Origin of the sequence: Streptococcus mitis (assembly GCF_005844455.1) — a bacterium.
In the GTDB taxonomy this organism is placed as follows: Bacteria; Bacillota; Bacilli; order Lactobacillales; family Streptococcaceae; genus Streptococcus; species Streptococcus mitis_BF.
In genome coordinates, this window is record NZ_SPGF01000008.1 from 1 (window position 1) to 49,886 (window position 49,886).

Below are 49,886 nucleotides of genomic sequence, written 5' to 3' on the forward strand. Positions count from 1 at the left end.
ACTACCTCAAGAAACAGTTATCTATTATTCGATCGAATCGAAAATATCCAAGAAAGATAAAGGCCCAATCGGTAGTTGATTTCATCTATAGAGTAACATATAGTAGATTGAAACAAGATGTGAACAAATCGATTAGGAAAGTCAAATTAATTTCTAGAAATATTTTAACAGCCATAACGTACTATTCTAGACTCAATCTACTATAAATCTCAACAAATAGGGTGAAAAACCCTTTATTTGTCATGCAAAAAAATAGAAGATGTGATAGAGAATCACTTTGATGTTCTCAATCCTATCTCCTATTCAAGTAGTTAGATCACTAACTTAATGACATTGGATTTCTCCGATCTTTTTTCGTTCCTCTCTATGCAAATCAAAGAATAAAATCTACAAGTTTTACATTTGATTTTCGACGAGAGAAATTATTTAATTGCGCGTGATTGCAAACCTTCTTCTTCCAAGAAGAGACGGAATGGTACGAGTTCTTCTGCTTCGTATTTTTCCTTGAAGGCTTTGATTGCTTCTTCTGAGTGAAGTTTTGGATCCAATTCAAGTACTTCTACTGGAAGTGGACGGTGTTGAGTGATGCGTGCATCGATAACAACAGTTTTACCTTCTTTGTTCAATTTAACAGCTTCTGCAACAACTGCATCGATGTCTTCGATACGGTCAACTGTAAACCCAACAGCTCCTTGAGCTTCAGCGATTTTCGCATAGTCAGCATTAGGGAAGTCACAACCAAACAAGTGTTTGTTTGTGTCTTCGTATTTGTCCTTGATGAAGGCATATTTACCATTTGAGAAGACAACGTTGATAACTGGAAGGTCGTATTGAACGTTTGTGATAACGTCTGGGTAGCACATGTTGAATGCACCGTCACCCATGATGTTCCATACTTGGCGATCTGGATTGTCTTTCTTAGCAGCGATACCACCAGGAAGGGCAATACCCATTGTCGCAAAGAGTGGAGATGTACGCCACATGTTCTTAGGTGTCATGTGAAGGTGACGAGTAGATGTTTGAGTAGTGTCACCTACGTCGATTGAGTAGATAGCGTCTTGATCAGCATGTTTGTTGATTGCATTGTAAACTTGATACAATTGCAATTCACCCTCAGTTTTACCTTCGAGTTTGTTCATGTAATCACGCCAGTTTTGGTTATTCTTAACGTTTGCACGCCACCATGGAGTAGATTCAACTGGATTCACTTTGTCAAGGATTGCTTTCGCTGCTTGACCTGCATCACCAAGGATTGAAGCGTCTAGGGCATGACGTTTACCAAGTTTGTAAGGGTCGATATCAACTTGGATGAATTTTTCAGTGTTCTTGAAGGCTTCGTAAACTTCAGCAAATGGGAAGTTTGAACCAAGGAAAAGAACTGTGTCTGCTTCAAAGACCACTTCGTTGGCTGGTTTCCAACCAACACGGTAAGCAGAACCTGTCAAACCTTCATAGTTCCATTCAAAAGCTTCAAAGTTTTTACCAGTTGTGATGATTGGTGCTTTGATTTTACGTGACAATTCAGTAATCACTTCACCAGCTTTAACACCACCGTAACCAGCATAGATAACTGGACGTTCAGCATTGTTCAAGATTTCAACAGCTTTGTCGATTTCAACTTCGTTCAAAGCAGGAGCGATAAATGAACGCTCGTATGAACCTGAACCGTAGTATGAGTTTTCGTCGATTTCTTGGAAACCGAAGTTTACTGGGATTTCAACAACAGCTGGACCTTTTTTAGAAACTGCAGCACGGCAAGCTTCGTCGATTACTTTTGGCAATTGCTCAGCGTAAGCTACACGTTTGTTGTAGACAGCGATACCGTTGTACATTGGGTTTTGGTTAAGCTCTTGGAATGCATCCATGTTGAGTTCGTTAACTGGACGTGATCCAAGGATTGCTAGGAATGGAGTGTTATCCATAGCTGCATCGTAAACACCGTTAATCAAGTGAGTCGCACCTGGACCACCTGAACCAACTGCAACCCCGATTGAGCCGCCGAATTTAGCTTGCATAACAGCTGCAAGAGCACCTGTTTCTTCGTGGCGAACTTGCAAGAAGCGGATATCTTTGTCTTCAGCCAAAGCGTCCATCAATGAGCTGAGTGTTCCTGATGGGATACCGTAGATTGTGTCTACGCCCCATGTTTTCAATACATTAAGCATTGCTGCAGATGCAGTAATTTTCCCTTGAGTCATAATGATAACTCTCCTTAAAAGTTAATTTGATGAACAATAAAAGCGCTTTTATATGTTTTTTGAAAACGATTCAGTAAATTTACACTCCTAATTTATCACATTTACTTATAGTTTCATAAGAATGTGCTCAGAAACTTTCATTCTCTATTACAGTACAGATTGAAAGCGTTTTCAGTCTCTGTTTTATAATAAAAAGCGAGCAAGCCCGCTTTTAGTCTATTTTACTAAAATTTAGTAAGAGTGAACTGGTTAAAACAGATACAGAACTAAAGGCCATAGCTAGACCAGCCAGTTCTGGATTGAGAACGAGACCAATTCCTGAAAAGACTCCTGCTGCAATCGGAATTCCGATGACATTGTAGATAAAGGCCCAGAAGAGATTGAGCAGAATACGATTAAAGGTTTTCTTACTCATGTCAAAGGCACGAACCACTCCTAGGAGATTATTAGTTGTCAACACCAAATCTGCTGACTCGATAGCGATATCTGTTCCAGCCCCCATGGCAATTCCCACATCTGCTACGCTGAGGGCAGGAGCATCATTAATCCCATCACCAACAAAGGCTACTTTGCCTGACTGTTGTAGTTTATGGATTTCATGAGCTTTTACTTCTGGCAAGACACCTGCAATAACCTCTTCAATTCCGATCTGATCGGCGATAGCACGCGCCACACCAGCATTATCTCCTGTCAGCATGACTGTTTTAAGACCACGTTTTTTTAACTGACTGATAGCTAGCTTGGCATTTTCCTTGGGAATATCTTGCAAAGCAAGCAATCCTTTGATTTGATTGTCAACAGCCAAGAACACAACTGTCTTAGCTTCTTTTTCCAGTTCTTCTAATTTTTCCTGATAAGCGCTAGAAATGGTCTTGCCATCCAACATTTTAGCATTTCCAAGAAGAACTTGATTCCCATTGATTTGCCCTGAAACACCTTTTCCGTGTAGGGCTTGGAAATTTTCAACAGTTTGAAACTCAAGCCCAGCCTCACTCGCTCGTTTCACAATGGCCTCAGCCAGTGGGTGTTGGGAAGCTTCTTCCAAGGATGCTGCCAATCCAAGCACCTCTGTCTCGTCGCCAATAATATCTGTGACCACTGGTTTTCCTTCCGTCAAAGTCCCGGTCTTATCAAAGACAATGGTTTGAACTTTCTGGATTTCCTGTAGAACCGTTCCATTTTTGAGAAGAACCCCCATCTTGGCACTGCGTCCTGTCCCTACCATAAGGGCTGTCGGTGTTGCAAGTCCCAAGGCACATGGGCAGGCGATAATCAAAACCGCCACTCCATAGAGAAGTGAGGACACAAAACTGGCACCAAGCACGACTACACTATCCCTGAGCAAGACAAACCAGACCCAAAAGGTCACGATTCCTAAAATGACAACTGCTGGGACAAAAATCCCTGAAATCTTATCCGTCAAATCCTGAATCGGTGCGCGACTGATCTGAGCTTTCTTCACAAAATCCACAATCTGCGCCAAGACAGTCTCTGAACCAACTTTTTCTGCTTTAAAAACAAGAGTTCCGCTGTTATTGATGGTTGAGCCAATGACAGTATCCCCCATTGTCTTGTCCACTGGCAGGCTCTCACCTGTCACCATGGATTCGTCAATACTGGACACACCTTCCACTACGACACCATCAACTGCAATCTTCTCACCGGGACGCACCCGAATCAGGTCTCCTACCTTGACTTGTTCCAAAGGAACTTGAACATAGCTATCCTCACGCAAGACTTCTGCTGTTTTAGCCTGCAAGTCCAGCAATTTTTCCACAGCTTGGGAAGTATTTTTTCTCATTTTTTCCTCAAAAACGGCTCCCAAAAGAACGAAGAAGAGAATAAATCCAGCACTTTCAAAGTAAACAGGAAGACCAGTAAAGAGAGCAACGAGGCTATAGAAATAAGCCACTAGCGTTCCCAGCGCCACCAAGGTATCCATGTTGGCATTGTGCTTTTTAAAGCTAGCCCAAGCACTCTGGATATAAGGACCACCTGCCACCAGCATAATCGGCGTTGTGGCTAGAAAGGTTCCCCAATGCATAACTTGGTGACTAATACTACCTGTCAACATTCCAATCATGAGAATCACAAGAGGCACAGTAAAGATACTGGTAATCCAAAAACGTTGCAAAAGTGACAAAGATTTTCGAGTCTTCTCAACGACTGTATAGCTTCCCTTTTGCATCTTCATGCCACAAGAAAATTCATGTTGGCCTAATTCTTGAGGTGTAAAACGAATTGTTTTCTCTTCGTCCACGCCGATTGGTTCCAAGATACCTTCTTCTTCAAACAGAATTTCCTTGTAACAGTTTGAAGGAGTTGCTCGATGAAAGGTAATCTCAGCTGGAATCCCTTTTTGAAGCTGTATATGAGCTGGATGGTAGCCTTTGTCTGCCGTGATACGGATTTTTTGAACACCATTTTCAAGACTTGCTTTTACAATTTCAGTCATATCATTCTCCTATTCTACAATCATCTTGCCGTGCATCATATTCATGCCACAAGAGAAACCATACTCTCCAGCCTGCTCAGGCGTGATTTCCACTACATACTCTTCACCCATTGGCAGGTCCGCATGTACACCAAAGTCTGGAAAAACAATTTGATCTAAACATGGTGAAGGATCCTTACGGTCAAAGACAATGCGGGCTGGCACTGATTTCTTGAGAATAATCAACTCAGGCGTATAGCCCCCCATGACCTCCACTCGAATCTCTTGATAGCCCTTTTTTTGTTGGGCCTTTTGTCCAGATTTTTCAGGCTTTTTGAAAAACCAGAACAAGATAAAGGCGATAAGGGCAATACAAATAATGGTTACAATACTATTTAACATGACGTCTCCTTTACATACAATTACATCTTACTTCTGTTACAGCACTTGATTTCTTCTTAGAAATCACAGCTTCTAAGTCTTCCAAGTCAGCCAGAGTAAAATCACATTCATCAATCAAATCAGCCAACAAGTTCTTAATCCTACGAGAACAAACCTTATCTTTGATATCTTTAACAAGCAAGTCTCGACTTTGATCCAAAGTTAAAAGTGCTGAATAGACAAAGGACTTGCCTTCTTTTTTCCGAGTCAGACACTCTTTCTCAACCAGACGAGCCAAAAGAGTTTGAATGGTCGACTTGGACCAGTCGAATCGCTCCGCCAGAACCCTGATCAAATCTGTACTAGTCTGCTCCCCCTGCATCCAAATAATCTTCATGACCTGCCATTCTGCATCTGAAATCTGCATAATCACACCCCCAAAATCTACATTTGTCAATCACAATTATCAGTATACTCTCAAAATCTATATTTGTCAATTATAAAAATCAAATTTTTATAATATATTGAATCTAAAATATAGTTAATTGAAACAAGAACAAGACAAAAGAGCCTCGTAAAAAGTATTGCAACTTGGTATAGTAGATTGAAATAAGATGTGAACAAATTAATTAGGAAGCTAGCCGCAGGTTGCTCAATGCACTGCTTTGAGGTTGTAGATAGAACTGACGAAGTCAGCTCAAAACACTGTTTTGAGGTTGGGGATAGAACTGACGAAGTCAGTAACCATATATACGGTAAGGCGACGCTAACGTGGTTTGAAGAGATTTTCGAAGAGTATTAAAACACAAGCAAAAACCTCCACATCAAGTGGAGGCAAGCTGTTTTATCAATACAATTTTAAGTCACGTGGGTCAACTGGGAGGGTTGGGTTGTATGGGTTGTGACGAAGTTTGAAGTGTTTGACATCCTCAATAGTCTGAGTTCCAGACAACTGCATGACTGTCTTCAATTCTGCATTCAAGTGTTCAAAGACTTGACGCACACCAACACTACCGCCGAGAGCCAAGCCATAGATAACCGGGCGACCAATAGCTACCAAGTCTGCTCCTGAAGCCAAGGCTTTAAAGACGTGTTGACCACGACGAATACCTGAGTCAAAGACAATTGGCACGCGTTTATCAACTGCTTCAGCTACTTCTTGAAGTGAGTCAAAGGCAGCTGGTCCACCGTCGATTTGGCGGCCACCGTGATTGGTTACCCAGATACCAGAAGCTCCTGCAGCAAGCGAACGTTCAATGTCCTCACGGCATTGTGACCCCTTGACATACACAGGGAGTCCTGAGTATGCAGCGATAAATTCTACATCGCGTGGAGACAAGCGTTGTTTAGCTGACTTGTAAACAAAGTCCATTGATTTTCCAGCACCTTCTGCAGGTATTCTTCAACAATCGGCATGCCAACTGGGAAGACAAAACCATTACGCTTATCAACCTCACGATTGCCCCCTACAGTAGCATCTGCAGTCAAGACAATCGCTTTATAACCTTCAGCCTTCACACGGTCCATGATATGGCGGTTAATGCCATCATCTTTACTAAAGTAAAATTGGAACCAGTGAGGTGTCCCTTGAAGGGCTTCCGTAATTTCTGGAAGGTCTACAGTAGAGTAAGAGCTGGTTGTATAAAGAGACCCAAACTCATGCACACCACGCGCAGTAGCCACTTCACCCTGTTCATTTGCCAATTTATGAGCTGCAACAGGCGCCATAATGATTGGTGAAGACAATTTTTCACCTGCAAATTCAATCTCTGTACTTGGATTTTCTACATTGCAAAGCGTATGCGGAACGATGAGTTTGTGGTTAAAGGCACGGATATTCTCACGTAAAGTGAAAGTATCTTCTGCTCCACTGGCGATATAGCCAAAGGCTGCCTTAGGAATAACTTGTTGCGCCATTGGCTCCAAATCATAGGTATTGATGAAGTCTACATGACCTTCTGCATTGCTTGTTTTGTATGACATAAAACGCCCTCCTTAATAAGTAAGCGTTTACTTTGTATATTACAAAAATATCTTAACTCTTTTTTCAAAACTTTTCAAATATTTTGTTTGGAAATTTCAGAAATTTTATGTCTATGATAAAAAATCCTTATCACGGCAATAAAAAATAGATATTATCCAAAGGAGCTTTTAAGTGCTACAATAACTGTATTATTTCTAGATGGGAGGTTCTATTTTTGGATTGGTCCATTGTTGAACAATATCTACCACTATATCAAAAGGCATTTCTCCTAACCTTGCATATTGCTGTTTGGGGAATTTTGGGATCCTTTCTGCTCGGCTTAATCGTTAGTATCATCCGGCATTACCGCATCCCTGTTTTGGCGCAAATAGCGACAGCCTACATCGAATTGTCACGCAACACGCCCCTTTTGATTCAACTCTTCTTTCTCTACTTCGGTCTTCCCCGAATAGGGATTGTCCTATCTTCGGAAGTCTGTGCTACTCTAGGACTGGTCTTTTTAGGAGGTTCCTATATGGCAGAATCTTTCCGAAGTGGGCTAGAAGCTGTCAGTCAAACACAGCATGAGATTGGATTAGCCATCGGTCTGACACCTATACAGGTCTTTCGCTATGTGGTTCTTCCGCAAGCAACAGCGGTGGTCCTACCCTCTTTTAGTGCCAATGTCATTTTCCTGATCAAGGAAACCTCTGTTTTCTCAGCAGTAGCTTTGGCCGACCTCATGTACGTTGCCAAGGACTTGATTGGGCTCTACTATGAGACAGACATCGCATTAGCCATGTTGGTAATTGCTTATCTGATCATGCTACTACCTATCTCACTGGTCTTTAGCTGGATAGAAAGGAGGCTCCGCCATGCAGGATTCGGGAATCCAAGTACTCTTTCAGGGAAATAATCTCCTGCGGATTTTACAAGGACTGGGCATTACGATTGGGATTTCTGTCCTGTCTGTCCTCTTATCCATGATATTCGGAACAGTCATGGGAATCATCATGACCTCCCATTCTAGAATCGTGCGATTTTTAACACGATTGTATCTGGAATTTATTCGTATCATGCCCCAGCTGGTGCTACTTTTCATCATTTATTTCGGCCTAGCTCGAAACTTTAATATCAATATCTCTGGAGAGACTTCGGCTATTATCGTTTTTACCCTCTGGGGAACAGCTGAAATGGGGGATTTGGTACGTGGAGCTATCACTTCCCTCCCTAAACATCAGTTTGAAAGCGGACAGGCGCTTGGCTTGACCAATGTTCAACTTTACTACCACATCATCATCCCACAGGTCTTGAGAAGACTGCTACCGCAGGCTATCAATCTTGTCACTCGGATGATCAAAACAACTTCCTTGGTCGTGTTGATTGGGGTTGTTGAAGTGACCAAGGTTGGACAACAAATCATCGATAGCAATCGCCTGACTATCCCAACTGCTTCCTTTTGGATTTATGGAACCATTCTAGTCTTGTATTTCGCAGTCTGCTTCCCTATTTCCAAACTATCCACTCACTTAGAAAAACATTGGAGGAACTAAATGTCTGAAACTATCTTAGAAATCAAGGAGCTAAAAAAATCCTTCGGAGACAATCCCATCCTCCAAGGTCTATCCCTGCAAATCAAAAAAGGAGAAGTTGTGGTTATCCTAGGGCCATCTGGTTGTGGAAAAAGTACCCTCCTTCGTTGCCTCAATGGCTTAGAAAGTATTCAAGGTGGAGATATTCTTCTAGATGGTCAATCTATCGTTGAAAATAAAAAAGATTTTCACCTAGTTCGCCAAAAGATTGGCATGGTCTTTCAAAGCTACGAACTCTTTCCCCATCTGGATGTCCTACAAAACCTCATCCTAGGGCCTATCAAGGCTCAGGGAAGAGATAAGAAGGAAGTAACGGAAGAAGCTTTGCAACTACTGGAACGTGTGGGTTTGCTGGATAAACAACATAGCTTTGCCCGTCAATTATCTGGCGGACAGAAGCAACGGGTTGCGATTGTCCGTGCCCTGCTCATGCATCCAGAAATTATCCTCTTTGACGAAGTAACGGCTTCTCTGGACCCCGAAATGGTGCGTGAAGTTCTGGAACTCATCAATGATTTGGCCCAAGAAGGTCGTACCATGATTCTAGTAACCCACGAAATGCAATTTGCCCAAGCTATTGCCAATCGGATTATCTTCCTAGACCAAGGGAAAATTGCTGAAGAAGGATCAGCTCAAGCCTTCTTTACCAATCCGCAAACCAAACGAGCTCAGGAATTTTTAAACGTCTTTGACTTTAGCCAATTTGGCTCATATCTATAAAGGAGATTTTTATGAAACTACTCAAACCACTCTTAACTGTTTTGGCACTTGCCTTTGCCCTTATCTTTGTCACAGCTTGTAGCTCAGGTGGAAACGCTGGTTCATCGTCTGGTAAAACCACTGCCAAGGCTCGCACAATCGATGAAATCAAAAAAAGCGGTGAGCTACGAATCGCCGTATTTGGAGACAAAAAACCGTTTGGTTACGTTGACAATGATGGTTCTTACCAAGGTTACGATATTGAGCTTGGGAACCAACTAGCTCAAGACCTTGGTGTCAAGGTTAAATACGTTTCTGTCGATGCTGCTAACCGTGCTGAATACTTGATTTCAAACAAGGTAGATATTACCCTTGCTAATTTTACAGTAACAGACGAACGTAAGAAACAAGTTGATTTTGCCCTTCCTTACATGAAAGTTTCACTTGGTGTTGTATCGCCTAAGACTGGTCTCATTACAGATGTCAAACAATTGGAAGGTAAAACCTTGATTGTTACAAAAGGAACGACTGCTGAGACTTATTTTGAAAAGAATCATCCAGAAATCAAACTCCAAAAATATGACCAATACAGTGACTCTTATCAAGCCCTTCTTGACGGACGTGGAGATGCCTTCTCTACTGACAATACGGAAGTCCTAGCTTGGGCGCTTGAAAACAAAGGATTTGAAGTCGGAATTACTTCCCTCGGTGATCCAGATACCATCGGAGCAGCAGTTCAAAAAGGAAACCAAGAATTGCTAGACTTCATCAATAAAGATATTGAAAAATTAGGCAAGGAAAACTTCTTCCACAAAGCCTATGAAAAAACACTTCACCCAACCTACGGTGACGCTGCTAAAGCAGATGACCTAGTTGTTGAAGGTGGAAAAGTTGACTAAATTTTAAAAAACAAAACGAACAAGACTAGAATTCTGACAATCAGAATCTTATCTTGTTCGTTTTTATCTTAGTCTATCATAGATGCAATTTCCATCATTGCCACAACGTTTGTTGGATCATCAGAAGTGAGTGAATGATTTGCAAATCCAAGAGCCACACGGAATTGTACGTTCTTGTTTGCTGGGCTATACCCATCACCCATCATCATAGCTGCATAGTGACCTGGTGAGTGTTTCCATCTAGTATAGAAGTAGTGAGCGAGTGCTTTTTCATTTGTAAGACTGACAATATCCCAAACCGTTGTTGTTTCTGCTGCATTTTCAGTCATTGCATTTGTTTGTTTGTAGAAATCAGGCTCATAAGCAGTTGAAAAACGAGAGCCGTCCGGACGTTTGTGCTTACCTTCCTTCTTACCTTGGTAACGCAATGAACCATGATCTGCCATTTCATTAGCACGAATATTAGCAACTCGAGTTAATTCGCTATCATCTGCTGCGATTGTTGCAGGAGTCAAGCCGATACGAGTACGCTCTTCATTAAGAAGTTCCATGAAGTGTTCATTAAGTTTGCGATTATCTACAATTTGTTCAAGCTTATTAAGTTCTGTTTGAGAAAGGCGAGATGCCGACCAAACTGAGATAAGTCCACTGTCTCTAGGAAGATCAGCTCCATCATCTGTTTCATCAACAGCCACACGATCTTTATCAGCTTGAGAAAGATTGTCATGTAGATACTTGGCGCTACGGTGATCTTCATTGTTTGGATCCAAACCGTTTTCACCTAGACTCTTAATGTCTTTCCATGTACCATCAATGTCATAATTGTTATCACTTGTTGGAACTACAACATCGGTTGGATCAGCGACACGTTTTTTCTTAGTACCATTAAAGGTAATTGTATCAACTGCATCCTTGGTTTCAACTAGTTCACGACTTTTAACAGTTCGTTCACCGGTTTTATTATTTACTGAAATAACTTTGCGGTAACGTTTGAATCCGTCACGCCCATTTTCAGTACGACTTTCACCTTCGAAAAGGTTTGAGTCATTTTCAGTTCGAGAACCGTGAGAAATTGTTTTAGTTTCTTCTTCAGTAACTTCAGACATCAATTTCTTAGTTCCATAATGAACAACTTTTTGTTTTGCTGGAACAGTGTTGATAAGTTCTCGACTTATCTCTGTACGGTTTCCATACTCATCATTTAGATACTTAACTTTATAAGTTTCTTTACCATTTACCGCATCTTCAACTCGTTCGTCACCTTCATAAAGTTCCAGATCAGCAACTCGGTTTTCACCTTCAGCGGTAAGAACTTTGTCTTCGTTAGCATAAGTGTAACGATCTTTAGTTCCAACTTGAACTACTTCATCAACTGCTGGAACAGTTTCAGTATTGATTAGCTCACTCTTAACAAGTTTGCCATCTTCATAGTAGTCTTTGTAGTTTTCAATGATTTCACCTTTTCGACCTGGAGTTTTTACAACTCGTTGATCATTGAAAAGTTTATTATTTGTTTCTTCAACAGTAGTGAAGTTTGCGCCTTCTTTTCGCTCAACTCGAGTTTTAGTTTCAGTGACTACTTTATGAGTTCCCACACGAACGACTTCTTTGACCGGTTTTACTTCATCACTTTTAACAATTGATGAACGACCATTCCCATAAACAATTGTAGTTTCTGTATAAGAACCTTTTTGACCCTTAGTCTCAACTACACGTTTACCTTCGTTTAGTGTTTCGTCTTTAACTTCTTCAGTTTCGTAATTTACTTCAACTGTTCGAGAAGTGCGGCTTGTTTCTACGTTTTCACCAGTTCCAACTTCTACGATTTCATCTACTGGGGAAACTTCATTTTCTCTTACTTGAGTTCGAGAAACTTCTGTTCCATCTGGTGTGGTTACAACTGTAGTAACAAGTTCATAAGAACCATCCTTACCAGATTGAATAACCTTTTTCTCATCTTTAGGAAGATCTGGATTTGTGTTGCTTGTCACTTTATGTTCAACTTTGTGAGTTTCACGAGTTACAGTTTGAATGTTTTTCTTAGCAACTTTAGTACCAACATGAACTACTTTATCAACTGCAGGAGTTGTTTGAGTTCCTGTTGCAACTCGACTAACCACAACATCATCTTCAAGTGTTACAGTATAAGTAGTTTCCGTTTTTCCTGCAACACCTTCTTGGACAACTTTAGTTTCTCCAACATTAAGGTTTGCATCTGGGACATGCTGAACACCAGGTTCAATAACAGAAGTTTCTACTTCAGTTCGAGTAGTTACAGCTTTTTTAACTTCAGGCTGAGCTGGGACTGCTGGTTGAGCTTCTACAGCAGGTTTACCATTTTCTGCTGGTTGAGCTGGAATTTCCACTTTACCTGGAACAGCAGGTTTAACAACTTCTTCTTTAGTTGTTTCACCCACTACAGTAGTAGTTTTACCAGTTTCAACTTGACCTTTGTCACCTGGAAGGTTTGCTTGATTGCCTTCAACCTTATCTTTTTTCTCATCTAAAGTTTTTTCTTCTTTAGTTGGAGTACCAGTTGTTTGGTCTTTGTTTTCCGGAACAGTTGGAGTTGTTGGTTTTGCCTCAACTTCTTTCTTCTCTTCCTTTTTATCTAAGACTTTCTCTTTTTCTGGTTTAGCTTCTGGCAACGCAGGCTGAACTTCAGGAGTTCCCTTTTCAGTAACTACCAATTCTGGTAATGCTGGCTGAACTTCTGATGTTCCTTTTTCTTCAACTATCAATTCTGGAAGTTTAGGTTGAACAGCTGAAATACCTTTGTCATCTGTAACTACAAGTGATGTCAGTTCTGGCTGAACAACCAGCTTCCCTTCTTCTAATATTGGTTTTTCTACTTCAACTTTTTTAGTTAAGTTATCAGATTTTTCCAGTATTTTATTATCTTTATTACCTACTTCTTGTCTAGAAACTTGCTCAACTGCTTCTTCACCCTCAGTTGTTAGCTGTGACTTAAGCTTTTCCTCTACCTTCGTTATTTCTGATAATTTTTCATATGATTTGTCGAGAGATTTAATCGAATCTTCAGCACCAACTTCTTTAGTAGCTATAAATGCTTTAGCCAATCCCTCTTTGGTATCTACTTTAGGTAGGAAACTTTTCTCTGTTTCTTTAATAGTATCAGTTGTTGTGTATTCTTTTTCTTTTGAAGAAGAATCTGAAACGGTAACATTTTCACATTGTCCTTGGTTTTGACTCGATTGATTTTGCAACACAACTGTTCCAGCTGAAATTCCTAAAAGTGCGACAATTGCAGCTGAGATTACCCAACCTCTTCTACCTTTTTTCAAAGTCTTTTTTTCATTAGTATTTTGTCTATCCATCTTTATTTTCCTGACTTTTCAATGATTATATTTTTACATACTGACACTATCTAATATATTTTTTAGAAAAACGATAATTTCTAACAGTACCTATAATGCCTCCTAGACTACATGTAAATAAAATCAAAATAAAAATGGAAAAGCTATCACCAATTACTTTAATACTATATAGATAATTAAAAATTAAAAATAAAGGTAGCGAAATCGGCAGTATAGTACAGCTCACAGCAGCTCGTCTCATTTCTTTGGTCTCTCCACTCATAAACCAAGTCAAAGGTAAAAATCTCATCCAATTTAAATATTCTTTCTGTTGGATTTTTTCTTCAAACAAATGAGTAAATAAAGTATAAAATGGCAATGCAACATAATAAGTTGCTTTCACTAAAAAGTACATTACCGTTATAAAAATAGCAAAGCCCCACCACATATCTCTAACTGTTTGATCAATATCACTTTCATATTTCGGTTTTCCAAACATCTTATTTCTCCTAATCTATTATTTCATTAAATTTGTAAATGTATTAATTGTTGTCATTTTGTTATTGTAATCAACTTTTCTTTGTAATTCTTGAAACTGATAATTTAATTGCTCTGTCCTTATCATGTCCTCATACATATTTTGCGCTTGTCCTAAGTCATAGGCTCTACCTTGATCAATTACATTAACCATATAAGCAAAAGCATCAAAATGAATATCTAACCCTGCTTGTTGCCTTGCATAAACAAATGGAATACTATTCAATTTCTCCATACAATAGTTTCTAGCTTGAGCAACTTCATCCTTATGTTTTTTTACTTGATCTGCTATTGGTTTTTCATGCTTCACTCGTTGATAAGCAAAATAAATCGGAGACCATAGCAGAACCCATGCTCCCACCCAAAGGGAGTATTCAAAAGGTTTACTTAAGATTCCTAAACCAGAACTAGAAAATTCACCAAGTCTATCTATATAGGCAACTAAGAACAATGAACCTAAAATTCTGAAAACCCATCCCAAAACACTTAATTTCGGATTGATAAGAGAAACGTGTTTTCCATCTACTATATAAAAATACTTAGTTAGGTCTTCTACTCTTTTAGACCAAATAGCAGCTTCAACTATTAAGTTTCTACTACGTTTAGGCTCTTCTATTGTCGAAAGATATTCTTGTAAAACAGTCTGGTATGATTGCGGATTAGCGATAGGATAATATTCATATTTTTTGCCTTCTGCAGTAATGACATCAAGTGAATGGTATGCACCATTATCAAAAACTTCAGACCAATGTTTATTTGGTAACCTCCCTTTTACATAGGCTTCCCAAATAGTCCATTCATCAAACAAATCTGACTTAGATTCATCCGGAATAATTCCTAAAAAATAATCTAACTCATTCTCCTCTTGAGAAATAATATCATTCTTATTCATCCATAAGTCTCCTTTCCTAGTTATTTTATCATATTGTGGATATATACACAATATGAAGTCAGATACTTTTTTCTTATAATTAAATAAAAGGAGTTGATGACGATAATCAGTTTTAACCCACTCTGGGCTACAATGAAGAAAAAAGAAGTTTCTCAATATAAGTTATTAAAATCCGGAGTTGATAACAAAACTCTTGACAGCTTAAAGAAAAACAAAAACATAACTTTACTAACTCTAGAAAAGCTATGTCGCATTTTAGATTGTCTTCCAAATGATATCGTTGAATTTATCGAAGAAACTCCCGATTCTAATATTAGTAACACATTTATCAAATTTTAATATTCATTCTTGTATTGGAACATTTACTTAATCTACCTTCTATGACATTGTTTACAGTATAAATCAAATAATCAGAACAAAAACTCAATTTGACTAGAAACTTCGGAAAACATTTCCAAAATAAAACGCATCACATCAAGCTTTTCTACACCTGATATGATGCGTTTTTATATTATGAAAGTCTTTTCTCAAAATTCTTTGATTTTTCTACACTTCTTGCCAATTTTCTTGGTCTTCTTTAAATCGTTTTAGGAGATCCAATCCTTCTGGCGTGATATAGCCTTCTTCTTGAGCTAAATGGATAAGCTCACTGTAGTTTGAAAGTGTCACCAATTTCACGCCAGCATCCGCAAAGTTCTTATCTGCTTTTGGCAATTGGTAACTGAAAATTGCTACAACTCCAAGCACATCTGCTCCTTCGCGTTTAGCTGCTGCAACAGCTTCAAGAACAGAACCACCAGTTGAAATAAGGTCTTCAACCACTACCATTTTTTGACCTTGAGCCACGCGACCTTCGATTTGATTACCAGCTCCGTGGTCTTTTGGTTTGCTACGGATATAGGCAAATGGCAAGTTCATCTTATCAGCAATAATGGCTCCATGTGGAATCCCTGCTGTCGCAGTTCCTGCAATCACTTCAACCTCTGGAAAGGCTTCTTTGATAGCATCCACAAAACCATTTTCAATGAGAGTACGAGTTTCTGGATAGGCAAGCGTCACACGGTTGTCAGTATAAATCGGCGATTTAATACCAGATGCCCAAGTGAAAGGCTCCTCTGGTTTGAGGTAAACGGCTTGAATTTTCAAGAGGTGGCTAGCGATATCTTTAGCAAGTGTCATGGTCTTCTCCTTTTATTTTTATAATCTATTTCTCTAATTCTAGTCTTGGTTCCATTCATCCTTGATGGCATGATAGGCTGCAACAGGATCCTCAGCTTGGGTAATGGGACGTCCCACTACAATATAGTCACTACCAATTTGATAGGCATCTGCTGGTGTCATGACGCGTTTTTGATCTCCAACAGCAGCTCCCTGAGGGCGAATCCCCGGTGTCAGACAGATAAAATCTGGATTGGTGGCCTGCTTGATGAGTTGGACTTCCTGAGCCGAGCAAACGACACCATCCAAGCCAGCTTCAGCTGTCTTCTTGGCATAGTGAATCACAGACTCTTGCAGGCTGGTTTGGATATTTTGAAAATCCTGCATCTGGGCTTCCGACGTTGAGGTCAACTGAGTCACTGCAATCAATTTGGCTTGACTCCCAAGACCTTCACGCGCAGCCTTCATCATCTCTACACCACCAGCCGCATGAACATTGGTCATATCGACACCAAGCTGAGACAAGACCTTCATGGCTGACTTGACTGTATTAGGAATGTCATGAAGTTTTAGATCAAGAAAGACGCTGTGACCCTGACCTTTCAAGTAAGACACAATCTCAGGCCCCGTTGCGTAATAGAGCTCCATCCCTACCTTGAGATAAAGGCTTTCTTCTGCTGGAAAAAGAGCTAAGAATTCCTTGACTGCCTCAAAACTAGGAAAATCAAGAGCAATGACTGGACGATGTTCTCGCATAGGTTTCTCCTTTTACCTTTGCTAGTGAGAGAGTCTGACAAACAGAAGCCACGAAAAAAGGAACCTGCTAACAGCAAGGTTCCACGAAAAATGGGTAGTCTCCACCCTTTCACCGTCTAACCTTAGCTGCCTCTCTGGACTGCTTTAAAGGTTTTCTATTATTCTATTATTTCTACTAGCACTTGTCAAGTAAAAACATGGCGACTAAAGAGCTATAGGAGAAAAGGTAAGCCTAGCGACGCGATGAACGCTGACTTGTTTGATTTCGATTGCTCTCTTCCTCCAGCTTTTTCTTCTCTTCTTCCAATTTATTCTGCTGTTCTTCCAGTCTTTTCTTCTCTTCCTCTTTCTGTTTCTTCTCAGCTTCCTTAGCCTCTTGTTTGGCTTTTTCCTCAGCCTCCATAATTAATTTATCCGCTACAGTGTAGCTGTAAATTCCAGCTTCCATATCGACCACACTTGGTTCTGATAATTGAGGCTTAATCTTGCTGTAATAAGGCAGTTTCTTACTCATTTCAGAAAGCGGAACCAAGACTTCGTCCGAATCATTCATGGTCAATCGAATTAAATCGGAAGTTACCTTGCTTGGGGCTAATTCCACCTTTTGGATATCCGCCTTGAGTTCTGGGCTAATTTGAGCAAGTTCTGAGACAAAAGCCTTGATTTGATCACTATCATTAAAGAGAACTGATAAATAAGTTTCTGGTAGACTGACCAAACTCACAGCACTGGTCTCAAGCTGGCCACTGGAAAGAATAGGATAATGATTTTCACCAGAAATATAGTAGGCCACAATATCATATTCCTTGACCTTGATAGTGAACTTAGTTGGAAATTGATAAACAAGCTGAGCTGATTCAACCCAATAGTTAGACTTGATCCGCTCTTCATATTTTGCCTTATCTAGCAGAAGGTTAATCGTATAATCCGAATCCTGAATGCCTGAAGCCTGTCGAATATCATCAGCCGTAGTTTGCACCGTTCCCTCAACACGGATATCCTTCATGGTCGCATAAGGACTGAGTAAGTAGGCAGAGACGACCAATAAAAATAGACTTGGAAATAAAACCGTTAAGGCTCGTAAGATATGGAGGCCAGGAATCTTTGCTTTGGCTGATTTTTCTTTTGTAGCCTTTTTAGCAAGCTTTTTATCCTGTTCCTCGCCCTCTTTAGCCCCTGATTCTTCTATCTCTTCTTCCTTTTTGTCACCCTCTGGGGCTTCTAATTTTTCTTCAGACTTTTCCTTAGCTGATTCTTCATCTTCTGGGTCCGCTTCACTCTCCGAGCCCTCCTTGTCCTCTGACTTCTCAGATTCTTCTCCCATTCGAGCTTGTCTTTCCTTTTCCTTCTCCTCAGCTAGGGCTGCCTCTTCTTCAGCCTTCTTTTTTAGATATTCTTGGTTCCGTTTCTGCCATTCTGATAACTCTTTAAATTCTTCGAGGATTTCTTTACCCTCATTTTTCTTATCTTTTGACATTTACTTTCCTTATGATAAATCTTTTTTCAATAATTGATAAAAATCTGCTAGAGATTTTAATTCCTTGGAAGCCTTCATCTTGACTTGATAGTCTTCCTTGTGACTTAGTAAGTGAGAAAGCTTCTCTTCCAAACTATCCAAGGTCAAATCGCTTTCTTGAAGCTCTTCTGCATAGCCTTTCTTAACAAAGTAGGCTGCGTTCTCAATCTGGTCACCACGACTTGCTTCACGACCAAGTGGCACAATAACATGCAATTTTGCCATGGCCAAGAGCTCAAAAATCGTATTGGCACCACCACGTGTCACAACAATGTCAGCCAATTCCATCAAAGGTTGATAGAGATTGGTCACATAGTCAACACGAAAAAGATTTTGGCTCAACTCGTTCAGGCTAGAGTCTCCAGTTAAATTGATAATATTGTAGCGCTCTGTCAGCTCTTTTTTATGGTCTGTCACCAATTGGTTAAAGACACGAGCACCTGCAGAACCACCGACAAACAATACAGTTGGCAATTTAGGATTAAAGTGGGTTTGAATATCCACCAATTCATCCGGTTCTGGAGTGTTTTGGTCTGAAACCTTGGTCACTGCTCCCACATGCTCGACCTTAGACAAACTTGAAGCTTGCTCAAAGGTTGAATACATCTTAGTCGCAAATTTATAGGCGATTTTATTAGCCAAGCCCATAGATAGGTCAGATTCATGAATAAAGACCGGTACTCCCGACACACGCGCAGCGATAACAGGCGGTACTGAGACAAAGCCTCCCTTTGAAAAAAGGGCCTGTGGACGCAGTCGCAACATGATAAAGAGTGATTGGACAATTCCCCAACCAACTTTGAAGACATCCAGCATATTTTGCCAAGAGAAATAACGACGTAATTTTCCAGTCGCAATAGAATGGAAGGTAACATCCAAACCTGACTTGAGGATTTCTTGGTGTTCGATACCACGATTGTCCCCGATATAGTGGACTTCCCAGCCATCTTCGATGAACTTGGGCATTAACAAAAGATTGAGGGTAACGTGTCCAACCGTCCCCCCACCCGTAAAGACAATTTTTTTCATATTATTCCTTTAACTCCGCTACTGTGTCGATAAAGAGGTCGCCACGTACTTCAAAGTTAGCATACATATCCCAGCTAGCATTGGCAGGACTAAGAAGAACCACATCTCCTTGAGTCGCAAGCTCATAGGCCTTGCGAGTCGCATCTGCAATATCTGTCGCATCCACATAAACCACACCAGCTTTATCTGCTGCCCGTTTGACACGTTCTGCAGACTGACCGAGGATGACCATCTTCTTAAGTCCAGTAATGTCTGGAACCAATTCATCAAACTCATTCCCACGGTCCAAACCACCTGCAATCAAGATGACCTTGCTGTTGTCAAATCCTGACAAGGCTTTTTGAGTCGCCAAGATATTGGTTGACTTGCTATCATTATAGAATTTGACACCCTTAATTTCATCCACAAATTGGAGACGGTGTTTGACACCACCAAAGGCTGAAAGAGTTTCCTTGATGGTTTGATTGTCCACGCCGCGGAGCTTGGCTACTGCAATAGTCGCAAGGGCATTTTCCACATTGTGGCTACCTGGAACTCCAATTTCACTAGCTGCCATGACCACTTCTCCACGGAAGTAGAGTTGACCATCTTCCAGATAAGCTCCATCAACCTTTTCAAGTGTTGAAAATGGAACAACAGTAGCTTGTGTTTTGCTAGCCAATTCTTTTGCCAAGTCTTGGTTAAAGTTCAAGACAAGGAAATCATCCGCTGTCATCTTGTTTTGGATATTCCACTTGGCTGCCACATATTCCTCAAATGATCCATGGTAGTCGATATGAGTTGGCATGAGGTTGGTAATAACCGCAATCTCAGGATGGAATTCTTGAACGCCCATGAGTTGGAAAGAAGAAAGCTCCATGACAAGCGTATCCTTATCTGACGCAGTTTGAGCCACTTGACTGGCTGGATAGCCGATATTTCCTGATAAAAGACCATGTTGGCCAGCAGCAGTCAAAACTTCCCCAATCATGGTCGTTGTGGTTGTTTTTCCATTTGAACCAGTAATACCAACAATCGGTGCTTCTGAAATCAAGTAAGCCAATTCCACCTCAGTCAAGACTGGAATACCCTTTGCCAAAGCCTTTTCAATCATGGGATTGCTGTAGGGGATACCTGGATTTTTCACCATAAAGGCAAACTCTTCATCCAAGAGTTCCAAAGGATGACCACCTGTGATGACCTTGATCCCTTCTTCCAGCAAACTTTGGGCAGCTGGATTGTCCTCAAAAGGTTTCCCGTCATTTACTGTCACAATAGCGCCTAGCTTGTCCAACAAACGAGCTGCAGATTCACCAGACTTGGCCAAACCTAAAACAAGGACTTTCTTATTTTTAAATTGATCTATTACTTTCATGTCTCAAACTCCATTTCTACTCCTACTATTTTACCATTTTTATGGAAATAAAAAAGCCACAAAGTGTGTTTGTGACTCTTTCTTCTAACTGAATTTTACCTTATCATCTATGTGATAAATCGGTAACTCGAATGACTTGGTCCACTTGCTCCCAAATCAGAGGATTATGGGTCGCAATAATAATGGTTCGATTCGGATTTTTTAAAGATTCTAGAATAGAAAGTAATTCCTCAGAGTTTTTGGGATCTAAGGAAGCGGTTGGTTCATCTGCGAGGATCAAAGGTGGATCCTTTAAAATTATCTTCGCTAGTGCAACACGTTGTGCTTCTCCTCCTGATAATTCAAAGATAGGTTGCTTTAAATCTAAATAGGAGAGGTTGACACGGTTTAGAGCTTGTTTCATCAAAGACATTTTCTCTTTTTCTTTCAACTTTTTGCCAACTAAACCCAGATTGAGATTCTCTTTGACGGTTTGGCTTTCAATTAAGCCAAAATCTTGAAATAGGTATCCTAAGTAATCTCTAAAGAAAACAGAGGGCTTAATGTCTTTAAGAGAGGTGCCATCATAGATGATTTGCCCTTTGTCATATGGCTCTAATCGTCCAATCATATTCAAGAGTGTTGTCTTACCACAGCCACTTGTACCGATTAAGGCATAAATTTTCCCACCTTCAAAATGAAGATTCGTATCTGAAAATAGCTGACGGCTTCCAAACTTTTTAGATATATTCTTTAGTTCAATCATCCTATTTTCCTTTCATAATTGTCATAGAAACACGAGATTCTTTATGAGCTTGACGGTAAAGCGTCAAAACTGCACTAGCTAGAAAGACTAATAAAGTGAGCAAGCCAATCACCAAGTCTCGACTGCTTAAAATAAAGAGACTAGCACCAAATACAAAACTGGCAAATTGGCTAACCATATACTGAGCATGTGTTTCAAAAAATCGTAAACCTGAAATTCGTTTAATCAAGATATCTCGGCGGAATTGCTCGAAATATAGAAGATTGACAGAATAAAAGAGTAACAAGGAACTAGCTATTCCAACAATAGCTCCTAGGATTAAAGTTGCTGTTTCAGTTTTAACTTCATTATAACGAGTTAGATAAACACTTCTCCCTTCTTTAAGGTAGGATACTTGCTCATAAATTCCAGCTTTCTTCAAGAGAGCTAGCCCACTCTCATATCCTTTTATAAAGAGTTGTTTTCCAGCATTGATAGACCAAATAGATTTGGAAATGATACTATCACCTGTAGATGTTGGAGTAAATACAACTAAAATCGGATCAGTTAAGTACTGGATGGATACTGGGCTTTCACCGTTATTATAAACAAACCGCTTTTCTCCAGTTGGAAGATAGCTAACAATCGCTCTCATTTCATACTCTAAAGGAGCACTTGCCTCCTCACCAGATTTTCCATAATAACTCAATCTTTCTTCAAAAACTTTCTTAAGTTCTGCTTCCTGTGAACGAAGAGATTCTGGTAATAAGAGTCCAAACTCCCCTTTTTGAAGATGAGCTAGTTTCTGTCTAGTATCATCATTTACAGTAACATTTTCCTTGTCCAAATAACTTGGGCTGACATAAAGAACATTAGCATCTGGACTATAGGTATCCAGTGTCTCTCCGTTTTTATTTTTTCCTTGAGGATTTGCAAAATGAATGAGATTATCTTTTACAAATAGAGCCTGTTCTTTTTCAACTGCTTCTTTAGAAAATTCATACCACTTATTCTGATTTTCTGTATCATTTACTCTATCACCTAAGCCAAAAGAAATTTGATAATAGTCTGCTCTGTCCTTCCATGCTTGTTTTGAAATTTCAAGTTCTTTCAATCGTTGGTAAGACGTCAAGCCTGTCTTAACAGCGTATCCCACTGTAAAAACAGCTACTAACTGACACAATAAGGTTAAAATCATCAAGCGTTTAAGGGGTAATCTCCCTTTAATAACAGGAACTAATGCTTTGTAACTCAAACTCATTAGATAAAGAAGCATTAGTAAAATTGAAATCGCCAATAAAAACAACAGATAGAAACTAATCCCAAAACCATAGGTGGCTAACAAGATAGGATAAAACAAACCTTGACTAAAAAGAACGACTCCCCCACCTAGGAAGGAAAGGAGGGCTGATAGAAGGAGCCATTTGATATCAGTAGATAAAGAATGCCCCATGATGGATAAGAGAGTCTGACCAGAAAAGAGTTTTATACCTGCTGCTCTCATTTCCTTAATCCGAGTGATAATCACTAAAGCAAAGAAAGATAAGCCAAATATTGCTAAACTAATTAAAATAAGGGGAATTAGTAACATTCTAGAAGCAAGAGAATAGGGCGGTGTCTTTCGGTCAGGAATTGCTTTATAACCCAAATCTCCTAATTTATCGGCAAGCTTTTCTTTCGTCAAGGAGCCTGACAAAAGGAGATAACTATTTAGCGGATCACTACGTTCACGACTTTCTTGGCTAGCTTCTTGGAATTCTTTTGGTAAAGTTCCCTGACCATAAGTTGCATAAGTAAAGTGAGTCGTCCCATCCTTACTCGGCTCTACAATTCTCCTAGCTATTAAACTCTGTTCCGAGTTTACAAAATTCTCTAATTCCTGTTCAAATACCTCACGCGTCAGTTCCTGAGTATCTTTTTTGACACGAAGTAAAGTAACGGAATCATAGCTTGCATATAAATATTGTGGAGCACGTAAGACAATAATCCAAGCAAGGAAGAAGCTGAGAAAAAAAGTTGATAATAATATGAATAGTTTCTTCATAGTAGACTCCTTGTATAAGAGAATAACTCTATAGAAAGAAATTTTACATTTTACAAATTCTTAGAATTATTTTCCTAGTTTAATCAATCACACCCTGAACAACAAGACAATAATACTCTTCAAAAATCAAATTCAAACCGCGTCAACGTCGCCTTGCCGTACTCAAGTACAGCCTGCAGCTAGTTTCCTAGTTTGCTCTTTGATTTTCATTGAGTATAAATTTAATCCTTTCTTATTTTGAAAACGATTTCTTATAACTTAAGTATATCACTTTCTGTATAATCTATCAACATATTTTACTAAAATATTATTAGTAATAGAATTTTACAGTTCCCTAAAAAATAGATGTCGGAAAAGAATTTAATATCAGTTTTTACCATTCATACTATCCAAGCAAAAGAGATGATATAGTAGATTGAATCTGGAATAGTACGTTATAACTGTTAAAATATTTCTAGAAATTAATTTTACTTTCCTAATCGATTTGTTCACATCTTGTTTCAATCTACTATATTAACTAAAAAGCAATTCGAACTACTGTAAAATTCCTAGCAAAAAAGAGAGCCGAAACTCTCTTTTTATCTTCTTTTACTTTTATTAACCGACATGAGGGTAATATCTCGCAAGCTAAAGTATGCTAGGAAGAGCATAGCGACTGCGATGAAGAATTCTGTCGGTAGCTGAAAGATTTGCAGAACAGATAGCATTAATAAAATCAAAAGTGCTACGAAAGCAAAGACGACAAGGACAATATTGACTGTTCCTTTAATGCTTTGTGGTGTCGCAAATACATAGAGTAGTAATAAGAGGATTCCTATGATTAAATAAACCATCTCTATCTCTTTCTAGCTCTTATTCAGCTGATTTTTTCTTCTTGTTAGCTTTCTCACGTTCTGCCTTGTTAAGGATTTGTTTACGCAAACGGATAGACTCAGGCGTTACTTCCATGTACTCATCGTCGTTCAAGAACTCAAGAGACTCTTCAAGTGTCAAGATACGAGGTGTCTTGATAACAGCTGTTTGGTCCTTAGTAGCTGAACGAACGTTGGTCATTTGTTTAGCCTTAGTGATGTTAACTGTCAAGTCGTTTTCACGAGAGTTTTCACCGATGATCATTCCTTCGTAAACTTCAGTACCTGGATTGACAAAGATTGTACCACGTTCTTCGATAGACATGATTGAGTAAGTTGTAGCCTTACCAGCATCTATAGAAACAAGAGCACCACGGTGACGTCCGCCAATTTCTCCTGGAATCAATGGCAAGTATTGGTCAAAGGTATGGTTCATGATACCGTAACCACGAGTCATTGACAAGAACTCAGTTGAGTAACCGATCAAACCACGCGCTGGAACAAGGAAGACCAAACGAGTTTGACCATTACCAGTTGAAATCATATCCAACATTTCACCCTTACGTTCAGAAAGGCTTTGGATAACGGATCCTTGGTATTCTTCTGGAGTATCGATTTGAACACGTTCAAATGGTTCACATTTAACACCATCAATCTCTTTTACGATAACTTCTGGACGAGATACTTGAAGTTCATAACCCTCACGACGCATAGTTTCGATAAGGATTGACAAGTGCAATTCTCCACGACCTGAAACTGTCCATTTATCTGGAGAGTCAGTTGGGTCAACACGAAGGGAAACGTCTGTTTGCAATTCGGCCTGCAAGCGTTCTGCCACCTTACGAGAAGTCACCCATTTTCCTTCACGACCTGCAAATGGTGAGTTGTTGACCAAGAAGGTCATTTGAAGGGTTGGCTCATCGATGTGTAGGATTGGAAGTGGTTCAATGGCATCCGTCGGAGTAATAGTTTCACCAACAAAGATATCTTCCATACCGGATACGGCAATCAAGTCACCTGCTTTGGCTTCTTGGATTTCACGACGTTCCAAACCAAAGAAACCGAAGAGTTTTGTAACACGGAAGTTCTTCGTTGTACCATCTAGTTTAGAAAGGGTAACTTGGTCTCCAACTTTCACACTACCACGGAAGACACGACCGATACCGATACGACCTACGAAGTCGTTGTAGTCCAAAAGTGACACTTGGAACTGCAAAGGATCATCTGAGTTATCTACTGGAGCAGGGATATGATCGATAATGGTGTCAAAGATTGGTGCCATTGTTTTTTCTTGATCAGCTGGATCATCTGACAAGGAAGATGTCCCGTTAATCGCTGAAGCATAAACAACTGGGAAATCAAGCTGGTCATCATCTGCACCAAGCTCGATGAAGAGTTCCAAGACTTCGTCCACTACTTCTGCTGGACGAGCTGATGGTTTGTCGATTTTGTTGACAACCACGATTGGAACAAGGTCCTGTTCCAAGGCTTTTTTCAATACGAAACGAGTCTGTGGCATGGTTCCTTCGTAGGCATCTACGACCAAGACAACACCATCAACCATTTTCATAATACGCTCAACTTCTCCACCGAAGTCCGCGTGTCCTGGTGTATCCATGATATTGATACGGGTTCCGTTGTAAGCTACGGCAGTGTTTTTCGCAAGGATGGTGATTCCACGCTCTTTTTCGATGTCGTTTGAGTCCATAGCACGCTCTGCCAATTCAGTACGTGCATCGAGCGTTTCTGATTGTTTCAATAATTCGTCAACGAGGGTTGTTTTACCGTGGTCAACGTGGGCGATAATCGCAATGTTACGGATATCTTCTCTTAATTTTGTCATGATTTCCTCTATAATATTCAAAATTTATTTTCTAACTGAACGATTATACCATATTTTCAAGTAAATAACATAACTCAAGCAAGTGTAAATGTTTTCACTCTGCTTTTCTTTTCACGTCAAGCCTTTTCAAAGCAAACAACTTATGATAAGATAGGCACAGTATGCGTTTAGATAATTTATTAGCCCAAGAAAAAATCAGCCGAAAGGCCATGAAACAAGCCTTACTTAAAGGGGAAATTCTAGTTGATGGTTGCCCTGCTAGCTCCCTAGCCCAGAATATCGATACAGGACTACAAGAACTCCGTTTTCAGAGCCGTATCATTCAAGGCTATAAGCACACCTACCTTATGCTTTATAAACCTGCCGGTGTCGTGACAGCCAACAAAGACAAGGAACTCCCAACCGTTATGGATCTCCTTCCACCTAACATCCAGTCTGACAAGCTCTATGCCGTCGGTCGACTGGACCGAGATACGACAGGCCTTCTCCTTTTAACCGACAACGGCCCCTTGGGTTTTCAACTCCTCCATCCCCAATATCATGTCGATAAGATCTACCAAGTTGAGGTTAATGGACTCCTGACACCTGACCATATTCAAGCCTTTCAAAAGGGAATTGTCTTTTTAGATGGCACTGTCTGTAAACCTGCTAGGCTAGAAATTCTATCCGCAAGTCCTTCCCTCAGTCAAGCCTCTATCACTATTTCAGAAGGAAAATTTCATCAAGTCAAGAAAATGTTCCTCTCGGTCGGCGTTAAGGTGACCTCCCTCAAACGCACCCATTTTGGGCCTTGGAGTTTGGATGACAATCTAAAAGAAGGAGACTATCGACCCCTAAACTCGGATGAAATAGAAATCATTCGTGAATTTCTCAGAAAAAGTGGTTAAAAAATGAGCTCGGAAATATCCAAGCTCGTTTTCTTATTTCTCAACTTTGACTTTCCCTTTCCAAGAATCCAAGCCATAAGAAAGGATATAAATCTCAGAAAAACCTTGTTTTTTCAAGTAAAGGGCCGCATTTGTGACACGTTGCGCACGTTGGTTTTCGTAGAGAAGGACAGGTTTATCCTTACGAAGGGCTGCAAGACTAGTCTTCAACTGACTTGAAGGAATATTGCGAGCTCCAAGGATATGTTTTCTGTGGAATTCTGCTGGGTCGCGCAAATCAATCAATTGACCCGTACGAATCAAGGCTTCAAACTCCTCATTGTCTACAATTTTAGCCGCACGGCGAATACGAAGATAGTTAAAGCCCATCCACGCCAACATTGCCAGTATAAGTGCCCACAAAATCCAAGTAACCATTAGTTCTTTTCTCCATTTTTCTCAATATAATCCAATTCTACCTTGTGCTCTCTGCGAAGAACCGCTTCTGCTTCTAGATAGTCTAGTTTGTCCATCAACCCTGCATCGTAAATCCGAGAGAGTTCCAGCTTCATCAGTTCAATATCATATAAGCGTTTTCCCATGTAAACAATAATACCAAATCGTTTGAGGAATTGCTGCACATCATAGAATGTTTTCATAAGACTCATTCTAGCAAAATTTTGTGTTTTTTTCAAGAAGAGACTTACACAATGCTCCTGATTTTCCTATCTTCTTTGGCGATTCTGACTCAAGTGTGGTACAATAAAAACATGAGAATTCAACAATTACATTATATTATCAAAATCGTCGAAACTGGCTCCATGAATGAGGCAGCCAAACAGCTCTTTATCACTCAGCCTAGTCTTTCTAATGCTGTGAGAGATTTGGAAAACGAGATGGGCATTGAGATCTTTATCCGCAATCCCAAGGGTATCACCTTGACCCGTGATGGCATGGAGTTTCTCTCTTATGCCCGTCAGGTTGTCGAGCAAACTCAGCTTCTAGAAGAACGCTATAAAAATCCTGTCGCCCACCGCGAACTCTTCAGCGTTTCCTCCCAGCACTATGCCTTTGTGGTCAATGCTTTCGTCTCTCTGCTCAAGAAAAGCGATATGGAAAAATACGAGCTTTTTCTTCGTGAAACGCGGACTTGGGAGATTATCGACGACGTCAAGAACTTCCGTAGTGAGGTCGGTGTCCTCTTTTTGAACAGCTACAACCGTGACGTTTTGACAAAAATGCTGGATGACAACCACCTACTAGCTCATCATCTTTTCACAGCCCAGCCCCATATCTTTGTCAGCAAGACCAATCCTCTGGCAAAGAAATACAAGGTGAAACTGTCTGATTTGGAAAACTTCCCTTATCTCAGCTATGACCAAGGAACGCACAATTCCTTCTACTTCTCAGAGGAAATCCTTTCCCAAGAACACCACAAAAAATCCATCGTGGTTAGTGACCGTGCCACCCTCTTTAATCTCTTGATTGGTTTGGATGGTTACACCATTGCGACAGGGATTTTGAACAGTAATCTTAACGGAGACAACATCGTTTCCATCCCATTGGACATTGACGACCCGATTGAGCTGATCTATATTCAGCATGAAAAAACCAGCCTCTCTAAGATGGGCGAACGCTTTATCGACTATTTACTAGAAGAAGTTCAGTTTGATAGTTGAGAATCACTCTAAATCGAATAACTTAAAAACCTCAAGAACCAGGAATAAAATCTAGTTCTCGAGGTTTTTTAGTTTTTACAATCCATGTCTGTAATTAAATGCATGTGCTTCAATTTCTTCGATAGTATCTGGGAAACGTTGCACTAATCTAGCTTTTAATAATTTTTTCAAACTTGCTTGTGGTGTCAATTCTCCCACTTCTAAAGCATGTCTTATATACTCCCTAATTTTCCAGTATTGTTTAGCGTCTTCTATCAATAATCTTTGAAATTTTTTAGGTCGTGCAAATATCAACCTAACTACAAAAACAAACGCTGAAAATCCTAATACCGAACCAATATCTGATAAGCCGATTGGAACACTTAATAACAAGACGATAAAAGCTGTAAATAATGGATGTCTTTTAATAAAGTTCACTAGTTCCTCACCATTAAATTCCTTTGTTAAATATTGAACATCCTTTTGTAATACGGAAATATTTATTCCACTAGCTTTCTCAGGGAAAGGGTAGTGTTTAGCTCTTAAATGACCATCGACTTCTAAATGACACAAATCTTCACGTACAATTGGGTCAAAAAATCTAGCTTGATAATTTTTAAACTTTGTAGCTGCTCTCTCCTCAGCTGCTGACAATGTTTTTTGGATACCTATTTTTGTTGCTGCATGTCCTAGTGTTAAACCAGAACTAACTTTTAGTGAGTCTGTAAATAATCCCATTTTTTCATTTTCCTTTTCTCATCCTTATTCTACCCACTCACCGTTAGCATTAACCTTATATCCATCTGGTGTAGTGGTGTTTACTGCTAAAGCTCCTGAATTATAGGCGTAGTACCATTTACCAGAAACTGTAAACCATCCTGTTGTCATAGCACCTGACTTGTCAAGATAGTACCATGAACCATTATCTTTAACCCAGCCTGTAACCATTGAACCTGAATTATTCAAGTAATACCATGTACCGTTATATTTTATCCAACCCGTAGCCATTGAGCCTGACTTGTTCAAGTAATACCATGTACCGTTGTCTTTTACCCAATCTGTAGCCATTGAACCTGACTTGTTCAAGTAATACCATGTGCCACCAGTTTTGACCCATCCAGTTTGCATCCAACCTGCTTGGTCAAAGTAGTACCATTTATCCTTGATTTGTTCCCAACCGTTGGTTGTATATGAACCGTCAGCATGTTTGTACCACCAGCGACCAGCTGACTCAATCCAGTTACCAGCTTGTGAAGCTTTTGAGTCTTCTACTTTCTTAAGTTCTGTATCTGTTTTCTTATTCGCTGGTTTCCCTGCAAGATACTCCAGATACCAATCTGATAAATTGTAGTAGTCCTTTCTTTCATCCTTAACCAACTTATCAAACTCTTCTTGGATTTCAGCTAATTTAGCTTTTTCAGCTTTCAATTTAGCTGTAACTGCGTCCAATTTATTTTGTGCCAATTTTGCAGCAGATTTTGCTTGAGTTAGTTTTGTTTCCAAATCAGCTACTTTTGCTTGCGCATCTGCAAGATTCTTATCTGCATTTAGATAAGCACTCAATTCAGTTGCAATTGCTTTCGCATCTGACACCAATTGGTCTTTTTCTGCATGGAGCTTTTCTTGTTCAGCTTGAAGAGCTTGCAACTTGTTTTCTTCAGCTTGCAATTTTGCTTGCGCACTTGTAAGAGCAGTTTCAGCATCTTTTTGGACAGTTTTGGCTGTAGCAAGTTCAGCCTTAGCTGTTTCAAGAGCAGTTTGTTTTTCTGCTTGGCTTCTTGAGAAGTTTTCAACAGCTTTTTCAGCGTTTGCTTTACGTTCTTGTGCATTTGTTAAAGCAAGATTTGCCAATTGCAAGTTCTTTTCAGCAACTTCTGTTTGAAGTGGTGTTGCTGTCTTGCTTGCCAATTCTTTGTCAGCTTGCGAACTAGCTTCGAGTGCAGCAGCAAATTTGCGTACAGAGTTTGCAAGTGATGTTTCAGCATTTCTAAGAGCAGTTTGAGCTTGACTGTTTTGTTTTTGTGCTTCAGCTAGTTTTGCTTCAAGTTGGGCAAGTTCATTTGATTTAGAAACTGGAGTTCCTTCATTTGAAAATGCTGTAATCATGTAATGACGACCATTGATATTAGCTACATCAATACCAACATATTTTGCAAAGTTTAGGTTTGCATAAAGGTGTCCCCATGGGTAATTTTCATCAGCAGTTGTGAATTTATCAAGATATGTTGAACCAACTAGTTCATTATAAACAGCTTGTTTTAGTTCATACATGTTTGAGATATTAGAACGTGTAGGAGCAATATTTTCAACAGCATTTGCTACGTGACCATAAACAATTGGGTCTAATCCACGTTTTTCATATTTTTCAACTTGTTGAGATGCTAGTTTTATAGCTTCTTTAGTTGTTGCAGTCTCTTGTTTTACGTTAAATGAATCTTTAAATGCATTTCTGATTTGTTTCAATCCATTGACGTAAAATTCTGAGATTTCAAGTTTTTGAGCATCTGTCAAATTGTCAATATCAACTGGACGATTTAAATCAGTTTTATCATATTTGACATTAGAATTTGATTGTTTAACAATATCAGCTACAGAATTGAGAATCAAATCATCTAAATCATCTTTAATTGCATTGTTTTTGTTAGCTTTTTCTAATTTTAATAGTTGTCCAAATGTAACAATATTTGAAGACACACCAGCTGATTTCAATACATCTGTTGAAAATCCATTATACACATTTGACGGAATAGTAAATGTTGGATTTGGAATGTTCATTCCTTCAGATTTATTTAACTTAGCTTTTTCCACATCCAACGCAGTTTGCGCTTCTTTTTCTTTAGACGCTGTAGCATCTGCTTTTTCTTGGATAGAATCTACTTTAGTTTGGTCGGCGTCCATCATTTCTTTAGCTAATTTCAAGGCATCGTTTTTGACGTTCACATTGTTTGTAGCTTGTTTGATGGCTTCTGCGCGGTTGCTATCTGCTTTTTTAGCGGTTTCGACAGCTTTTGTTGCGCTTGAGATATTCGCATTGGCTTGTTCAATATCTTTTTCAGCTTGTGCAAGAGAGGCTTTTGCTTCGCCAAGTCCTGAACCATTTAGCGCGTCTTCAGCAGCTTTCACATTCTCTTCTTTAGCGGTTACTGCTTTATCCACTTCAGCTTTCTTACTTGTTGCGCTTGCAACGTTAGCAGTTTCAGTTGCTACAGTTTCAGTTTGCGCTTTAATCGCTTCAGTAGACGCTTCAGTTGCTTTTTGATTGGCTTCTTGAGCTTTTACATTGGTGTCTTGTTTAGCTTTTGTAGCAGTGATATTTTCTTCTGTAGCATTGGCTTTAACAGCTTCAGCTGATTTTAAGTCCTCTTTAGCGCTTGTCAAAGTAGATTCGGTAGTTGTGACAACTTTGTTAGCAGAAGTAGCTTCAGCTTTTGCTGTTTCACTTTCAGCTTCAACTTGTTTAACAGTAGATGCTTGAGCCTCAAGAGCAGGCTTGACATCAGAAGATTTCTTTACTTCTGGTTTTGCATCGGCTACAGGTTTTGAAACAAGAGCAGGTTCGTTTACAGCAGTTACAGTAGTTGGGTCAACTGGCGCTGAAACAGTTGCTTCCTGAGCAAATGCAGGCACACCAACAGACGCAAGTGCAATAGCTGTTGAAGTTGTGAGGGTTTTAAAAGTATTTTTTGACATGTTAATTTCTCCTTTAATGACTGATAGAATAGGATTGAGTGGTAAGTCAATCCTTGTTATACTAGTATAACAAGCCTACTTTTTAGCTATTCTTTCCCTTATCATACCATAATAGATATTTAAATTTTTCGGCATTTAAACTATAGTTTCAATGTTATTTAAAAAATCCAAAAATAGCATGGAATTCTAATATTTTGTAACTATAGTTTTCTTTTCTCTGTTTTTTCTCTAAATTTTTGTATAATAGTTTTAGAAGTATGTAAGGAGATTATTTATGGAAAATCTATACCCATTTGGAGCTACATTTAAGTACCTGCGCGAAGCACGAGGACTCAGCCTAAAGGAAGCCGCCTCAGATATCGTATCACCACAGTTCCTAAGTCAATTTGAAAAAGGAGACAAAGGAATTTCACTTGAAAACTTTGCCAAACTGTTAATTGTTATCGGAGTGGAATGGAATGATTTTGTTCTAGCCTATGCAAATAAAGGTGGAGACTGCTTAGAATTACCTGCTATTGAATTTGGCAAGCATGTGGTCCATGAAGAAGATATTCTCACTTACATTGAAGAATACGAAAAATTATTTGATGTCTATCTAAAAGACAATTCACTTCAAGCAGAGATGATTTTCAAATCTATTAAATTAAGACATTATCCAACCATAGCAAAGAGTCCAAAAACTGTTGCCAGAATTCAAAACATTATCAATCATTTAATGAAATCGGATGTCTTTAATAGTATCGAACTTGAAATTTATCGCGTCATTGTCAATCATTGTCCCATGGAACTCATTGACCATATGAGCAAACAATTACTACTTATGTACAAAGAAAGTGCTAATACTGATACATACATCCGTATTTTAAATGCTCTCACTTTCTCTGCAAAATACTTCTCTGAACTGGGTTACTATCAAAAGGCTGATGATATTATTAAAAAAATTAAATCACTTCAAACCTTCGAACGAGGCTATTTGGCTATTCCCCTCATGTTCCTAGAAGTTGAACATGTTTACAATCAATTTAGATGGAACAAACCTGAAGCTATTCCCCTAGCCAAAAATCTATTTAATTATCTTCAAAGCGCAAAATTTATTGATCAGCAATACTACTCTAATTTTATCAACGCCTTCACTTATCATTGCCATGCATTAAATAAGACTGGAATTGATTTGTTCTAATCGTCAAAAAAGTTGCTCCATTTTAGGAACAACTTTTTTACTTATAATTAAAAGCCTCCCCTGCCAACTTATCAGCTAGCTTGGGAAAGAGAGTATAAAACTTATGGGCTAGATTCAACAAAACAGGAAGATTGAGTTCTCGTTTATTTTTTCCTATAATCTTGACAATCTTTTTAGCCACTGCATCTGCTTCCAACAGGAAGCGTTCAACAGATTTGAGATAGGTTCCATCTGGGTCAGATTGGTCGAAAAATCCTGTGCGGATTGGTCCTGGATTGACTGTTGTCACATAGACTCCATAGGGCATGAGTTCGAGGCGCAGAGCATTTGAAAAACCAATGGCTGCAAACTTGGTCGCTGAGTAGAGACTAGACTTGCCAGTAGCAATCAAACCTGCCATGCTAACGATATTGATGATATGGCCTTTTCGACTCTCTTTCATACGGGCCGCAAGGCGTCGAGATAGATTCATCAGGGCAAAGGTATTGACCTCAAACATCTGATGAATATCTTGGTCGGAAATCTGGTCAAATTCCTCAAAAATACCGTAACCAGCGTTGTTAATCAAGACATCAATCTTGCCATAGCGGAGATAGAGATCGGTTACCAGAGTTTCTAATGCTGAGTCATCGGTAATATCAATTTCAATCAATTCTGCTTGTGGATGATTCCCATATAGCTCCGACATTTTTTCCTTGTTTCTACCAAGCAAGATGAGTTGGTCTTCAGGTAAAAGTTTGACCATTTCTTGGGCTAGACCACCGCTAGCTCCGGTAATGAGAATAGTAGGCATACTTATCCTTTCTCAATCTTTTAGATTTCCACTTCTTCCAAGTCTTTGACCACATGGACATTTTCAAAAACACTAGCAGCGTCTTTTTTGAGCTTGCTGATATCTTTTGAGAGAAAACGAGCACTGATATGGTTGAGTAAGAGGCGTTTAGCTCCTGCTTCTACTGCAACCTGTGCAGCCTGCATATTAGTTGAGTGACCATGATTTCGAGCAATTTTTTCATCTCCCTTACCATAAGTGGACTCATGGACAAGGACATCTGCATTAACAGCCAGACGCACACTGGCATCCGTTTTTCGAGTGTCTCCTAAAATAGTGATAATCTTACCCGGACGGGGAGCTGAGATATAGTCAGCTGCCTTGATTTCGGTCCCATCTTCGAGAACAACGTCCTGACCGTTTTTGATTTTTCCAAAAAGTGGACCAAATGGGACGCCAGCAGCCTTGAGCTTTTCAGCATCCAGCGTTCCTTCCAAGTCCTTTTGCATGACACGGTAACCAACACAGAAAATAGTGTGATCCAACTCCTCTGCATACACAGTGAATTTATCGGTTTCAAGGATTTTTCCTAAAGAATCTTGGTCAAACTCATGAAAATGAATGCGGTAAGGCAGGCGCGAACCTGACACACGAAGGCTGGTTAAGACAAAGGACTTGATTCCTTGAGGTCCATAGATCTCCAAATCTGTCTGCTCTTCATTGGCTTGAAAAGCACGACTAGAAAGGAAACCTGGCAGGCCAAAAATGTGGTCTCCGTGCAAGTGGGTGATAAAGATTTTGCTGACCTTACGTGGTCGAATTGTGGTCTCAAGAATGCGATTTTGCGTACCTTCTCCACAGTCAAAGAGCCAGACTTCGTTAATCTCGTCCAAGAGTTTCAGAGCAAGACTTGAAACGTTGCGGGCTTTAGAGGGCTGACCAGCCCCCGTTCCTAAAAATTGAATATCCATTCGATACTTTCTAATTAATCAATATATAACATGGCTGTGCGGTTTTCCGATCGGAAATAGCGCTTGCCAGAAAAAGAAGCAGCTTCTTGCAGTAAATCCTCTTGGCTGTAGCCTTTGAGACGCTTACGACCATCAGCTAAGCTTTCCAAATCAGTCAAAGCTGTAAGACTCTCCACACTAACAACTTCCTCATCTCCGACAGCTTTCATGTAAATCTTTCCAGACTCTTCAAAGACGAGTTGATGGGGGAAAATTTGCGCAATTTCAAAGAGCAAGTCATCTGAAATCTTCTCTTCATTCTCAGAGAAAATCCGACCCAGACCCTCACTCTCATAACAAAAACCAAAGGATTTACCAGACAGATTAAGCCGAATAAAAGGCTTGCTTTCTAGGGTAAAACTTGGCTCAGCATTGTAGAGGTTCAGTTCCTGACTGACTTCTGCAAAATAATCCGTCGCTGCTTCAGGACTCTTTTTCTGGTAAAGTTCAGCAAAGTAGGCATTGACCACACTTGGCGGAGGCGTGATGAGTGCCAACTGCTCCTGTTCTGTTTTACCAGCTAGAAGTTGATCCAGATAGACCTTATCCAGACTTGTATAACCTCCATACTTTAGAGCCAACGTTTTAATATCAGTCATAAAATTCTTCTAACCTCCATTTATTTTTCTCAGAAATGTAGCCTGTAATAACTTCTCCATCATCTTGGTAGTCACGATCTTCCAGAATCGCAACACTTTCTAAATCATGAATTTTATAGGATTTTGAAAAAGGCACGCGCAGGGTAAAGACTTCAAAAATATCCTTGATTTTCTCTAAAAACAAAGCCTGCAAGTTTTCACGACTATCCTCAGACTTGGCAGAAATGAGGGCGTATGGCGTTTGGGTAGGCGTGAAATCCTCAACCAAATCGGCTTTATTGTAAAGGGTCAGGCGAGGAATATCCTCCATGTCCAAGTCTTTCATGATAGACAGAACCGTTTTTTCATGCTCCTCGTGGTAAGGATTGCTGGCATCGATAACATGAACTAGAAGGTCCACATGCTTGCTTTCTTCCAAGGTAGACTTGAAACTGGATACCAACTCTGTCGGCAAATCTTGGATAAAGCCAACTGTATCTGTCAAAGTTACTTGAAGATTGCCCCCCAGATGGATACTCTTAGTCGTCGCGTCCAGAGTTGCAAAGAGCTCATCTGCCTCATACTGGGTCTTGCTAGTTAAGGTGTTCATGATAGTTGACTTTCCAGCATTGGTATAACCAATCAAACCAATCTTAAAGGTGCTGGACTCCAGACGTTTTTCTCTGACAGTCGCCCGATTTTTCTCAACCACCTTGAGTTGGCGCTCGATATCAGTGATTTGATTGCGAACGCTACGACGATTCAATTCCAGCTGGCTTTCACCAGGACCACGGGAACCAATTCCCCCAGCCTGACGACTGAGCATAATCCCCTGACCAACCAAGCGAGGCAAGAGATACTTGAGCTGGGCTAGGTGGACTTGGAGCTTCCCTTCATGGCTTCGAGCTCGCATGGCAAAGATATCCAAAATCAACTGCATACGGTCAATGACCTTGACACCCAGAACTTCTTCTAGATTGACATTTTGCCTTGGGGTCAGACGGTTGTTGACGATGACAGTGGTAATTTCTTCTGCATCCACCATGAGCGCAATTTCTTCCAACTTACCAGAGCCGACGAAGGTCTTGGAATCATATTTTTCACGTTTTTGTCTGTAGCTATCTACAACGACTGCCCCTGCCGTTTTCGCTAAACTAGCCAATTCTTCCATGGAGAGGTCAAAATTGTCCATACCCTGCAATTCCACACCAATCAGCAGGACTCGCTCCTCTTTTTTTTCCGTATCAATCATCTAAAAACTCCTCTATCTGGCTTAAAATGCGGTCTTGTACACCAGATTCTCCAATCTGATAAAAGGTCACCTGCATGCGATTACGGAACCAGGTCAACTGACGCTTGGCAAAACGACGGGTCGCCTGTTTGAGACTCTCACTGGCTTCTTCCAAGGTCTGCTCTCCACGGAAGTAAGGAAAGAGTTCCTTGTATCCAATACCTTTAGCAGCCTGCACATCAGGGTAATGGTCAAAAAGCCACTTGGCCTCATCCAAAAGCCCAGCCTCAAACATCAAGTCCACGCGGTGATTGATACGTTCATATAATTGACTGCGTTCATCATCCAAGCAGATAATCAATGGTTCATACAAGGTTTCTTGATTTTCCAAATCCTGACCAAAATGGGCGATTTCCAAGGCACGCATAGCACGACGACGATTAAACTGGGGAATCTCAAGGCCTGCTTGCTCCACCAAATGGGCTAATTCCTCATCTGAATATGGCTCCAAACTAGCTCGATAGTCCAAAATCTCCTCATGGGGGGTCTCTCCACCCAGATGGTAGCCTTCTAACAAGCTCTGGATATAAAGCCCAGTTCCACCAGCAATAATGGCTAGCTTACCACAGCTGTGAATATCCTCAATAGCCATCTTAGCTTCTGAAACAAAATCAAAAGCCGAGTAAGACTCGGTTACCTCTCTAACATCGATTAAATGATGGGGAACAGCTGCCTGCTCTTCTGGACTAGCCTTAGCCGTCCCAATATCAAGTCCTCGATAGACTTGCTGGCTATCTCCACTAACCACTTCGCCATTAAAACGCTTGGCCACTTCAATGGCAAGGGCTGTTTTCCCAACAGCAGTCGGTCCAACAATCACAATTATTTTTGTTTTCATCTTTTTTCCTTGAAAAATTCCCATTTTTTCGTTACTATTATTATAACACAAAAAGGTCAGTCAGAAAAATGTGACCTCTTGAAGAGGCTGGCTGATTGAGAATATAAAGGAGGAAGACTCATGGCTAAAGGATTCGCTAAAGGTCTTGTAACAGGTGTCGCAGGAACTGTCGCTGCACTTGCAGGCGCGGTATACGCATTTAAAAAGAAAGTAATCGAACCAGAAGAACAAAAAGCAGCTTTCATCGAAGAAAACCGTAAAAAAGCAGCTCGCCGCCGCGTATCACGTTAAGAAACAAAAGAAGTTGGGATTCATTATCTCAACTTCTTTTTTCTATTCTTTTAAATAGCTAGGTCAAACTTCAACTGGGGCTTAACAGGGTCATAATCCACCAACTCAAAATCTTCTGCTTTAATATCAAAGAAATTAGTCCCATCAGGAACATTTAAAATCAAGCGTGGTTGGCAGTTTGACGGCTCACGACGGAGCAATTCCTGAGCTTGTTCAAATTGATTGTCATAGATATGGAGGTTGTTTATGAAATAGAAGAACTTCCCAACCTTCCAGCCAAAATGCTTGGCAATCATCATTTGAAGAGCCACATACTGCATAGCATTGATGTGGTGGGCCACCAGCATATCATTCGAGCGTTGCGTCAAGGTCGCATCCAGATAGATTTCCCCATCAACACGACGGACATCAAACATGGTCTGAAAGGCACATGGGAGCAACCCATCTGTCTCTTCGAAAGCTTGGTAATCCCAGAGCGAAATGATATTGCGACGGTTCCAAGGGTTGGCTTCCAACTGTTTGAGAAGCTTATTAATAATATCGTGTTTCTTAACAACGGCACCATAGCGTTCACCAATGGTTCCTGTATCTCCCACTTCCCAGTCATCCCAGTAGTGAACATTGTACTTGCTATTTAGCACTTCTAGGCTATTAGACTGATCTTGGTAAATCCAAAGTACTTCCTTGATGGCGGATTTGATAGCGATAGGACGCAAGGTTGTGATGGGAAATTCCCCCTTGGCCAAGTCATACTCTGCAAAGGTACCCGTTACGTACTTAGAGTTGGCAACTGTCCCATCCTTGTACTTAGGACGGGCCTGCTCAGAAAAGACACCGTCTTTGAGGATTCGTTCAATATTCTCTTTAAAAATCGTATCTGCTTTTGTCATTTACTCTCACCTCATTTATTGTCCTAACTAGGATAGCATAAAAAAGAAAGGAGGAAAATCACTCGCTTCTGGAAAGCTATTTTCTCCTTTTTTATTTTATTGCAATACAAGTGATGCTGCTCCGATAACCCCAGCGTCATTTCCTAGAGTTGCAAGAGCTAATTTAGTGGATGTGCGTACTTGTGGGAAGCTATTTTCGTCATAGACTTTTTGAACACCTTGTAGAAGGAATTCTCCCGCAGCTGATACACCACCACCGATAACGATTGTTGATGGGTTTAGGATTGAACCGATGTTGGCACAAGCGATTCCCAAGTAACGTGAGAAGTTACGGTAAACGATCAAGGCAAGGTCGTCTCCTTCTTTTGCAAGGTCAAAGACAGTTTTAGCAGTTACTTCTTCACCGTCATCAATCAAACGTTTCAAGGCTGCATCGCCTTCGTATTCATCTGCGTAACGACGAGTCAAGTTGACAATCCCTGTTGCAGAAGCGACTGTCTCAAGGCAACCTTTCTTACCGCAAGTACATGCGATTGGTTGATCAAAGTCAACAGTAATGTGGCCAAGCTCACCTGCTGCACCAGCAACACCGTGAAGCAATTTGCCTTCTGCAACGATACCGCCACCAACACCTGTACCGAGTGTCATAAAGACAACGTCTGGTTGGTTGTCACCAGCCCCCATCCAACGTTCACCAAGGGCTGCCACGTTGGCATCATTATCGATGAAGAATGGAATGCCCAAGGCTTTTTCAATTTTCTCTTTAATTGGTTGAAGGGTTTTCCAGTTCAAGTTGTAGGCACCAATAACAGTTCCTTTTTCACGGTCAACCACACCTGGTGATCCCATTCCAATACCTTGGAAGTCCGCTGCTACCAATCCAAGCAAGTCCAAACGATGTTGAATAGACTCAATCATATCATCTACGATATGACTTCCCTCATCCAAAATGTTAGTCTTGATAGACCATTTTTCTTGGATTTCTCCTGCTGTTGTTAAGATTGCAAATTTGATAGAAGTTCCACCAAGGTCAATCCCAATAATCTTTTGACTCATCATATTCTCCTTTTTCATTGCGTAGTAATTGAAAATGCTTACAGTACTAGTATAACAAATTTCACTCATTTATGCAAAGGTTTGCATTGACTTTCTGGATTTTATTCTGACTTATGGTTTCCAGAGGCCGAAAGCATCTACGTAGTAGCGACCTCCATCAACTCGCTCATTTTTAGCCATTTTACCATCTGATTTCAAATAGTAATTTCCTTGCCATGCATTGCGAGCGTATGAACCATCTGATTTCAAGTAATACCAGGCTTGATAAGAAGAGTCATAAACCCATTCACCTTGTGCCATTTTACCGTTTGATTTAAGGTAGTAAGCTCCTTGCCATGCATTCTTTGCATAAGATCCATCTGATTTCAAATAATACCAAGCTTGATAAAAAGCATCATAAATCCATTCGCTCTGGGCCATTTTTCCGTCTGCTTTCAGGTAATAGCTTCCCTGCCAAGCATTTTTCACTGGATTTCCATTTTCATCAAAGTAGTACCATGCACCATCCTGCTTAACCCAGCCACTTGTTGTTGCTGAACTTGTATCAGTTTGAGTTGTAGTCTTTTGTTTTGCTTTAAAAGCACCCTTAGGGACATTTTTCAATTCGCAAGCCACACCGTCATGATCGCGGTCTAACTTGGCAGAATAACCAGGATCCCCCTCATGAAGATCTGAATAGCCATTAGCCCAAGCTTCCTTACAGCTAGAAAAATGGATGTTTTCGTCTGCTAACACAGGTTGTGAAAACAAGGCTAAAACTGGCAAGGTAGATAGACTTATTTTTAAAAATAGACGTTTGTTCATTTCTTTCTCCCATAATTATGATATCGATTTCACTATTATTTTATCAAACTTATTTCAGCAATTCAAGAGTCTCTGTGAGCTTATACTTCAAATGATTCCGAACTTCTTTCCAAGACTCTGCTGACTGCCCTAACCCGTGTAAAAATACCAGTTTCATCTAGTTCTCCTCAAGGCTTAATTCATACAAGCCTCTCACTGCATTACAACCGTAAATAGCTTCTGCTTGGGTTAAATCTGCCAAGGTCAAAACTTTCTCTTCTACCTGTCCTCTTTCCAGCAAATGCTGACGATAAATTCCTGGCAAGATTCCAAGTCGGATAGGCGGTGTGTAGAGTTTCCCAGCGATTTTCAGAACCAAATTTCCGATAGAGGTTTCAAGAAGTTCTCCAGACTTATTGTGGTAAATAATCTCTTGCTCCCCTAGGTTCAAATGTGGTCTGTAAGTTGTTTTAAAATAGGTGAAGGATTGATTCAAATCCGCTTCTTGCAGACAAAGTTTAGCCTGGCAGAAATATGGACTAAGGGGTGTTAAGATTTGACGATCGAGTTCTATCTCTCCAGATTTGCTGAGAGAAATTCGCAAGCGGTAATCTTGATTAGCATCACAAGCCTGATACTCTTCCTCTATCTTTTTTCTCACTTCTTCTGCATCAAAAGGAAAGGCAAAATAGCGACTAGCTATTCTCAGTCTTTCCAAATGTTGTTCTTCAAACAGCAGTTGTTTTTGGCTGATTTTCCCAGTAGTAATCAGTTGGAAACGATCTTGTTTACGATAGAGAACAGCTGCCTTTTGATGAACCTCGCGGTATTCAGATTCCCAAGTGCTATCCCATGTAATGCCTCCGCCAACTCCATAGATGGCTTTCCTTTGATGCAGTTGAATAGTCCGGATAGCAACATTGAAAATCCGTCGTCCATTTGGAAGCAAGAGACCAACCGTTCCACAGTAGACTCCACGCGGTTGTGGTTCCAGGCCCTTAATGATTTCCATAGTTGCAATTTTGGGTGCGCCCGTTATGGATCCGCAAGGAAAGAGGGAGCGGAAAATTTCAACAAGGTCCACATCCTCTCGCAACCGACTCTTGATGGTCGAAGTCATCTGCCAAACCGTTGAATACTGTTCCACTTGGCAGAGACGCTCCACATGCTCACTCCCCACTTCAGAAATACGATTCATATCATTGCGCAAGAGGTCCACGATCATCATGTTTTCAGAGCGATTTTTAGGATCCTGTTCCAACCAGCCAGCCTGTTCAAGATCTTCTTGGTCAGTTACCCCACGCTGAGTCGTTCCCTTCATTGGTCGCGTTGTCAACTCGCGGTTATTCTGCTCAAAAAAGAGCTCTGGACTCATGGAAATCACTGCCATCTCGTCATGTTCCACATAAGCATTGTAGCTCGCCTCCTGTTCTACCACCATGCGATTGTAGATAGCAAAAGGATTGGCACTTAAATCTTGCTTGAGTTGGACTGTGTAGTTGACCTGATATGTGTCCCCCTGACGTAAATGATAGTGAATCTGAGCAATCGCCTTTTCATAGTCTGCTGCAGACGTTACTTCCTGCCAATCATAAGGCAAATCAACATCCTCATAAGTCAGAGGAATAGGGGAGGTTTCCACCCTATCATGAACAGTAAAATACAGTAGGTACTCTCCCAGTAGGGGAGTCTTGTGAACTGCTAATTTTTCCTCAAAAGCAGGTGCAGCCTCGTAGCTGACATAACCCACCACATAGTAGCCCTGCTTTTGGTAGTTTTCCACTTGTACCAGCAAGGCTGTTACTTCCGCTAAATCTCTCGTTTTTAACTCTTTGATAGGCTGGGTAAAGGTGTATCTCTCCCCCAAAGCCCTAAAATCAATCACTGTTTTTCTATGCATACCTTAAGTATAGCACAAATTAAGAAAACCCTCATCCGCAAAGCAGATGAGAGATTTCGATTATTTAAAGATTGAAGTTTTAAAGCTATTTGTTTGTTGAAGAAGTTTTTTGTATAGTTTTTCTTTAAGTGTAACAGTATTGTCAAATTTAACTGATTCATTCTTAAGAGTAGCTTTATCTTTTTCAACGGCTGCAGCAAATGCATTCTTCAAATCTTCGTAACTACTGTAAGTAGTGCCGTCGATTGTAACAGAGTTAAATCCTGCCTTAGCTTTATCAACAACTTCTTTGAAGTATTCTTTCTTCCAAGCTTCTAGAGTACTAAATTTACCATCAGAAACTTTCTTAATGATGAAGTCATCACCTAGAGTAGCATGACCAGCCTGTTTAGACTCATTTTTTAGCATGTTAGAAGCGTAGTTTAAGAAGCCTTTTTCATATCCAAAGTAACCCCACATACGGAAGGTGTTATGCTTGAATGACATTGCTCCTGGAGCCCCTTCACTTGTATTACCACCGTAAATACCTGCAGTGATAGGCACCGTTACATAGGCAGAGCCAAATCCAGTTGGGTCATAAGTACCATTACCAGGACCATGTTTGGTCATGAAGTTCTTATCTACCAGATCGTTAACAGAAGTTAAGTTATATTCTTTTTCTTCTGCATTCAAATCACGAACCTCATCGTATTGGTTCTTCGTATTCGCTCCACGTAGTTTTTTATCCACTTTCTTGAACCAAGCACTATTTAAGGCTTTATCGTGTTTATCAAGAACGGCTTCTCCTTCAAGGTAGTCAAGAAGCATGAGCGTATCATTGAAACCTTTCATGTAATGATCGATTTCTTCACGAGATGTAAGGTCATTTGGATTTGTGTTGTACCATTGGTTTCCGTCATTTGGACGTTCGTAGGTCATGTTCAATCCTAGTGCTTTAAAGTCGCCGTTTGGACTTGTTTCAGCAGGTGATTGTAACATACCTTGTGCGAATGCTTCTAAGTCAGTTCCTTCACGGTGTCTAGAACCACCTAGGTAAACCATGCGGTCATTTACGTGAGTCGTTTCGTGAGTGAAGGCTGAGATACCAAAGTCACTAATCATATTGGTAACCATGAAGAAGACTGAATCATCTTTATAAGGATTACCGTAGATACGAGCTACAGCTCCCATACGCCAGTCAGTAGCATGGTAACGACCTGTTGGTCCGTACAATTCACGAACTGGAGCGACATCTTTACCGCTATTAGTGTGACCGTATTTATCAGTACCTTCTTTGTAGTTTTGGTTATCTAGTACTGGTGTTGGCACCATGTTATTGCTCTTCAATAGCTGGTTGCGAACTTTATCTAATGATAAACGAGACCAGAAATCCAAGTAGTTTTGTTGAGCTTTAGCAACTTTATCAATTTCAGGTTTGAATGCCTCACGTTCTGCTTCAGTATTCTTACCGTATTTCTCAAATGAACTGTATGCTAGTGTATTGTATGTTGAGATTAGAATCATGTGCGCATCTTTTAAGTTCAGAAGTGGCAGGATCATCTTACCGTGCATGTCGTTATTTAGTCCTTCGTATGCTCTGTGTTTCTTATCAGCAAACTCAGGAGTTGTTGTCTTCGGCTCAACGACATATACATTATCTTTAGTTGCTTTTATGAACCAATCGTTTAAGTCTGTCTCACTTGTGAAGAGTTCCATATTGTATTTCAAGAACTCATGTAAATTACCTTTACCAGTAGCACCAGCAATCACTTCACGATAGGCATCGTGAGTGCGGTCACCCTTAATATAACTTTCTTTAGAACCAATATTGATGATTCGATCTAGGACACTAACATTCTTACCATAGAAGTCAGGTTTGAATAACATTAATTCTTTAATATTAAAGTCATCGAATTTAACTCCGTAGTAACGGTTGAGGTAAGACAAACCAAGAAGAACTGCAGCCTTATTGTCATCGATTTTCTTAATCAAGGCACGTTTAGCAGCTTCATCTGTGTTCAGTTGGTGATCTTCATTTTCCACTAACTTCGTAACGAATTGATTAAGATTATCTTTAACATACTTGAAACTTTCTTCTAAGTACAAATCCTTAATTGCATTGACTTTGTTGCCACCAGTTCTACCCAAGTGTTGGTAAATCGGGTCAGATTGCAATTCAACTGGACTCAATTTACTTTCGATAGCGCTGATTAAATCTGCACGATCTTTAACAACCATGTTTGGTGTGTAAACGACTTCACCAAGTTCAGCGATGCTGTATTCTTTAACTTGCTTCACTTGAGATTCTTTAGGTGAGATGTTAAAGATTTCTTTTGTCTTATCAGCATAGTGAACCATAATATGGTCAGCATCTGTAAGGTCTGTGACAAAGTCATTTCCTTTCATTGCAGTTACAGACAATACTTCTTTCGTTAATAAGTTTGATCCAGCAGGAATCTTGTTACCTTGATTTACAATCCATTCTTTGTTATAGAACGGTTGAAGTTTTTCGATATTACGGTAAGCAAGCTCATGAGATGCGTCGTAGTCTTGAGTATCTTTGTAAGTGTCAGCTTTTGGCTTAACATTATTTAATGTATCTAAAACAAGAGGATTGATAACATAATCATTAGCTGTAATTCCTAATGTTGCAATTTTCTGGTCAGCTTCATCTTGAGACACTTCTTTAATTCGGTTAGAAACAGAGAATTTAAATGAACGTTTCCCTGTACTTACATCTTTTACAACGAAGTTACGTTCTAAAGCGTTATTTGAGAAGTATCCACCCTCTTCGTCGATATCTTTAGATCCATAGAACACTTCACCGTTTTCAACTTTCATCATAGACACAGAGTCTGCAACTTTACCCCATGCCCAGTTCTTACTAAGGAAACCACCTACTTCAACAGGTGTGTTTACCTTAATAGTTCCTTTAGTAACAGCATTACGAACAGAACCATATTTACCAATTCCGTTAGGATCAGAACCGTTATCTGATCTAGCAACAAATCCACCGATACGAGCTTTATTAGCAACTATATCAGCTTCTACATATCCTTTATCGACATTACCTTTCCAGATTTCACCAACCATACCAGCGAAATCCCATCCTCTATCACCTACACCAGTAAGTTTACCGATATAAGCAACATTAGTAAGCTGTCCGCCGTTATCTAATTTGTTAACAAGTCCGGCAATTCCATCTCTACCAGTTATGCTACCAGTTACTTTAATATTCTCAACAGTAGCGTTTTTAACAGTTCTAGCAAGAGCAGAAATGTTATCAATCCAAGGCATATTAATATCGACATTAGCCAAGTTAACATCTTTAACCGAACCACCTTCAATACCACCAAATAATTGACGTGTCATATTGTGGATTGAATAACGTTGTCCCTCAACACTTGATAACTTACCTTTAAATGTACCAGGAACATACTCTTTATTCGGAGTCGGAACATTTGCTGCATTAAGATCCGCACCAAGTTTAAACTCACCGCTAGGGTTAGCTTTCATATCTTTTACAAGCTCATTGAAGTTGTAGTAAACATTACCTTCTTTTGCTTTTTGTTTTTCAAAGTAATGTACATACTCTTCACTAAGTGTGTTATCTGCATTACGTTGAACTAAGTCCGGTGCTTTGGCAATGACTTTGTATAAAGTTTTTCCATCTTTTTCTACTTCTTCAATCTTGTCAACAGCAAGTCTTGTAACTTTGTTGTCGTGAGTTGTAACTCGTAAATAAAGCGGAGCAACATCAGCTGGTTTTTCTGTAAGCAAACTAGTGTCTGTTTCGTTACCATCAGCGTCCACACTCATCAAGCTTGTTTCTTTGATATTTTTGATTTCAACTTTTTTGAGGTCAATTCTTAGAGGTTCTTCATTCAGAACTACTTCCTCATCGCCTTCACCACGGTCATAAACCATCTTAGTTTCAATCTTATAATCTTTGTAGTATTGCAAATCTGTCAGGCTAGCTGTTAAGTTGTCAGGTGAAACATTCAATGTTTTCACAATCTCATCACCTTTTTTCAGAGTTAAGGTGATAGTTTTAATGGCTGCCTTGCTTGGATTTTCTAGACTGTATTTAACATCTGAAGTACGTTTCAAATCCTTAAGTTCCACTGCAGTGAGGGTCAATACTGGTTTTTCAAATGTCTTGGTACCACGTTTCAAAATTCGGTCTTGAGGGGCCTCAATGACTTCTTCCGTTACTTTTAGTGCATCCTCAGTCTTAACTCCTTTGATAGTATTAAAGGTCTTAGTGATTTTTTTCTGACCTTCTTTACCTTCTTGAGCTACAACTTCTAAACCTTTTTTCAATTGAGCATCTTCTTCAATCTTTTCTTCGAATGGAATCTTTTCAAGGCTTTCCTCTACAAGAGTTCCTTCAATTGGTTTTGTACCACGACTTACCTGTTGATTTACAGGCTCCTTGGTCACTTCCGTACTGGTTGAAAGAACTTGGTCAGTTTTGACACCTTCTACCGTTTTATAGGTTGTTTTTGTAACTTGACTTCCTTTTTCACCATTTCGTAGGACAGTTTCTTCGTCTGTATACTTAGTTGGATCCTCAGTCGTTTCAGTTTTGTAGTCAATTTCTGTAGTTGATTCTTCGACAAGGGTTCCCTCAGTTACCTTATACTCAGGTAACTGATCTTGAACAAGTGCTTGACCTTCCTTACCTACCTCTTGGGTTCCTTTAGACTCTACTGTAGCCTCTGGCAATTCCGGTTGCGTTAAGGATTGACCTTCTTTACCTGCCTCTTGAGTTCCTTTAGACTCTACTGTAGCCTCTGGCAATTCCGGTTGCGTTAAGGATTGACCTTCCTTACCTGACTCTTGAGTTCCTTTAGCTACTTGATGTGTTTGCTCAGTTTGTGGTACTGGAGTTGGGGCAGGCTGTACCTCTTTCTTAGTTCCGACTGCAATAACTTGCGACACAGGATTTTGAACCACTTGGTCTTCAATGACTTCTCTAACTTCTTGACCATTAACTATCGAAACTTTGGTTACAAGGCGACGCTGACCATTGACTCCGGCTGTGACGATACGAGTCTGTCCTTCTGCTAAATTAGCATCTGGGCTTGTGACCGTTTCAAAAGGAATCTCTACCAAACTCTCTTCCTGTCTAGCCTGAGGCTTCTCAGAAACTGGTTTTTCTTCAACTGCAGGAGCAACTGGATTCTCTACTACAGGTTTTTCGATGACAGTTTCTGGAGTGACAGCAGGTCTTTCTTGAACTACTTCTGTTTTCTCATTTTCTTTTGAACTTTGCTTTTCTACTGGCAACTGAGGTTGTTCAGCTGAAGCTGGTCTTGATGGATGGAGTTCTGCTTCCTTGAAGTAACCAATGTATTCATAGCCATCAATGTGGATAATCCCTTCAGCCAAGCCTTCATGTGTAGAAGCTGAAATAGTTTGGTTATAAGAAAGCAATTCTTTATTTTCAAATGCGAATGTCCCATAAGGTACAAAGGTGCTGGCTCCTAAAGAACTAATCAAGAGAACACCTAGAACCTCTTTGCGACCTTTTTTGGACACCAAAAAGACTGCTAGTGAGGCCGTTGCCAAACCAAGACCTGCCAAAGCTAGTTCCTTACTTCCTGTGTATGGAAGTTGTTGACTGTTAGCTGCCTTCTTACGATAAACTACATAGAGAATATCATCATCTTGAAATTCTGTAGGAACCTCATTGTGAATCAGGGCTTTTTCAGACTCGGTCAATTCCTGTTCCGCCAGATAACGGTAATGAACGTTATGAGCACCGCCAACTTCATTGGCTTGCACCTTATCCACTGAAAGGATACTAGCACCAAAAAGGAAGGCCCCGATTGCTACAGGACCTATCCCAACAGTTAGCTTACGAATCGAATATTTGGTGATTTTTTCTAGTTGTTGTTTTGTTTTTCTCATTCTCACGACTTCCTGATAGAATCTTCTGGATACTGCGCACGCGCACCTCCGATTAGTTTGGGACGACTAGCTAGAGCTGTTACATGGGCATGCCCAATTTCACGCAGTACGGGGCGAATCGGAACCTGAACATGCTTAACATGCATGCCAATCGCAGTGTCTCCGATATCCAATCCAGCATGGGCCTTGATAAATTCAACCTCAACTGGATCCTGCATAAACTTGAAGGCTGCTAGCTGACCCGAACCTCCTGCATGAAGTGTAGGAAGGACACTGACGATTTCCAGACCAAACTGCTCTGCCACCTGACGCTCAACAACGAGTGCACGATTGACATGTTCACAACCTTGAACGGCTAGATGAATTCCTTTTTCCTCTAGGATATCTAGGATGGTTTTCACAATGATTTCCCCAATTTCTTGACTGGATTCCTTGCCAATCTGACCACCTATCACCTCACTAGAAGAAAGGCCCAAAACAAAGATAGCTCCTTGCTTCAAATTAGCCTTTTCCAACACATCTTCTACAATCTGGCTTGTTTCTCTTTGAATGTCTTTTTCCTTCATGCTTGATACCTCTTTTGTCATTATCTATCATATCGTTTTTTCTTGTTTTTAGCAAGATAGACAACTTATAAAGCTTGCCCAATTACGCATAAAACTCCCAGAATTGACTGGGAGTTAGCTGGTTGCTATTTTATTGATGTATATTTCAACTGTCGTCCCTTTTTCGGGTGCAGAATTGATCTTCATCTGGTAATTGTCTCCAAAATGAAGTTTGAGTCGTTGGTTGACATTTTGTAGGCCAACTCCCCCACGTTTGAGCTGACTTTGACTACTATCTCCAGGATTTTGGAAGCCAACGCCGTCATCCTTATACTAAACAAAAATCAAAAATTGACGTATAATAGATATATGACACAAGCAACATTTACTACCAATGACAAAAACATTCTCACAAAAACTCTCAAAGATAAGAAAAATCTGCGCTTTCATAAACGA

Annotated in this window: 39 protein-coding genes and 5 pseudogenes; 9 read left to right on the top strand and 35 right to left on the bottom strand. The window is 40.1% G+C overall.

Going from position 1 to position 49,886, the window contains the following annotated elements; translation table 11 throughout:
* Positions 1-422: 422 nt before the first annotated feature.
* The 5 genes and pseudogenes from spxB to lctO form a co-directional block, all read right to left on the bottom strand.
* Positions 423-2,198 (bottom strand): pyruvate oxidase, encoded by a 1,776-nt coding sequence (gene spxB / locus FGQ53_RS02660; RefSeq protein ID WP_002923229.1) that lies wholly within the window; start codon positions 2,196-2,198, stop codon positions 423-425.
* A 211-nt stretch (positions 2,199-2,409) separates the two neighbouring features.
* Positions 2,410-4,653 carry a heavy metal translocating P-type ATPase gene (locus FGQ53_RS02665; protein ID WP_138335545.1) on the bottom strand — a complete coding sequence of 748 codons (2,244 nt, stop codon included), beginning with the start codon at positions 4,651-4,653 and terminating at the stop codon, positions 2,410-2,412.
* Positions 4,654-4,662: 9 nt separating this feature from the next.
* Positions 4,663-5,034: a cupredoxin domain-containing protein gene (locus FGQ53_RS02670; protein ID WP_000935055.1), complete on the bottom strand. Its 372-nt coding sequence runs from the start codon at positions 5,032-5,034 to the stop codon at positions 4,663-4,665.
* A gap of 10 nt (positions 5,035-5,044) precedes the next feature.
* Complete coding sequence (locus FGQ53_RS02675) at positions 5,045-5,440, bottom strand: CopY/TcrY family copper transport repressor (RefSeq protein WP_138335547.1); 396 nt, start codon at positions 5,438-5,440, stop codon at positions 5,045-5,047.
* 420 nt (positions 5,441-5,860) lie between these two features.
* Positions 5,861-6,930: pseudogene (gene lctO, locus FGQ53_RS02680) on the bottom strand (L-lactate oxidase).
* A gap of 281 nt (positions 6,931-7,211) precedes the next feature.
* Between lctO and FGQ53_RS02685 the strand changes: the two are divergent.
* The 4 genes from FGQ53_RS02685 to FGQ53_RS02700 are packed head-to-tail and all read left to right on the top strand — an operon-like array spanning position 7,212 to position 10,166.
* On the top strand, positions 7,212-7,892 hold the full coding sequence (locus tag FGQ53_RS02685; RefSeq protein ID WP_138335549.1) for an amino acid ABC transporter permease: 681 nt from the start codon (positions 7,212-7,214) through the stop codon (positions 7,890-7,892).
* Entirely contained in the window at positions 7,852-8,529 is a 678-nt protein-coding gene (locus FGQ53_RS02690) for an amino acid ABC transporter permease (protein WP_138335551.1), read from the top strand. Before FGQ53_RS02685 ends, FGQ53_RS02690 begins: the two co-directional genes overlap by 41 nt.
* A complete protein-coding gene (locus FGQ53_RS02695) occupies positions 8,530-9,288 on the top strand; it encodes an amino acid ABC transporter ATP-binding protein (protein WP_138335553.1) in 759 nt (252 codons plus the stop codon).
* Between the two features lie 11 nt (positions 9,289-9,299).
* On the top strand, positions 9,300-10,166 hold the full coding sequence (locus FGQ53_RS02700) for a cysteine ABC transporter substrate-binding protein (protein WP_138335555.1): 867 nt from the start codon (positions 9,300-9,302) through the stop codon (positions 10,164-10,166).
* 68 nt (positions 10,167-10,234) lie between these two features.
* Here FGQ53_RS02700 and FGQ53_RS02705 read toward each other — a convergent pair whose 3' ends face one another.
* From FGQ53_RS02705 to FGQ53_RS02715, 3 genes are read right to left on the bottom strand one after another with little or no spacing between them, the layout of a single operon-like run.
* Positions 10,235-13,504: a G5 domain-containing protein gene (locus FGQ53_RS02705; RefSeq protein ID WP_138335557.1), complete on the bottom strand. Its 3,270-nt coding sequence runs from the start codon at positions 13,502-13,504 to the stop codon at positions 10,235-10,237.
* A gap of 46 nt (positions 13,505-13,550) precedes the next feature.
* Positions 13,551-13,982, bottom strand: a complete 432-nt coding sequence (locus FGQ53_RS02710; RefSeq protein WP_000467199.1) for a hypothetical protein — start codon at positions 13,980-13,982, stop codon at positions 13,551-13,553.
* A gap of 18 nt (positions 13,983-14,000) precedes the next feature.
* Complete coding sequence (locus FGQ53_RS02715) at positions 14,001-14,912, bottom strand: hypothetical protein (RefSeq protein ID WP_138335559.1); 912 nt, start codon at positions 14,910-14,912, stop codon at positions 14,001-14,003.
* 96 nt (positions 14,913-15,008) lie between these two features.
* Between FGQ53_RS02715 and FGQ53_RS02720 the strand changes: the two genes are divergently transcribed.
* Positions 15,009-15,251: a helix-turn-helix domain-containing protein gene (locus tag FGQ53_RS02720; protein WP_228111173.1), complete on the top strand. Its 243-nt coding sequence runs from the start codon at positions 15,009-15,011 to the stop codon at positions 15,249-15,251.
* A gap of 207 nt (positions 15,252-15,458) precedes the next feature.
* Here the strand turns inward: FGQ53_RS02720 and pyrE are convergent, their stop codons facing one another.
* The 9 genes from pyrE to typA form a co-directional block, all read right to left on the bottom strand.
* Positions 15,459-16,091, bottom strand: coding sequence for an orotate phosphoribosyltransferase (gene pyrE, locus FGQ53_RS02725; RefSeq protein WP_138335561.1), 633 nt, complete (start codon positions 16,089-16,091; stop codon positions 15,459-15,461).
* A gap of 39 nt (positions 16,092-16,130) precedes the next feature.
* On the bottom strand, positions 16,131-16,826 hold the full coding sequence (pyrF, locus tag FGQ53_RS02730; RefSeq protein ID WP_138335563.1) for an orotidine-5'-phosphate decarboxylase: 696 nt from the start codon (positions 16,824-16,826) through the stop codon (positions 16,131-16,133).
* 232 nt (positions 16,827-17,058) lie between these two features.
* Complete coding sequence (locus FGQ53_RS02735) at positions 17,059-18,303, bottom strand: cell division protein FtsQ/DivIB (RefSeq protein WP_138335565.1); 1,245 nt, start codon at positions 18,301-18,303, stop codon at positions 17,059-17,061.
* A gap of 9 nt (positions 18,304-18,312) precedes the next feature.
* Positions 18,313-19,371 (bottom strand): UDP-N-acetylglucosamine--N-acetylmuramyl-(pentapeptide) pyrophosphoryl-undecaprenol N-acetylglucosamine transferase, encoded by a 1,059-nt coding sequence (locus tag FGQ53_RS02740; protein ID WP_138335567.1) that lies wholly within the window; start codon positions 19,369-19,371, stop codon positions 18,313-18,315.
* Position 19,372: 1 nt separating this feature from the next.
* Positions 19,373-20,725: a UDP-N-acetylmuramoyl-L-alanine--D-glutamate ligase gene (gene murD / locus FGQ53_RS02745; RefSeq protein ID WP_138335569.1), complete on the bottom strand. Its 1,353-nt coding sequence runs from the start codon at positions 20,723-20,725 to the stop codon at positions 19,373-19,375.
* A gap of 103 nt (positions 20,726-20,828) precedes the next feature.
* Positions 20,829-21,470: an ABC transporter ATP-binding protein gene (locus tag FGQ53_RS02750; protein ID WP_000571287.1), complete on the bottom strand. Its 642-nt coding sequence runs from the start codon at positions 21,468-21,470 to the stop codon at positions 20,829-20,831.
* Position 21,471: 1 nt separating this feature from the next.
* Entirely contained in the window at positions 21,472-23,493 is a 2,022-nt protein-coding gene (locus FGQ53_RS02755; protein ID WP_138335571.1) for a bacteriocin-associated integral membrane family protein, read from the bottom strand.
* Positions 23,494-24,071: 578 nt separating this feature from the next.
* A complete protein-coding gene (locus FGQ53_RS02760; protein WP_138335573.1) occupies positions 24,072-24,326 on the bottom strand; it encodes a DUF3165 family protein in 255 nt (84 codons plus the stop codon).
* A gap of 19 nt (positions 24,327-24,345) precedes the next feature.
* The gene (gene typA, locus FGQ53_RS02765; RefSeq protein WP_138335575.1) at positions 24,346-26,187 is read right to left on the bottom strand and encodes a translational GTPase TypA; all 1,842 of its coding nucleotides are present in this window, start codon (positions 26,185-26,187) and stop codon (positions 24,346-24,348) included.
* A gap of 161 nt (positions 26,188-26,348) precedes the next feature.
* Here typA and FGQ53_RS02770 point away from each other — a divergent pair, with 161 nt between their 5' ends.
* Positions 26,349-27,074 carry a 16S rRNA pseudouridine(516) synthase gene (locus FGQ53_RS02770; RefSeq protein WP_138335576.1) on the top strand — a complete coding sequence of 242 codons (726 nt, stop codon included), beginning with the start codon at positions 26,349-26,351 and terminating at the stop codon, positions 27,072-27,074.
* A 33-nt stretch (positions 27,075-27,107) separates the two neighbouring features.
* Here the strand turns inward: FGQ53_RS02770 and FGQ53_RS02775 are convergent, their stop codons facing one another.
* Both FGQ53_RS02775 and FGQ53_RS02780 read right to left on the bottom strand, forming a co-directional pair.
* Positions 27,108-27,491 (bottom strand): rhodanese-like domain-containing protein, encoded by a 384-nt coding sequence (locus FGQ53_RS02775; RefSeq protein WP_000259257.1) that lies wholly within the window; start codon positions 27,489-27,491, stop codon positions 27,108-27,110.
* Entirely contained in the window at positions 27,491-27,721 is a 231-nt protein-coding gene (locus tag FGQ53_RS02780) for a YqgQ family protein (RefSeq protein ID WP_001808324.1), read from the bottom strand. Before FGQ53_RS02780 ends, FGQ53_RS02775 begins: the two co-directional genes overlap by 1 nt.
* 102 nt (positions 27,722-27,823) lie before the next feature.
* On the opposite strand from FGQ53_RS02780, the gene FGQ53_RS02785 reads away from it, so the two are divergent.
* The gene (locus tag FGQ53_RS02785; RefSeq protein ID WP_138335604.1) at positions 27,824-28,732 is read left to right on the top strand and encodes a LysR family transcriptional regulator; all 909 of its coding nucleotides are present in this window, start codon (positions 27,824-27,826) and stop codon (positions 28,730-28,732) included.
* 75 nt (positions 28,733-28,807) lie between these two features.
* Here the strand turns inward: FGQ53_RS02785 and FGQ53_RS02790 are convergent, their stop codons facing one another.
* The 3 genes and pseudogenes from FGQ53_RS02790 to FGQ53_RS12190 form a co-directional block, all read right to left on the bottom strand.
* Positions 28,808-29,449 (bottom strand): hypothetical protein, encoded by a 642-nt coding sequence (locus FGQ53_RS02790; RefSeq protein WP_138335578.1) that lies wholly within the window; start codon positions 29,447-29,449, stop codon positions 28,808-28,810.
* Between the two features lie 24 nt (positions 29,450-29,473).
* Positions 29,474-29,908: pseudogene (locus FGQ53_RS12265) on the bottom strand (hypothetical protein); the annotation flags it as partial.
* Positions 29,909-30,469: 561 nt separating this feature from the next.
* Positions 30,470-32,401: pseudogene (locus FGQ53_RS12190) on the bottom strand (SEC10/PgrA surface exclusion domain-containing protein); the annotation flags it as partial.
* Between the two features lie 274 nt (positions 32,402-32,675).
* On the opposite strand from FGQ53_RS12190, the gene FGQ53_RS02800 reads away from it, so the two are divergent.
* Positions 32,676-33,581 (top strand): helix-turn-helix domain-containing protein, encoded by a 906-nt coding sequence (locus tag FGQ53_RS02800; protein WP_138335580.1) that lies wholly within the window; start codon positions 32,676-32,678, stop codon positions 33,579-33,581.
* Positions 33,582-33,618: 37 nt separating this feature from the next.
* On the opposite strand, the gene FGQ53_RS02805 is transcribed toward FGQ53_RS02800, so the two are convergent.
* The 5 genes from FGQ53_RS02805 to miaA are packed head-to-tail and all read right to left on the bottom strand — an operon-like array spanning position 33,619 to position 38,070.
* Positions 33,619-34,374, bottom strand: coding sequence for an SDR family NAD(P)-dependent oxidoreductase (locus FGQ53_RS02805; RefSeq protein ID WP_138335581.1), 756 nt, complete (start codon positions 34,372-34,374; stop codon positions 33,619-33,621).
* A gap of 20 nt (positions 34,375-34,394) precedes the next feature.
* The gene (gene rnz / locus FGQ53_RS02810; protein WP_138335584.1) at positions 34,395-35,324 is read right to left on the bottom strand and encodes a ribonuclease Z; all 930 of its coding nucleotides are present in this window, start codon (positions 35,322-35,324) and stop codon (positions 34,395-34,397) included.
* Positions 35,325-35,338: 14 nt separating this feature from the next.
* Positions 35,339-35,962, bottom strand: coding sequence for a cystathionine beta-lyase (locus FGQ53_RS02815; protein ID WP_138335586.1), 624 nt, complete (start codon positions 35,960-35,962; stop codon positions 35,339-35,341).
* Positions 35,955-37,193, bottom strand: a complete 1,239-nt coding sequence (gene hflX, locus FGQ53_RS02820) for a GTPase HflX (protein WP_138335588.1) — start codon at positions 37,191-37,193, stop codon at positions 35,955-35,957. Before hflX ends, FGQ53_RS02815 begins: the two co-directional genes overlap by 8 nt.
* Positions 37,186-38,070 carry a tRNA (adenosine(37)-N6)-dimethylallyltransferase MiaA gene (miaA, locus tag FGQ53_RS02825; RefSeq protein ID WP_138335590.1) on the bottom strand — a complete coding sequence of 295 codons (885 nt, stop codon included), beginning with the start codon at positions 38,068-38,070 and terminating at the stop codon, positions 37,186-37,188. The genes hflX and miaA overlap by 8 nt, the downstream gene beginning before the upstream one ends.
* A gap of 120 nt (positions 38,071-38,190) precedes the next feature.
* Here miaA and FGQ53_RS02830 point away from each other — a divergent pair, with 120 nt between their 5' ends.
* Positions 38,191-38,361 carry a DUF3042 family protein gene (locus tag FGQ53_RS02830; RefSeq protein ID WP_001051777.1) on the top strand — a complete coding sequence of 57 codons (171 nt, stop codon included), beginning with the start codon at positions 38,191-38,193 and terminating at the stop codon, positions 38,359-38,361.
* Positions 38,362-38,411: 50 nt separating this feature from the next.
* Here FGQ53_RS02830 and FGQ53_RS02835 read toward each other — a convergent pair whose 3' ends face one another.
* From FGQ53_RS02835 to FGQ53_RS02870, 8 genes and pseudogenes are all read right to left on the bottom strand, one after another.
* Positions 38,412-39,251 carry a thymidylate synthase gene (locus tag FGQ53_RS02835; protein WP_138335592.1) on the bottom strand — a complete coding sequence of 280 codons (840 nt, stop codon included), beginning with the start codon at positions 39,249-39,251 and terminating at the stop codon, positions 38,412-38,414.
* Between the two features lie 96 nt (positions 39,252-39,347).
* Positions 39,348-40,307: an ROK family glucokinase gene (locus tag FGQ53_RS02840; RefSeq protein WP_138335594.1), complete on the bottom strand. Its 960-nt coding sequence runs from the start codon at positions 40,305-40,307 to the stop codon at positions 39,348-39,350.
* A gap of 111 nt (positions 40,308-40,418) precedes the next feature.
* Positions 40,419-41,111: an excalibur calcium-binding domain-containing protein gene (locus tag FGQ53_RS02845; protein WP_138335596.1), complete on the bottom strand. Its 693-nt coding sequence runs from the start codon at positions 41,109-41,111 to the stop codon at positions 40,419-40,421.
* A 58-nt stretch (positions 41,112-41,169) separates the two neighbouring features.
* Positions 41,170-41,268: pseudogene (locus FGQ53_RS11920) on the bottom strand (alpha/beta hydrolase); the annotation flags it as partial.
* Entirely contained in the window at positions 41,269-42,990 is a 1,722-nt protein-coding gene (gene pabB, locus FGQ53_RS02855; RefSeq protein ID WP_138335598.1) for an aminodeoxychorismate synthase component I, read from the bottom strand.
* Positions 42,991-43,050: 60 nt separating this feature from the next.
* Entirely contained in the window at positions 43,051-48,885 is a 5,835-nt protein-coding gene (locus tag FGQ53_RS02860) for a ZmpA/ZmpB/ZmpC family metallo-endopeptidase (protein WP_138335600.1), read from the bottom strand.
* A 2-nt stretch (positions 48,886-48,887) separates the two neighbouring features.
* Positions 48,888-49,451, bottom strand: coding sequence for a TIGR01440 family protein (locus FGQ53_RS02865; protein WP_171019063.1), 564 nt, complete (start codon positions 49,449-49,451; stop codon positions 48,888-48,890).
* A 114-nt stretch (positions 49,452-49,565) separates the two neighbouring features.
* A pseudogene (locus FGQ53_RS02870) lies at positions 49,566-49,760 on the bottom strand (sensor histidine kinase); the annotation flags it as partial.
* Positions 49,761-49,886 lie beyond the last annotated feature (126 nt).

Bases quoted from the DNA above. Each gene is read 5' to 3' on its own strand.
- FGQ53_RS02740 (WP_138335567.1), bottom strand. From the start codon at position 19,371: ATGAAAAAAATTGTCTTTACGGGTGGGGGGACGGTTGGACACGTTACC.
- FGQ53_RS02775 (WP_000259257.1), bottom strand. From the start codon at position 27,491: ATGGTTACTTGGATTTTGTGGGCACTTATACTGGCAATGTTGGCGTGG.
- FGQ53_RS02670 (WP_000935055.1), bottom strand. From the start codon at position 5,034: ATGTTAAATAGTATTGTAACCATTATTTGTATTGCCCTTATCGCCTTT.
- FGQ53_RS02840 (WP_138335594.1), bottom strand. From the start codon at position 40,307: ATGAGTCAAAAGATTATTGGGATTGACCTTGGTGGAACTTCTATCAAA.
- FGQ53_RS02770 (WP_138335576.1), top strand. From the start codon at position 26,349: ATGCGTTTAGATAATTTATTAGCCCAAGAAAAAATCAGCCGAAAGGCC.
- FGQ53_RS02700 (WP_138335555.1), top strand. From the start codon at position 9,300: ATGAAACTACTCAAACCACTCTTAACTGTTTTGGCACTTGCCTTTGCC.
- FGQ53_RS02760 (WP_138335573.1), bottom strand. From the start codon at position 24,326: ATGGTTTATTTAATCATAGGAATCCTCTTATTACTACTCTATGTATTT.
- hflX (WP_138335588.1), bottom strand. From the start codon at position 37,193: ATGATTGATACGGAAAAAAAAGAGGAGCGAGTCCTGCTGATTGGTGTG.
- FGQ53_RS02755 (WP_138335571.1), bottom strand. From the start codon at position 23,493: ATGAAGAAACTATTCATATTATTATCAACTTTTTTTCTCAGCTTCTTC.
- murD (WP_138335569.1), bottom strand. From the start codon at position 20,725: ATGAAAGTAATAGATCAATTTAAAAATAAGAAAGTCCTTGTTTTAGGT.
- FGQ53_RS02675 (WP_138335547.1), bottom strand. From the start codon at position 5,440: ATGCAGATTTCAGATGCAGAATGGCAGGTCATGAAGATTATTTGGATG.
- FGQ53_RS02805 (WP_138335581.1), bottom strand. From the start codon at position 34,374: ATGCCTACTATTCTCATTACCGGAGCTAGCGGTGGTCTAGCCCAAGAA.
- FGQ53_RS02750 (WP_000571287.1), bottom strand. From the start codon at position 21,470: ATGATTGAACTAAAGAATATATCTAAAAAGTTTGGAAGCCGTCAGCTA.
- FGQ53_RS02830 (WP_001051777.1), top strand. From the start codon at position 38,191: ATGGCTAAAGGATTCGCTAAAGGTCTTGTAACAGGTGTCGCAGGAACT.
- FGQ53_RS02800 (WP_138335580.1), top strand. From the start codon at position 32,676: ATGGAAAATCTATACCCATTTGGAGCTACATTTAAGTACCTGCGCGAA.
- FGQ53_RS02710 (WP_000467199.1), bottom strand. From the start codon at position 13,982: ATGTTTGGAAAACCGAAATATGAAAGTGATATTGATCAAACAGTTAGA.
- FGQ53_RS02715 (WP_138335559.1), bottom strand. From the start codon at position 14,912: ATGAATAAGAATGATATTATTTCTCAAGAGGAGAATGAGTTAGATTAT.
- pabB (WP_138335598.1), bottom strand. From the start codon at position 42,990: ATGCATAGAAAAACAGTGATTGATTTTAGGGCTTTGGGGGAGAGATAC.
- typA (WP_138335575.1), bottom strand. From the start codon at position 26,187: ATGACAAAATTAAGAGAAGATATCCGTAACATTGCGATTATCGCCCAC.
- FGQ53_RS02865 (WP_171019063.1), bottom strand. From the start codon at position 49,451: ATGAAGGAAAAAGACATTCAAAGAGAAACAAGCCAGATTGTAGAAGAT.
- pyrF (WP_138335563.1), bottom strand. From the start codon at position 16,826: ATGCGAGAACATCGTCCAGTCATTGCTCTTGATTTTCCTAGTTTTGAG.
- FGQ53_RS02860 (WP_138335600.1), bottom strand. From the start codon at position 48,885: ATGAGAAAAACAAAACAACAACTAGAAAAAATCACCAAATATTCGATT.
- FGQ53_RS02735 (WP_138335565.1), bottom strand. From the start codon at position 18,303: ATGTCAAAAGATAAGAAAAATGAGGGTAAAGAAATCCTCGAAGAATTT.
- rnz (WP_138335584.1), bottom strand. From the start codon at position 35,324: ATGGATATTCAATTTTTAGGAACGGGGGCTGGTCAGCCCTCTAAAGCC.
- FGQ53_RS02815 (WP_138335586.1), bottom strand. From the start codon at position 35,962: ATGACTGATATTAAAACGTTGGCTCTAAAGTATGGAGGTTATACAAGT.
- FGQ53_RS02690 (WP_138335551.1), top strand. From the start codon at position 7,852: ATGCAGGATTCGGGAATCCAAGTACTCTTTCAGGGAAATAATCTCCTG.
- FGQ53_RS02845 (WP_138335596.1), bottom strand. From the start codon at position 41,111: ATGAACAAACGTCTATTTTTAAAAATAAGTCTATCTACCTTGCCAGTT.
- FGQ53_RS02665 (WP_138335545.1), bottom strand. From the start codon at position 4,653: ATGACTGAAATTGTAAAAGCAAGTCTTGAAAATGGTGTTCAAAAAATC.
- FGQ53_RS02720 (WP_228111173.1), top strand. From the start codon at position 15,009: ATGACGATAATCAGTTTTAACCCACTCTGGGCTACAATGAAGAAAAAA.
- FGQ53_RS02835 (WP_138335592.1), bottom strand. From the start codon at position 39,251: ATGACAAAAGCAGATACGATTTTTAAAGAGAATATTGAACGAATCCTC.
- pyrE (WP_138335561.1), bottom strand. From the start codon at position 16,091: ATGACACTTGCTAAAGATATCGCTAGCCACCTCTTGAAAATTCAAGCC.
- miaA (WP_138335590.1), bottom strand. From the start codon at position 38,070: ATGAAAACAAAAATAATTGTGATTGTTGGACCGACTGCTGTTGGGAAA.
- FGQ53_RS02705 (WP_138335557.1), bottom strand. From the start codon at position 13,504: ATGGATAGACAAAATACTAATGAAAAAAAGACTTTGAAAAAAGGTAGA.
- spxB (WP_002923229.1), bottom strand. From the start codon at position 2,198: ATGACTCAAGGGAAAATTACTGCATCTGCAGCAATGCTTAATGTATTG.
- FGQ53_RS02695 (WP_138335553.1), top strand. From the start codon at position 8,530: ATGTCTGAAACTATCTTAGAAATCAAGGAGCTAAAAAAATCCTTCGGA.
- FGQ53_RS02785 (WP_138335604.1), top strand. From the start codon at position 27,824: ATGAGAATTCAACAATTACATTATATTATCAAAATCGTCGAAACTGGC.
- FGQ53_RS02790 (WP_138335578.1), bottom strand. From the start codon at position 29,449: ATGGGATTATTTACAGACTCACTAAAAGTTAGTTCTGGTTTAACACTA.
- FGQ53_RS02780 (WP_001808324.1), bottom strand. From the start codon at position 27,721: ATGAGTCTTATGAAAACATTCTATGATGTGCAGCAATTCCTCAAACGA.